Source organism: Paenibacillus sp. SAFN-117 (assembly GCF_051966115.1).
In the GTDB taxonomy this organism is placed as follows: Bacteria; Bacillota; Bacilli; order Paenibacillales; family NBRC-103111; genus Paenibacillus_L; species Paenibacillus_L residui.
Genome location: NZ_JBQCLK010000001.1, coordinates 1 through 57,671, shown reverse-complemented (window position 1 = coordinate 57,671; position 57,671 = coordinate 1). Strand labels below are relative to the sequence as shown.

At 50.5% G+C, this 57,671-nt stretch carries 51 protein-coding genes, 3 tRNA genes and 1 other annotated feature (1 of these 55 running past the window's edge); of the genes, 48 read left to right on the top strand and 6 right to left on the bottom strand.

The genetic code is table 11. The features are described from left to right. Nucleotides 1–438 carry the 3' end of a PhoH family protein gene (locus tag ACTHRH_RS00270; RefSeq protein ID WP_440413538.1) on the top strand. 894 nt of this gene lie to the left of the window's left edge, so 438 of the gene's 1,332 nt are visible here — the last part of the coding sequence; the start codon falls outside the window, past its left edge; it ends in the stop codon at nucleotides 436–438. A gap of 233 nt (nucleotides 439–671) precedes the next feature. Then, entirely contained in the window at nucleotides 672–1,979 is a 1,308-nt protein-coding gene (locus tag ACTHRH_RS00265) for a sugar ABC transporter substrate-binding protein (RefSeq protein ID WP_440413536.1), read from the top strand. 65 nt (nucleotides 1,980–2,044) lie between these two features. Here ACTHRH_RS00265 and ACTHRH_RS00260 read toward each other — a convergent pair whose 3' ends face one another. After that, the gene (locus ACTHRH_RS00260; protein ID WP_144935796.1) at nucleotides 2,045–3,127 is read right to left on the bottom strand and encodes a coiled-coil domain-containing protein; all 1,083 of its coding nucleotides are present in this window, start codon (nucleotides 3,125–3,127) and stop codon (nucleotides 2,045–2,047) included. A 117-nt stretch (nucleotides 3,128–3,244) separates the two neighbouring features. After that, entirely contained in the window at nucleotides 3,245–4,195 is a 951-nt protein-coding gene (locus tag ACTHRH_RS00255; protein ID WP_440413534.1) for a hypothetical protein, read from the bottom strand. Between the two features lie 110 nt (nucleotides 4,196–4,305). Here ACTHRH_RS00255 and ACTHRH_RS00250 point away from each other — a divergent pair, with 110 nt between their 5' ends. After that, on the top strand, nucleotides 4,306–5,409 hold the full coding sequence (locus tag ACTHRH_RS00250) for a class I SAM-dependent methyltransferase (protein WP_150960011.1): 1,104 nt from the start codon (nucleotides 4,306–4,308) through the stop codon (nucleotides 5,407–5,409). Between the two features lie 175 nt (nucleotides 5,410–5,584). Here ACTHRH_RS00250 and ACTHRH_RS00245 read toward each other — a convergent pair whose 3' ends face one another. Next, nucleotides 5,585–5,815, bottom strand: coding sequence for a DUF2626 domain-containing protein (locus ACTHRH_RS00245; RefSeq protein ID WP_144935804.1), 231 nt, complete (start codon nucleotides 5,813–5,815; stop codon nucleotides 5,585–5,587). A gap of 323 nt (nucleotides 5,816–6,138) precedes the next feature. On the opposite strand from ACTHRH_RS00245, the gene ACTHRH_RS00240 reads away from it, so the two are divergent. The 31 genes from ACTHRH_RS00240 (at nucleotide 6,139) to ACTHRH_RS00090 (ending at nucleotide 42,101) form a co-directional block, all read left to right on the top strand. Beyond that, nucleotides 6,139–6,786, top strand: a complete 648-nt coding sequence (locus ACTHRH_RS00240; protein ID WP_144935807.1) for an RsfA family transcriptional regulator — start codon at nucleotides 6,139–6,141, stop codon at nucleotides 6,784–6,786. Between the two features lie 561 nt (nucleotides 6,787–7,347). Next, nucleotides 7,348–8,310 (top strand): ketopantoate reductase family protein, encoded by a 963-nt coding sequence (locus tag ACTHRH_RS00235; protein WP_440413530.1) that lies wholly within the window; start codon nucleotides 7,348–7,350, stop codon nucleotides 8,308–8,310. Nucleotides 8,311–8,398: 88 nt separating this feature from the next. Continuing rightward, nucleotides 8,399–10,024: a bacillithiol biosynthesis cysteine-adding enzyme BshC gene (bshC, locus tag ACTHRH_RS00230; RefSeq protein ID WP_440413528.1), complete on the top strand. Its 1,626-nt coding sequence runs from the start codon at nucleotides 8,399–8,401 to the stop codon at nucleotides 10,022–10,024. 67 nt (nucleotides 10,025–10,091) lie between these two features. Beyond that, complete coding sequence (locus ACTHRH_RS00225) at nucleotides 10,092–11,357, top strand: adenosylhomocysteinase (RefSeq protein WP_144935816.1); 1,266 nt, start codon at nucleotides 10,092–10,094, stop codon at nucleotides 11,355–11,357. Nucleotides 11,358–11,667: 310 nt separating this feature from the next. Beyond that, on the top strand, nucleotides 11,668–12,105 hold the full coding sequence (gene mraZ / locus ACTHRH_RS00220; protein ID WP_144935819.1) for a division/cell wall cluster transcriptional repressor MraZ: 438 nt from the start codon (nucleotides 11,668–11,670) through the stop codon (nucleotides 12,103–12,105). 69 nt (nucleotides 12,106–12,174) lie between these two features. Next, nucleotides 12,175–13,125, top strand: a complete 951-nt coding sequence (rsmH, locus tag ACTHRH_RS00215; protein WP_144935823.1) for a 16S rRNA (cytosine(1402)-N(4))-methyltransferase RsmH — start codon at nucleotides 12,175–12,177, stop codon at nucleotides 13,123–13,125. Between the two features lie 24 nt (nucleotides 13,126–13,149). Beyond that, the gene (gene ftsL / locus ACTHRH_RS00210) at nucleotides 13,150–13,563 is read left to right on the top strand and encodes a cell division protein FtsL (RefSeq protein ID WP_144935827.1); all 414 of its coding nucleotides are present in this window, start codon (nucleotides 13,150–13,152) and stop codon (nucleotides 13,561–13,563) included. Nucleotides 13,564–13,576: 13 nt separating this feature from the next. Next, the gene (locus tag ACTHRH_RS00205) at nucleotides 13,577–16,009 is read left to right on the top strand and encodes a penicillin-binding transpeptidase domain-containing protein (RefSeq protein WP_186328319.1); all 2,433 of its coding nucleotides are present in this window, start codon (nucleotides 13,577–13,579) and stop codon (nucleotides 16,007–16,009) included. Nucleotides 16,010–16,124: 115 nt separating this feature from the next. Continuing rightward, the gene (locus tag ACTHRH_RS00200) at nucleotides 16,125–18,068 is read left to right on the top strand and encodes a stage V sporulation protein D (protein WP_144935833.1); all 1,944 of its coding nucleotides are present in this window, start codon (nucleotides 16,125–16,127) and stop codon (nucleotides 18,066–18,068) included. A 104-nt stretch (nucleotides 18,069–18,172) separates the two neighbouring features. Next, the gene (locus ACTHRH_RS00195) at nucleotides 18,173–19,663 is read left to right on the top strand and encodes a UDP-N-acetylmuramoyl-L-alanyl-D-glutamate--2,6-diaminopimelate ligase (RefSeq protein ID WP_440413524.1); all 1,491 of its coding nucleotides are present in this window, start codon (nucleotides 18,173–18,175) and stop codon (nucleotides 19,661–19,663) included. Continuing rightward, complete coding sequence (locus ACTHRH_RS00190) at nucleotides 19,656–21,044, top strand: UDP-N-acetylmuramoyl-tripeptide--D-alanyl-D-alanine ligase (protein WP_379288305.1); 1,389 nt, start codon at nucleotides 19,656–19,658, stop codon at nucleotides 21,042–21,044. Before ACTHRH_RS00195 ends, ACTHRH_RS00190 begins: the two co-directional genes overlap by 8 nt. Before the next feature lie 71 nt (nucleotides 21,045–21,115). Next, complete coding sequence (mraY, locus tag ACTHRH_RS00185) at nucleotides 21,116–22,078, top strand: phospho-N-acetylmuramoyl-pentapeptide-transferase (protein WP_379288333.1); 963 nt, start codon at nucleotides 21,116–21,118, stop codon at nucleotides 22,076–22,078. A 3-nt stretch (nucleotides 22,079–22,081) separates the two neighbouring features. Continuing rightward, on the top strand, nucleotides 22,082–23,509 hold the full coding sequence (gene murD, locus ACTHRH_RS00180; RefSeq protein WP_440413521.1) for a UDP-N-acetylmuramoyl-L-alanine--D-glutamate ligase: 1,428 nt from the start codon (nucleotides 22,082–22,084) through the stop codon (nucleotides 23,507–23,509). A 55-nt stretch (nucleotides 23,510–23,564) separates the two neighbouring features. Beyond that, on the top strand, nucleotides 23,565–24,662 hold the full coding sequence (gene spoVE / locus ACTHRH_RS00175) for a stage V sporulation protein E (protein WP_144935846.1): 1,098 nt from the start codon (nucleotides 23,565–23,567) through the stop codon (nucleotides 24,660–24,662). A gap of 794 nt (nucleotides 24,663–25,456) precedes the next feature. Next, nucleotides 25,457–26,362, top strand: coding sequence for a UDP-N-acetylmuramate dehydrogenase (gene murB / locus ACTHRH_RS00170; RefSeq protein ID WP_144935849.1), 906 nt, complete (start codon nucleotides 25,457–25,459; stop codon nucleotides 26,360–26,362). 15 nt (nucleotides 26,363–26,377) lie between these two features. Then, nucleotides 26,378–27,658, top strand: a complete 1,281-nt coding sequence (murA, locus tag ACTHRH_RS00165) for a UDP-N-acetylglucosamine 1-carboxyvinyltransferase (protein ID WP_144935852.1) — start codon at nucleotides 26,378–26,380, stop codon at nucleotides 27,656–27,658. An 89-nt stretch (nucleotides 27,659–27,747) separates the two neighbouring features. Beyond that, the gene (locus ACTHRH_RS00160) at nucleotides 27,748–28,533 is read left to right on the top strand and encodes a cell division protein FtsQ/DivIB (RefSeq protein WP_225312715.1); all 786 of its coding nucleotides are present in this window, start codon (nucleotides 27,748–27,750) and stop codon (nucleotides 28,531–28,533) included. 181 nt (nucleotides 28,534–28,714) lie between these two features. After that, a complete protein-coding gene (gene ftsA, locus ACTHRH_RS00155) occupies nucleotides 28,715–29,950 on the top strand; it encodes a cell division protein FtsA (protein WP_144935859.1) in 1,236 nt (411 codons plus the stop codon). An 84-nt stretch (nucleotides 29,951–30,034) separates the two neighbouring features. After that, nucleotides 30,035–31,147: a cell division protein FtsZ gene (gene ftsZ, locus ACTHRH_RS00150; RefSeq protein WP_144935861.1), complete on the top strand. Its 1,113-nt coding sequence runs from the start codon at nucleotides 30,035–30,037 to the stop codon at nucleotides 31,145–31,147. Between the two features lie 416 nt (nucleotides 31,148–31,563). Beyond that, complete coding sequence (gene spoIIGA / locus ACTHRH_RS00145) at nucleotides 31,564–32,601, top strand: sigma-E processing peptidase SpoIIGA (protein ID WP_144935864.1); 1,038 nt, start codon at nucleotides 31,564–31,566, stop codon at nucleotides 32,599–32,601. A 30-nt stretch (nucleotides 32,602–32,631) separates the two neighbouring features. Continuing rightward, complete coding sequence (gene sigE, locus ACTHRH_RS00140) at nucleotides 32,632–33,354, top strand: RNA polymerase sporulation sigma factor SigE (RefSeq protein WP_144935867.1); 723 nt, start codon at nucleotides 32,632–32,634, stop codon at nucleotides 33,352–33,354. 140 nt (nucleotides 33,355–33,494) lie between these two features. Continuing rightward, the gene (gene sigG, locus ACTHRH_RS00135; RefSeq protein ID WP_144935870.1) at nucleotides 33,495–34,277 is read left to right on the top strand and encodes an RNA polymerase sporulation sigma factor SigG; all 783 of its coding nucleotides are present in this window, start codon (nucleotides 33,495–33,497) and stop codon (nucleotides 34,275–34,277) included. Between the two features lie 147 nt (nucleotides 34,278–34,424). Further along, nucleotides 34,425–34,727: a YlmC/YmxH family sporulation protein gene (locus ACTHRH_RS00130; RefSeq protein ID WP_144935873.1), complete on the top strand. Its 303-nt coding sequence runs from the start codon at nucleotides 34,425–34,427 to the stop codon at nucleotides 34,725–34,727. A gap of 35 nt (nucleotides 34,728–34,762) precedes the next feature. Beyond that, complete coding sequence (pgeF, locus tag ACTHRH_RS00125; protein WP_440413516.1) at nucleotides 34,763–35,704, top strand: peptidoglycan editing factor PgeF; 942 nt, start codon at nucleotides 34,763–34,765, stop codon at nucleotides 35,702–35,704. Between the two features lie 23 nt (nucleotides 35,705–35,727). Continuing rightward, nucleotides 35,728–36,411, top strand: coding sequence for a YggS family pyridoxal phosphate-dependent enzyme (locus ACTHRH_RS00120; protein ID WP_144935876.1), 684 nt, complete (start codon nucleotides 35,728–35,730; stop codon nucleotides 36,409–36,411). Between the two features lie 22 nt (nucleotides 36,412–36,433). Beyond that, nucleotides 36,434–36,868, top strand: a complete 435-nt coding sequence (locus ACTHRH_RS00115; RefSeq protein ID WP_144935878.1) for a cell division protein SepF — start codon at nucleotides 36,434–36,436, stop codon at nucleotides 36,866–36,868. Nucleotides 36,869–36,879: 11 nt separating this feature from the next. Continuing rightward, nucleotides 36,880–37,161, top strand: coding sequence for a YggT family protein (locus ACTHRH_RS00110; protein ID WP_225312713.1), 282 nt, complete (start codon nucleotides 36,880–36,882; stop codon nucleotides 37,159–37,161). 8 nt (nucleotides 37,162–37,169) lie between these two features. Then, entirely contained in the window at nucleotides 37,170–37,949 is a 780-nt protein-coding gene (locus ACTHRH_RS00105) for an RNA-binding protein (protein ID WP_440413513.1), read from the top strand. 98 nt (nucleotides 37,950–38,047) lie between these two features. Beyond that, complete coding sequence (locus ACTHRH_RS00100; RefSeq protein WP_144935884.1) at nucleotides 38,048–38,527, top strand: DivIVA domain-containing protein; 480 nt, start codon at nucleotides 38,048–38,050, stop codon at nucleotides 38,525–38,527. A gap of 152 nt (nucleotides 38,528–38,679) precedes the next feature. Further along, nucleotides 38,680–38,925 (top strand) — a binding site (T-box leader). A 65-nt stretch (nucleotides 38,926–38,990) separates the two neighbouring features. Then, nucleotides 38,991–41,762, top strand: a complete 2,772-nt coding sequence (gene ileS, locus ACTHRH_RS00095) for an isoleucine--tRNA ligase (protein ID WP_144935887.1) — start codon at nucleotides 38,991–38,993, stop codon at nucleotides 41,760–41,762. 21 nt (nucleotides 41,763–41,783) lie between these two features. After that, nucleotides 41,784–42,101 carry a DUF5665 domain-containing protein gene (locus ACTHRH_RS00090; RefSeq protein ID WP_144935890.1) on the top strand — a complete coding sequence of 106 codons (318 nt, stop codon included), beginning with the start codon at nucleotides 41,784–41,786 and terminating at the stop codon, nucleotides 42,099–42,101. A gap of 22 nt (nucleotides 42,102–42,123) precedes the next feature. Here the strand turns inward: ACTHRH_RS00090 and ACTHRH_RS00085 are convergent, their stop codons facing one another. Next, a complete protein-coding gene (locus ACTHRH_RS00085) occupies nucleotides 42,124–42,858 on the bottom strand; it encodes a TraR/DksA C4-type zinc finger protein (RefSeq protein WP_440413510.1) in 735 nt (244 codons plus the stop codon). A 110-nt stretch (nucleotides 42,859–42,968) separates the two neighbouring features. On the opposite strand from ACTHRH_RS00085, the gene lspA reads away from it, so the two are divergent. The 9 genes from lspA (at nucleotide 42,969) to pyrE (ending at nucleotide 53,679) form a co-directional block, all read left to right on the top strand. Beyond that, entirely contained in the window at nucleotides 42,969–43,478 is a 510-nt protein-coding gene (gene lspA / locus ACTHRH_RS00080; protein WP_144935895.1) for a signal peptidase II, read from the top strand. Nucleotides 43,479–43,539: 61 nt separating this feature from the next. Next, nucleotides 43,540–44,517: an RluA family pseudouridine synthase gene (locus ACTHRH_RS00075; protein WP_440413829.1), complete on the top strand. Its 978-nt coding sequence runs from the start codon at nucleotides 43,540–43,542 to the stop codon at nucleotides 44,515–44,517. A gap of 413 nt (nucleotides 44,518–44,930) precedes the next feature. Next, nucleotides 44,931–45,482: a bifunctional pyr operon transcriptional regulator/uracil phosphoribosyltransferase PyrR gene (pyrR, locus tag ACTHRH_RS00070; RefSeq protein ID WP_370451774.1), complete on the top strand. Its 552-nt coding sequence runs from the start codon at nucleotides 44,931–44,933 to the stop codon at nucleotides 45,480–45,482. Between the two features lie 8 nt (nucleotides 45,483–45,490). Beyond that, on the top strand, nucleotides 45,491–46,396 hold the full coding sequence (locus ACTHRH_RS00065) for an aspartate carbamoyltransferase catalytic subunit (protein ID WP_440413507.1): 906 nt from the start codon (nucleotides 45,491–45,493) through the stop codon (nucleotides 46,394–46,396). Nucleotides 46,397–46,514: 118 nt separating this feature from the next. After that, entirely contained in the window at nucleotides 46,515–47,804 is a 1,290-nt protein-coding gene (locus tag ACTHRH_RS00060) for a dihydroorotase (protein WP_440413505.1), read from the top strand. Between the two features lie 78 nt (nucleotides 47,805–47,882). Beyond that, on the top strand, nucleotides 47,883–49,046 hold the full coding sequence (locus tag ACTHRH_RS00055; protein ID WP_440413503.1) for a carbamoyl phosphate synthase small subunit: 1,164 nt from the start codon (nucleotides 47,883–47,885) through the stop codon (nucleotides 49,044–49,046). After that, entirely contained in the window at nucleotides 49,033–52,254 is a 3,222-nt protein-coding gene (carB, locus tag ACTHRH_RS00050) for a carbamoyl-phosphate synthase large subunit (protein WP_379291228.1), read from the top strand. Before ACTHRH_RS00055 ends, carB begins: the two co-directional genes overlap by 14 nt. 84 nt (nucleotides 52,255–52,338) lie before the next feature. Continuing rightward, entirely contained in the window at nucleotides 52,339–53,022 is a 684-nt protein-coding gene (gene pyrF / locus ACTHRH_RS00045; protein WP_150960017.1) for an orotidine-5'-phosphate decarboxylase, read from the top strand. Beyond that, on the top strand, nucleotides 53,023–53,679 hold the full coding sequence (gene pyrE / locus ACTHRH_RS00040) for an orotate phosphoribosyltransferase (RefSeq protein WP_379291226.1): 657 nt from the start codon (nucleotides 53,023–53,025) through the stop codon (nucleotides 53,677–53,679). 656 nt (nucleotides 53,680–54,335) lie between these two features. Here pyrE and ACTHRH_RS00035 read toward each other — a convergent pair. Then, nucleotides 54,336–54,848 carry a 2'-5' RNA ligase family protein gene (locus ACTHRH_RS00035; protein WP_144935908.1) on the bottom strand — a complete coding sequence of 171 codons (513 nt, stop codon included), beginning with the start codon at nucleotides 54,846–54,848 and terminating at the stop codon, nucleotides 54,336–54,338. 126 nt (nucleotides 54,849–54,974) lie between these two features. On the opposite strand from ACTHRH_RS00035, the gene ACTHRH_RS00030 reads away from it, so the two are divergent. From ACTHRH_RS00030 to ACTHRH_RS00010, 5 genes are all read left to right on the top strand, one after another. Then, entirely contained in the window at nucleotides 54,975–55,532 is a 558-nt protein-coding gene (locus ACTHRH_RS00030; protein ID WP_144935911.1) for a phosphatidylglycerophosphatase A family protein, read from the top strand. A 116-nt stretch (nucleotides 55,533–55,648) separates the two neighbouring features. Further along, the gene (locus tag ACTHRH_RS00025) at nucleotides 55,649–55,819 is read left to right on the top strand and encodes a hypothetical protein (RefSeq protein ID WP_186328320.1); all 171 of its coding nucleotides are present in this window, start codon (nucleotides 55,649–55,651) and stop codon (nucleotides 55,817–55,819) included. A gap of 194 nt (nucleotides 55,820–56,013) precedes the next feature. Continuing rightward, a tRNA-Met gene (locus ACTHRH_RS00020) sits at nucleotides 56,014–56,090 on the top strand. Between the two features lie 21 nt (nucleotides 56,091–56,111). Continuing rightward, nucleotides 56,112–56,188 (top strand) — tRNA-Ile (locus ACTHRH_RS00015). A gap of 23 nt (nucleotides 56,189–56,211) precedes the next feature. After that, nucleotides 56,212–56,300, top strand: a tRNA-Leu gene (locus tag ACTHRH_RS00010). Nucleotides 56,301–56,515: 215 nt separating this feature from the next. Here the strand turns inward: ACTHRH_RS00010 and ACTHRH_RS00005 are convergent. Then, nucleotides 56,516–57,502, bottom strand: coding sequence for an S-layer homology domain-containing protein (locus ACTHRH_RS00005; protein ID WP_186328321.1), 987 nt, complete (start codon nucleotides 57,500–57,502; stop codon nucleotides 56,516–56,518). Nucleotides 57,503–57,671 lie beyond the last annotated feature (169 nt).

The following is a 57,671-nucleotide window of genomic DNA, read 5'->3' as shown; positions in this document are numbered from 1 at the left end:
GACATCGGTTATTTGCCGGGAGAGAAGGAAGAGAAGCTCCGTCCGTGGATGCAGCCGATCTACGATAATCTGGAATACCTGTTCGATACGAAGAAAACGGGAGACATTGATAAAATACTGGCCGGGATGGGCAGCATTCAAGTAGAAGCTCTGACGTATATCCGCGGCCGTTCCATTCCGGGACAATTCATCATTATCGATGAAGCGCAAAATTTATCACGCCATGAAGTGAAGACTATTGTCTCCCGCGTCGGGGAGGGCAGCAAAATCGTACTGCTAGGTGATCCGGAGCAAATCGATCATCCGTATCTCGATTCTTCCAGCAACGGGCTCACTTATGTTGTCGAAAGGTTTAAACAGGAGGCTATAAGCGGACATATTACTTTGCAAAGAGGGGAAAGATCGCGGTTGGCGCAGCTGGCGGCCGATCTGTTATAGGCGGCTGTCGCGGCTTTTCAACTTGGCGTTATAGCATAGGGCCGGATCTTAAGGAAAGCTCCTTAGGTCCGGTTCCTTTTTCTATTCCCCCAAAAATAGGAGGAATCGCGACGTTTTTTTTGCTATGATAGAAAAATAAAGAAATACAACACTGGAATGGATTCTCCGCAATGGGTATGGAGGCACCCGCGCTGCTAGCCTCGTATGAAACAGGAGTAAGGAGAGTTTTGGATGTGACTAGGAAAAAGAGCTTGATCGTACTGTTTATTATTCTTGGATTATCAATACTGCTTATTTCGAGAGTTATGGGCCCGGGCGGAAGTCCCAAGGCCGGATCGGTTTCGGGCAAAGACCTGTTTGCCAAAAATGCGGACGGGCTCTCCGACAGCGAGGAACAGATTATACATCTCGCCGTTTCTATGAAACCGGAAGAGTATGCTGCATTGGAAAAATGGGTGGGCGACTATTCGGCACACGGAGTGAAGGTGGAATTGACCAACCTGCCCCTGGAGGAAGCTTACGACGTATTGAAGCAGGCCTCCCAATTGGGAGAAGCCCCGGACATCATGCTTCTGAATAACGCTTGGGTCAACGAGTTTGCTGCTCTAGGTTATCTGAGGCCTGTTGACGAGCTGTTGGACAGCGACCCGCAAGCCCAGAGATTGTCCGCCGTCATGAATCAGGTGAAGTGGAACGGCTATATCTGGGGAATTCCGAAGGATGTAGATCCTTATATTCTTGCCTGGAACAAGCAGAAGGCTGAAGAAATACAAGCGGAAGAACCGCCCCAAACTGCGGAGGAACTGTTGCAATGGAACTCCCAATTTATGAATCCCGACGAGAAAAAATACGGGGTTTATTATCATCCGGGAGATCCCTATGCGCTTCTTTCGTTGCTGTCCGCTCTCGGGGTACCGTCCATAGACGGAGTCAACCCGCTGGCCAAGCTGGACGATCCGGAGACATTGAAGGCGCTGGAAACCTTCTTTAACCCCCGGAATGCAAGCTGGGATGCGAATCTGCTGCAGATGAATTTCCCGCTCCCGTCCAAAGAATGGGATCCGTGGAAGCAGTTGACCGAAGGGAATCTTGCGGCCATGATTACAACGGTATCGGATTTCAAGCGGAATGAGAATGATCAAATAGCTTTAAGCGCTTTGCCGATGGTGGCGGAGGGAGAGAGACAGACGGGAACATGGCTGAAGGGAAGAAGCTACGCCGTTTCATCCCGGCCCGGGAACGAGGCTGCCGTTAATGATTTGCTGAGGGAGCTGACTTCTCTCAACACGGAAATGAAGCTGTGGGGGGAAGCTAAGGTGCTCCCGGCTCATGTAGCGGCTTATTCCACTCCGGAATTAAGGAATGATCCGTCATACCGCTCCTATACCTGGTTGCTGGAGCAGGGTAATCTGCTGCCGGTACAAATCGACTCCGCCAAGCGGCTCAATGCCCTGGCTGCCGAAATGGGAATGATGTACCGGGGAGAGCAGCCCTTGAGCGAGTTCGCGGCCAAGGCGGCAGCCCTGTGGAAGGACGAGTAACCGCTCTGGGAATAGGCCGTTTGTTCCAAACGGCAGCTGCGAAATATATAAACAAAAAGCTGAAGCTAATTAAGCTTCAGCTTTAATTTTAGGGTGAACATTCCCTTGTCTGTCGTCACTTCCGAGGCGTGAATGAAGGGAACGAACGTTTCCGGGGAAAAGCCGAGAGGAAATTCTTCCTCTAATGCCCGGTTCGTGGTATCTGGAAGCACAAACCCGTTAAAGGTTAATTGTTCAACCCGGAACTGCAGCCTGTTCTTAGGCTTGTTCTCGATGATATATCGTCCCTGGATGGAAACCTCGACATCATCTTCCTTGCCATCCGCTGTAAATAGGCCGTCTTCGAATGAAAAATCGATGTTTTCGAACAAAGGGTTTTTCTCCCGGAAATAATCGATCAGCTCCTGATCGCTGATTTGAAAAGTAAGTCCGTTTAAATATTTATTAGTTCCGCCATTATTAAATAAATCCGAGATGTCGTTCATTTCATCAGCGATTGCCTGAAAATAGGTTCGGAACACCGGCAAGCCTTTTTCCTGCCAGGCGGTAGTCAGGTCAACCATTTGCTGAAACACCTCCGCTGCTTCCTCGGAAGCTGCCAATTGGTCGTCCACTTCCTGCTGTAAGGCCAGCACACGCTCTCTTTGCCGGATGAATTCCTCTTTGACCCGCTTGAGCTCGATTTCGTCTTCCTTCAATTGATCGCGGGTTCGTTTCAACTGCTGGTAGGAATCGCTGTATGCATTTAACTTTCGTTTATCGTTCTCCAGAATCATATTTAAATATTGATAGATGGAAATGGCGTCGGAGAACGAATCGGCGTTAAACATGAGCATCCATAGATTGTCGCGTTCCCCCATATAGTAGGCTCTTAATATTTTTCCGGCATGCTCGCGGGTCCGAACGAGACGTTCCTGTTCCGCCCCGATTTCCTTCTCCGTCTCGGTAATCCGCTTGGCGATTTCCGCTTCGCGCCCGGTCAGTCTGGCAATTTCCCGGTCGATTTCATATATGGTCAAGCTTTTCTGCAGCAATTGCTTGATTTCATCGAGTGAAGGCTCGGACTCCGCGAGCAGGAAAGGGGGGCCGGACAAACAGAGAATGAGACAGATGCCTACCAGCAGGGAATTGCGAATAAGCTTGGCCATGACATTCCCCTTCATTTTACTTGTACTCTCTCTATTTTATAAAAATAGATGTTAAATGATGCCAAAAAACTTCCCGCCGCAGAAAGTTTAAGAGCCGCGGCGGGATGCCTCCGTTCCTTATTTGGAGCTGTTCATCATTAATTTCAGAACCTCGGTTAACGGTCTGGTCTTCTCCGGAATTTCTTTCGTGAAGACCGGGGCTTCGTTAATCCGGTCGTAAGCTTGCCTTACATGGATAAGACGTACCGGATCTTCCTGTCCCATTCCTAATTCCGTATGGATCGTCAGCTCCCGGATAAATCCGCCATTGTCCACGGCTACGGAGAGCTTGCCCAATCCCAATTTAATTTCACCCGCCGCTTGTTTCCAAACGGCCGCCTGTTCCTCGGCTAGCAAGCCGTTTTCCTTCAAATCATCAATGATTAAAGGCCATTGTTCCTTTAAGGCTTCGGTTATCGCTTGAGAATTGTCCTCTGTTATGTTCACTTCAATGACGGTGTGCCCATTTGCATTCGGTTGATCCGCCTTGGCGAACCATTTTTCGTCAAGGGCTGCAAACAAGCGGGTAGACAACTGGGACGCTATATTCATAACGTTATGCAGCCGTTCCGGTGATAGCTTGCCGGTTCCTCCCGACATTTCGGACAATGCGTCCAAATCGAGGGAAAAGTATTCATCCTTGGGGTTGATCAATGGTATATTAACATAAATATGATTCTCGTTAAGAATCAGCGGAAGGGTCATCACGGCAGACGAATCAGCCGACGCAAGCTCCAGCTCCGATTCCAGACGAAGAGGATTAACGGAGGCAATGCCCGACCAGCTCCATTTTCCATTAGTCACCAATTGGGCGAGAGATTGCGAGACGGGACTGCTCTGACCGCTGTCTTCCGGCTCTCCCCACTTTATTCTTGCTTCTCCGGCGAAGGAATAGCTGTTGATTTCCTTCTGTTTTTCCAAGGCGCTGATTACTTGTTCTTTCCATTTCGCATTAGATGCTCCGCATCCGCTGAGCACCAACAGCAAGGATAACAATGCCGCGAACGGAATCCATTTGGTTAATCGCAAATAAGGTCTCTCCTTTGTCTAAAATCTTTTACCATTATACCGTTTATATTTAAACTTGTCTTTACGAATCATGGGAAGCAAGCACTTTTGGGAAGGGGACATATTGAAACATGCAGCAAGGAAAAAAGCCATTAATCGACTGGATTCGCCGCCGCCTAGAGGCCAGTCCGGAGAAAGCGGCAACGTTCCGGGATTTCATGGAGTGGTGCCTCTATCAGCCTGATTACGGTTACTATATGAGTGAGAAGAGTAAAGTGGGCAGAGACGGAGATTATTATACAAGCGCTGCTATAGGCGGAGTAATGGGCATCATGGTCGCCCGATTGATGCTCAAGCTGTCCGAATCCTGGAGAGGCGGGCGGATAGTCTGGGTGGAATGGGGAGGAGGGACCGGACAGTTGGCCAAACAGATATTGGACGAGGTCCGTTCCTCGGACCCCGAAATATATGAGCGGCTGACCTATTTTGTGATTGAAAAAAGCCCGTTTCATCTGCAGCGCCAACGGGAAACGCTGCTTGACCACCAGCAGGCGGTATGTTTTATAGACGAGGAATTATGGGAGAAAGAGGGCAGCCGGCGGACGGTCATTTTTTCCAATGAGCTGCTGGATGCCTTTCCGGTTCATCGTGTCCAATGGTCCGAGGGCAGGCTGAAGGAGCAACGGGTTTACTGGAACGAAGAGGAGGGCCGTTTTGCGAGCCGTTGGACGCCTGCGGAAGATAAGAGGCTTGAGCGCTATTTGGAACGGAACCAAATCACTTTAACGGAAGGACAGACGGCGGAAATTAACTTGTCGGCAGAGGAATGGATCGGCCGCCAGGCCGCCCGGTTGGAGGAAGGGAGTCTGGTGACGGTGGATTACGGGGATGTGGCGGAAGAGCTTTATTCCCAACACCGGATGAACGGCACCCTGATGTGCTACCGGGATCACCTCGCGGGGGATTACCCTCTGGAACATATCGGGGAGCAGGATATGACCTCGCATGTCAATTTCTCGGCCTGCATCCGTGCCGGTCAGGAATCGGGGATCCGGGAGTGGAGTCTGATGACGCAGAAGCAGTTTCTGGTCGAGCAGGGAATTTTCAGCCTGCTTCAGAATCATTCCGGCAGTGATCCGTTCAGTCCGGAAGCGAGACGTAACCGGGCCGTTCGCCAGCTTCTGATCAGCGATGGGATGAGCGAGCTGTTTAAAGTGCTGGTGCAAACCAAATAACTAAACGAATAGATAAGGGGGCTTTGCGGCGTATTTTGTCTGCTTAGTCATTGGATTGGCGACTTATTCTACTTCAGTCAAAGCTCCAAGAAGTGGCTTCGGAAAATCATTAATACATATGAAAAAAAGGCGGCCGATAACGGTCGCCTTCTGTGGTTTAATGTCAATATTCGCTTTACAGCTCCATCCGGAAGAAGGACCAATACGTAAAGCCGGTAAAAGAGATGAGCATGTACCCCCAAAACATAAGTATGTAGGTACGCTCGGAAAGATTCATGTAGCCCAATAATACGAATAATGCGGTTTGGAAAAAGAAAATCAAAGCCATCGGTACCATGTCGCCGGCCAAAGCCATTAGTCCGATTGCGAGTGTCCAAAAGCCAAGAACGCGATACATGCGTGCCATCCTGACATCCTCCTCTCTAATGCAACGTTCATTATCACTCACTTCATTATACAGTTCAACATTCCGGGTGTAAACGGTAAACGGTGACGAATTCGTAAACTTTTGTGACGAGCTATTACGCGAATAGTTTATCCTTTTCTTTCGAAAAACATGTATGGACGTCAAAAAAAATGGAAATAGCTTTAGTATCAAATAGATTCTATGAACTCTAGTATGGGCATAGAGATAAATTAACGGGGAGACCGCATAGATGGGTCACGATGTTATTATGGTTTGAATCCACTCTTGCAATATCTTTTTATTATTGGTTGGGAGGTATTTAGATGTCGGCAGTTAGACAAGATGCTTGGAGCGAAGAAGACGATCTGATTCTTGCGGAGGTGACGTTAAGGCATATTCGTGACGGCAGCACCCAGTTAACCGCCTTCGAAGAAGTAGGCGAAAAAATCGGCCGGACCGCCGCAGCCTGCGGATTCCGCTGGAATAGCTGTGTTCGGAAAAAATATGAAGCAGCCATTCAAATAGCAAAGGCCCAACGGCAGAAGCGTCATCAAATGAAAAAACAGACGGGAATGCCGGTTTCCAGCGTTTCCTCGGTGGCGGTATTGGAGGGGGAAGCAGGGCTGAAGGGTGATCTTCTGAGTGAAGAGACCCTATCTATCGATGCCGTGATCCGCTTTTTGAAGCAGTGGAAGACATCCTATCAGGAGATGTCCCGCCAGACCAAATCTATGGAAAGAGAGCTTCAAGAGCTTCAGGAGGAGTTCGAGCTGTTAAAGCAGGAGAACGAGAAGCTAAGCAAGCAGGTCAATGAGGTGCAGAGCGATTATCAGGTTGTCAATGACGACTACCGGGCATTGATTCAAATCATGGACCGGGCTCGCAAGATGGCGTTTTTGGTGGAAGAGGATGACGACAAAAAATCGAGATTCAAAATGGATGCCAATGGCAATCTCGAAAGAATTGAATAGCCACGGCTATTCCGGCAGATCCGGCGTTCCTATTATTGGGAGCGGCGGATCTTTTTTTAGAAACGAATGTAAGCGGAATTGACCACTCGCCTCGTTTTTTTCGAAAGCTTTCAAATGGTTTTTGTCGGTTCAGACCGTTTCTCATACAAAGTTCTTACTTAGTTAATGTAATGCAAAACAAGATTCCTATAGCATAAAAAGCATTTCTAATACCGGGCTATTCATCTTCAATTCCGGAGGCTTCCCGTCAACTACCCGGGAATACGCTTCGAAGGCATACGCCCCTTTTGTGAATGGATTTTACAGGGCTCCGTCAGGAGCTTTTTTGATTTTGTCGGGTGTGTATTTTTAAAAAGAAAAGGTTGCGATAAAGCGTGAATAAGAAGTACGATGAAGCTGTAAGATTATTTGCTTATATAAAAGTGGGCCGTTATAAAAAGAGATTACTTTCGATAGAAATCGGAGATAACAACGATTGAAAGCCCGGCATTGTTTCGCAGTACGTGAAGCGGCTGCCAATTATAAATAAGATTGTACAGAAACCGAAAGTGGATGATTTCTATGTATATTCGAGTTGTCGGAGGCGGCTCGGTCGGGCTGCTGCTGGCCGGCAAGCTGGCAGGTGCGGATAGTATAGGGGTTCGTGTGGAGATCGTTTGCCGGACCGCTGTCCAGGCTGCCGAGATCGCACGCTCAGGGCTATCCGTTATTTCGCTGGAAGGAGAACGGCGGATAGTGAAGCCGGAGGTGTCTTCTTTCGAAGAAGAAGCATTTGCGGAGAAATCGAAGCCCGATTGGATTCTTCTGGCCCTCAAGCAGAAGGATTTGGACGAACGCGTATTGAAGTGGCTTTCCCGTCAGGTCGGAACTCATACAGGTGTAGTTGGTTTTCAGAACGGAATAGGGCACGAGGAATTGCTGCCGTCAGCACTTCCTTCGACCGCTATATATTTGGCCGTTACCACCGAGGGCGCCCGCAGAAGATCTTCTGTAGAGGTGGAGCATACGGGAATGGGAGTGACGCGCATCGGCAGAGCATTACGGCGGGGTTCTGCTGCAATGTCGCCCGTACACCGTCCATATGAAGAAAAGCTGGTTCAGATCATGCACCAGGCCGGTTTCGATGCCCGATGGACGGATCATATTGAAAGGTATAGCTGGAATAAGCTGGTCATTAATTCGATTGTCAATCCGTTAACCGCTTTGCTTGGTATACGGAACGGCGCTTTGATTCATAATGCGGAGCTTGTAAAGCTCGCCCAAATTTTGCTGGCGGAAGCCGGAACGGTGGCTGAAAGCAGAGGCATTCTGTTGGATGAAGATTTATGGGAACAGATCATGAACGTATGTGAACGGACCGCTGCCAATCATTCCTCCATGCTGCAGGATGTGTCTGCCGGGCGAAGGACGGAGATTGACTGGATTAACGGAAGCCTGGTCAGGATAGCCCGTGAAGAAGGAATAGACGCACCGACCCATCGGGCTTTATATCATTTAATTAAGGGGATGGAGGCAGAGGAGTGATTTTGACTAAAATAACCGGGATGTGTACAATCAAATTGAACCTGATCACTATCACTTATACATACCTTAATGACAAGGGGGCCGTTCGATGAAGCTGGAACCTTATGAACGGAAAGCCGGCCAGCCATTGGCCGAGGATTATGAGCATCACTTCGAACGGGTGCGTGATATATACGAGTATAACGTATGGGATGAAACAAGCTGGGAAAGAAGGGCCGCTTGGCTCGATCAACCGCGTTTGTCCGCCAACCGGACGGAACTGGTACACAATCTTATCCGTTATAACGACAAGCTCGGGAACGAACCGCAGAGCTTCGAATCGTTAGAGCTGCTCCGCCGTCCGGAAACGCTCGTTATTGTCGGTGGACAGCAGGCGGGCTTGTTCACCGGACCGCTGCTGGTCATTTATAAGGCGGCCACTATTATTCAGGCGGCAAGGCACGCAGCGGAGAGGCTGAATCGTCCAGTTGTCCCGGTATTCTGGATCGCCGGCGAAGATCATGATTTTGATGAAGTCAACCATACTTATGTCCTGACACAGCAGATGCAGGTACAGAAGCTGAAGCTGGACAATCCTTCGGGAGGCCGGACTTCGGTCAGCAGGCTTGTAATCGACAATTGGGAGGATGCGTTGACTCAATTGGATCACAGTCTGATAGATACCGAGTTTAAAGCCCCTCTTCTGGAGAAGCTGATGGAGCTCGCGGGTAAATCGTCTACGCTCAGCGAATTTTTCGGACGAATCATGGCATGGCTGTTCGGCAAGCATGGGCTTGTGCTGCTGGACTCCGATGATCCGGGGATCCGCAAGCTCGAGGGTCCGATGTTTGCCCGCCTGCTGGAGAAGCATGCCGAAGTGAACAAAGCGGCGCTTAGCGGTTCGGAGCAGGTGAAGAACCTCGGGTATATTCCTCAGGCGGAAGCCCATCCGGATAGCGCTCATCTATTTGTGTTCGAGGAGAACGGAGAGAGAGTTCTGCTGTATCGCGGCGGAGACGGTCTCACGGACCGGAAGCAAGAAAGGCGTTACGATCTGGCGCAGCTTGTGGAGCTGGCTTCGCAGAGCCCGGAGCGGTTCAGCAATAATGTAATGACCCGCCCTCTCATGCAGGATTACCTGCTTCCGGTTCTGGGGGCCGTGCTGGGGCCGGGGGAAATTGCCTATTGGGGAATGACCCGCCCCATCTTTGATACAATGGGGATGCAGATGCCGATTCTCCTGCCCCGCAGGGAGCATACCCTGTTAGAGGGGACCATTCAGAAGCATATGGACAAATTCGGACTGACTCTTGATGATGTTCAGCATCGGTTTGAAGAGAAGAAGCAGGAATGGTTGAGGGAGAAAGACGAGCTTAGGCTGGAGGAGCGCTTTGCGGAAGTGAAGGAACAGTTCTCCAAGCTTTATCGGCCGCTGCTCGAAACGGTCGGCTCTATCAATCCCGGAATGGCCAAACTGGGCCAAGCCAATGAGCAGAAAATACTGGAGCAAATCGAGTTTCTCGAGACCCGTTCCACGGAAGCGAGTCTGGCCCAGCATGAAGCCGCTATAAGACAACTGGAGCGAATCCGTCTGACCTTGTTTCCGCTTGGCCGGAGCCAGGAAAGAGTGTATAATATTTTTTCCTATTTGAACAAGTATGGCACGGATTGGCTGGATGAGCTGGTTCGCCAGCCGCTATCGCTTAGGCCGGTTCACTCGATTATTTATTTCTAGACGCCATACGGCTGGAACTGAGCAAGGCCGACTTTTGTCGGAGCATATATATGTTAGGAGGATGTTCATGAATACGAAAGAAAGAAGCATTATCGCCGATCCGTCCTTGGCGCCGGAAGGACATCTAAAGATTGATTGGGTTGACGCACATATGCCGGTATTGAACCGGATCAAAGCGCAGTTCGAGAAGGAGAAGCCTTTTCAAGGACTGAAGGTAGCCATTTCTTTGCATCTGGAAGCCAAAACGGCCTACCTGGCGAAAGTCGTTCAGGCAGGAGGGGCGGAGGTAGCCATTACCGGAAGCAACCCGCTGTCCACCCAGGATGATGTTTGCGCCGCATTGGTGGAAGACGGAATTACCGTCTTTGCCAAATATAATCCCGATCCGAAAGAGTATAAAGAGCTGATGATCAAAACATTGGAGACGGAGCCGGATTTACTGATCGACGACGGCGGCGATCTGGTTTCGATCCTCCATTCCGAACGCAGGGATTTGTTGAAGAACATCCGCGGCGGCGCGGAGGAAACGACGACCGGTATTCTTCGTTTGAAGGCCATGGAGAAAGAAGGCCAGCTTCAGTTCCCGATGGTGGCCGTCAATGATGCATTCTGCAAATATTTGTTTGATAACCGTTATGGGACAGGTCAATCCGTATGGGACGGCATCAACCGCACGACCAACCTTGTAGTCGCGGGCAAAACCGTTGTAGTGGTCGGTTACGGATGGTGCGGCAAGGGAGTGGCCAAGCGTGCTCAGGGACTCGGAGCCAATGTAATTGTTACCGAAATCGATGCAATTAAAGCGGTGGAAGCGTACATGGACGGCTTCCAGGTAATGCCCATGCTGGAGGCGGCCAAGGTAGGCGACTTCTTCGTCACCGTTACCGGTAACCGCGATGTCATTCGCGGCGAGCATTACAAGGTTATGAAGGACGGAGCCATTCTGTCCAACGCGGGACATTTCGACGTCGAAGTGAATAAACCGGAATTGGAGGCACTGGCTGTTTCCAAAAGGACCGTTCGACGCAACATTGAAGAGTATAAGCTGGCCGACGGGCGCAAGTTCTATATTCTGGCGGAAGGCCGGCTGGTGAACCTGGCGGCAGGCGACGGCCACCCCGCTGAAATTATGGATATGACCTTCGCTCTGCAGGCCATGTCTCTGAAATATGTGAATGAAAAGTATAAAGAAATCGGCAATAAGGTAGTAAATGTTCCTTATGAACTGGATGAGCAAGTTGCCCGGTTCAAACTGGAATCGCTCGGAATCTCGATTGATCGACTATCTCAGGAGCAGATCGATTACTTGGACAGCTGGGCGGCCCACGAATAATCGAAACCGGCCCCGGGACGGCAGTCAAGCTTAAGGTTTGGGACGAAAGAAGCCGGGTCTTAAGCCGAGTGTCTTATTGGAAATAATAAGAATAGCATTTTTGGACCGTACTTAATCGTGCGGTCCTTTTTATTTTTTCGAATTGCCTAATTATGGAGTGAATGGAATTTGTTTAAATCAAAGGGACATTTCACCTCAAAAAGTTTTGGATAACTTGCTTGGATTAGCAGGATTTTTTGCTATAATAGAGAATATTCCTTTTTAAGTGGGGGAAAGTGGGGCAAAGTGGTGGGAAAGGGGGAGCCAGCTCATGTTTATGGGGGAATACCAGCACAGCATAGATGAGAAGGGGCGAATGATTATTCCCGCCAAATTTCGTGAAGCCCTCGGCTCTACATTCGTTGTTACCCGCGGATTGGACAATTGTTTGTTCGTCTACCCCATGCAGGAATGGGCAGTGTTGGAGAGTAAGCTCAAATCGCTGCCTCTGATGAAATCCGATGCCCGGGCGTTTACCCGTTTTTTCTTCTCTGGAGCGACCGAATGCGAGCTTGACAAACAGGGAAGGGTAAACTTGCCGAACATATTGGTCGAATACGCCAAACTCAAGAAGGACTGCGTCGTGTTGGGCGTATCGAACCGCGTGGAGATTTGGAGCAAGGACCTTTGGGAAAACTACTTCCAGCAGTCGGAAGAATCATTTAATGAAATCGCCGAGAAGCTGGTCGACTTTAATTTTGATCTGTAGCCACGTCGAGCCGGTCGGCACGCCCTTTGGATTCGTGCATCCTAATTTCAGACCCGGGAGGATCATAAGGTGTTTCATCATATCACTGTACTGTTGGAAGAAGCTGTGGAAGGATTACATATTAAACCGGACGGGATCTACGTCGATTGCACTCTGGGAGGAGCGGGGCACAGCGAGCTGATCGCATCCCGACTCGGACCTCAAGGGCGGTTGATTGCTTTCGATCAGGATGATCAGGCCATCCTCCATGCAAGGAAGAGGCTGGAGCGTTATGAAGATAAGCTGACGATCGTCAAGAGCAACTTCCGCCATTTAAGGGAGGTCCTTAGCGGACTCGCCGTTCCGATGAACGGGGATAACCCTCAAGTCGATGGAATACTATTCGATTTGGGCGTTTCCTCCCCACAATTGGACGAAGCAGACCGCGGCTTCAGCTACAACCAGGATGCGGAGCTGGATATGCGTATGGATAAATCGTCCGAGCTTACCGCCAAAGACATAGTTAACGGCTGGAGTGAATCCGAGATCGCCCGCATTTTGTTTGAATATGGCGAAGAGAAATTTTCGAGAAGAATTGCCGCACGAATCGTGCAGGCCCGGGAGAAGGAGCCGATCCGTACTACTTCCCAATTGGCGGAGCTGATTAAGGAGGGCATTCCCGCTGCAGCCCGAAGAACCGGACCGCACCCGGCCAAACGCAGCTTTCAAGCATTGCGGATAGCGGTTAATGATGAGCTGGGCGCATTCCGGGATGCTTTGGAGCAGGCTGTGGACTGTCTTGCTCCGGGAGGAAGAATTTCCGTTATCACCTTCCATTCGTTGGAAGATCGCATTTGCAAGCAATGGTTTGCTCAACTGACGAACCGCTGCACCTGCCCGCCGGATCTGCCGGTCTGTGTGTGTCACAGAGAGCCTGTGGTGCGCCTTGTTCACCGCAAGCCTGTACTGCCGTCTGAAGAAGAACTAGCGAATAATCCCAGGGCACGATCCGCCAAGCTGAGGGTGGCGGAGAAGATATAAACCGCAGAGAAGGAGGAGGAGAGATTGGCGTCCTATATGCACGGCAGCTCGGCATTGAAGCAGGAGCGAGAAAATCAGGTTAGGGTTAAACCTAACCGCAAAGCGGTATACCGCGCCAAAACGATTCCAATCAAGGAAAAGTTGTTCTATTTGTTCATCATTTCGTTATTGGTAACTGTGGCGGGAATCGTACTTTGGCGCTATGCGCTGATTTATCAGCTCAACAGCGAAATTCATAAAGTAGAAACTCAAATCAGGGAGCTTGAAATCTCCAACAACAGCCTTAAACAGCAGATTGATAAAATGAACGATTTAACCCGGATTAAGCTGGAAGCGGAAAAGAACGGCTTGACTTCCCCTAAGCCGGAGCAAATTGTGCGCGTCCCCTTGACGGTTGCTCCGTCGGGTAATGACGCCGGATCACAAACTAACCCGTAAGCAGAGGACCGCTATGACAAAAAAAGTAAAAGTCAGATCTTTGCTCATCGGGTTGGTTTTTTCACTGCTGTTTATCGGTTTGATTGGCAGAGTCTACTGGATACAGGTGGTCGAAGCTTCATGGCTGCAAAGCGAGGCGGAAATCCGTTGGAAGGAAAGCGAGGTTCTTCGGGCCAAGCGGGGGATGATTATAGACCGCAACGGAAAGGCTCTGGCCGAAGATTCCGCCGCTTACAACGTGACGGTTAATCCCCAGATCATAAACGAACGGGGAATCGCCAGGGAAGTGGCCGCAGGCCTTGCCAAAATATTGAACGTTTCGGAGAAAGAAGGGAGTCTTGCCAAGCTGGAAGAGAAAATTTACGGCTTGGTCACCAAGAAAAACAAAGACGGAACCGCCTTCCTGCGGGAAGTCGAAATACGCAATGAGGGCTACAAAGTAGATGCCGATAAGAAGGATGAGCTGGAGGCCTTTATTGATGAATTGAAAAGAATTACCGACAAAAACAGTGTCGGAATTTACTTGAGAGAAACGCAGAAGCGTTATTATCCGAACAACCGGCTGGCCTCGCATATTCTCGGTTACATCGATTTGGAAGGAGAGGCCAAGAGCGGTCTCGAAATAATGTTCAACGAGCAGTTGATGGGTACCGATGGCGATATAACCCGCAAGCGGGATCGGACTGGTGTCGAGCTGCCGGACGGGAAAGTTTCCTATACGCCGCCGGTTAATGGCATGAATCTCCGTCTAACGATTGATCAGAATATTCAGTTCTACACGGAGAGCGCCATGCGCAAAGCGTATGACAAATGGAAGCCGAAAAATATGACGGCCATTGCGGTAGATCCGGCAACGATGGAAATCTTGGCCATGGCAAGCTTGCCGGATTTCAATCCGAATCGGTACTGGGAGATCGACAGCCAGAAGGATTTGATCAACCACGCCGTCTCGTCCCAGTTCGAACCGGGATCGACCTTTAAGCTGGTTACGCTGGCCGGTGCTATCGAGGAAGGGTTGTTCAAGCCGAATGACTGGTTTCAATCGGGTCAGCTGGCCGTTCCGGGTTATCCGGTGCATGACCACAATCGCGTAGGCTGGGGGCCTATCACTTATCTGGACGGACTCTTGCGGTCGAGTAACGTTGCTTTCGCCAAGCTGGGGTACGAGAAGATGGGTAAGGATAAGCTTCAGGAATATATCGATCGGTTCGGCTTCGGGCAGAAGACCGGAATTGAACTTCCGAACGAAGCTTCCGGCGGAATTCACATGCAATATCCTTCCGACGTAGCCCGCGCCACCTTCGGCCAGGGGCAGGTAACCGCCACCGCTTTGCAGCAGACGGCGGCTTATGCGGCCGTTGCCAATGGCGGAATACTATTGAAGCCATATCTGGTAAAGGAAATTATTGATCCGGTAACCGGGGAGGTCGTACAATCCTTCGGGCCGCAGCAGATTGGCCGCGTCGTCAGCGAAGAAACCGCCAGGCTGACCGGATTTTATCTGGAACAGACGATATCGAATCAGGAGAAAGGCTCGGGCCGCCATGCTTATATTGAAGGCTATAAGGTGGCCGGGAAGACGGGGACCGCGAACATCGTTCCTGAGGGAGAGAAGCAATATTCGAATGATACTTGGCTCGTTTCTTTCGTCGGATATGCCCCTTTGGACAATCCCCGCATTTTGATTACGGTTCTGGTCAATCAGCCTAACCTGAAAGGGGACTACCGTCTGGGCGGAGAGGTGGCCACTTCGGTCTTCAAAGAGATTGCCGTCCAGACACTCAATTATTTAAATGTCCCGGCAGATACTTCGTTGGAGTCCAGTTCCGCCGGAACGTCCTCGCTGGTCGTTCCTAACGTCACCGGCCAGACGCTGGCCGATGCGAAAACCATTCTCGGCCAGTCCGGCCTGACCGCGGAAGTCATTGGAGAAGGCGAAACAGTCGTTAAGCAGTACCCGGAGCCCCGACGCGAAGTTTCCCGTTCCCAAGTTGTCTATCTGGCTTCCAAAAGTATTGGGGAACTGCAGGTACCCGATCTGACAGGGAAATCGATGCGGGAAGCGATGGAGATCTGTACATTTCTCGAAGCCGATTGCCAATTCAAAGGTTCGGGCTACGTAACGGCTCAATCCGCTGCGGAGAGCGGGGGAGCCAAATCGGTTGTTCTGGAATTAAAGCCGCTCAATCCGAATGCGGATGTCCAGGAGGAAACGGAGGAGCAGGAGAAGGAGGGAGAAGAATCAGGGAATGAAGCTTCTTCGCCTTCAGCGGACGATTCCGGTGTCTCATCCGGTCAATCTCGGGAAGATACCGGTCAGGATAAGGCCGGGGATAAACCGGATGACAAATCCGATCGTAAATCCGATGACAAAACGGACAAGTCCGATAATTCATCGGATGAACCGGTTCCTTCGAAGAATGCCGATCCATCGAAAAATTCCTAGATAAAAACAGATGAGATCTGCCCGAAGTCTCGAGACAAGTTGTTCTAACCCCTGGTTGTCCCGAATAGTCTGGATTATGAACGATCTTGACGGGACAAAGGGGGTTATTTCGTCCATGCGAGTTTCCAGTGTAACCGTCAGGCGGAGGCTGTGGATAGCCATGCTTGCCGGAATATTGATTTTTTTAGCATTAGTGATACGATTGGCATATGTTCAGCTGTGGAAAGGTTCGGAATTGGCCGAAATGGCAGAGGATTCATGGAGAAGGAACATTCCCTTTGCCGCGAAACGGGGAGAAATTTGGGACCGCAACGGGGTGCGGTTAACCTATAACGTCAGTTCCCCTTCGGTCATGGCCATCCCCGCGCAGATTAAGGATCCCAAAATGACCGCATCCCGGTTGGCGGCAGCGCTGCAGGGCTCGGAGGAGAAAATTTACGAGCAAATTACGAAAAGGCAGTCCATCCAGAAAATTCAGCCTGCCGGACGGAAGATTACGGAGGAGAAAGCTCAGGAAATTCGCGCCATGAATCTCCCGGGTATTGTTGTTGCCGAGGATAACAAACGGTATTATCCGTTCGGATCCCTCGCCGCCCATATTCTCGGAGTTACGGGAATAGACAATCAGGGGCTAACGGGATTGGAAGCGAGGTACGATAAACTGCTGACCGGCCAGGCCGGGAATATTTCCTATCTGTCCGACGCTGCAGGACGCGAAATGCCGAACACTTCGGATGAATTTGTGAATCCCAGAGATGGACTCAATCTGCAGTTAACGATCGACCATTACCTGCAATCGGTCTTGGAGCGGGAATTGGATCAAGCGATGCTGCAATTGCAGGCGGATCATATTATCGGGCTGATGATGGACCCGAATACCGGAGAAATCCTGGCTATGTCCGGACGGCCTACTTATGAGCCCGACCGGTTTCGCGAATACCCGTCCGAGGTGTATAATCGGAATCTGCCCATCTGGATGACTTATGAACCGGGATCGACCTTTAAAATCATTACGCTCGCCGCCGCTTTGGAGGAAGGAAAGGTCGATCTTCATAACGAGCATTTTTTCGATCCGGGCCATATTGAAGTATCCGGCTCCCGGTTGCGATGCTGGAAACGGGGAGGACATGGAAGCGAAACCTTCCTTGAGGTGGTGGAAAATTCATGCAACCCCGGATTCGTTGTCATGGGCCAGCGGCTCGGCAAAGATTTGCTGTTTGATTATATTAAACGGTTCGGCTTCGGACAGAAGACCGGAATTGATTTGAGCGGGGAAGAGAACGGGATATTATTTAAGCCCTCGCGAGTAGGGCCGGTAGAATTGGCCACGACATCATTCGGGCAAGGAGTTTCTGTTACCCCCATTCAGCAGGTGGCCGCCGTGTCGGCAGCTATTAACGGAGGCAAGCTGTATAAGCCCCATCTGGCTAAAGCGTGGTATAATCCGGAGACGGGCGAGGTCGTCGAAACCATACAGCCCGAGCTGGTAGGCAATGTAATCTCAGAAAATACGTCGAAATTGGTCAGGGAAGCTCTGGAAAGTGTAGTGGCCAAAGGGACCGGGCGCAATGCATTCGTAGAAGGCTATCGGGTCGGCGGGAAGACGGGAACCGCCCAGAAGGTGGTCAACGGCCGCTATTCTCCTAATGAACATATCGTGTCGTTCATTGGCTTCGCGCCCGCAGACGATCCGAAAGTGGTTGTCTATATTGCGGTAGACAACCCTCAGGGAATCCAGTTCGGAGGTTTGATCGCTGCGCCGATTGTCAAAAATATAATGAGCGATGCTCTGCGGTATATGCAAATAGAGCCTCGCAAAGACCAAATAGAGAAAGAATATCGTTATGGCGAACCCAAGATGGTTGAGGTTCCTAATATGATAGGAGCTACTGTACAAGAGATTTACGAAGATATCCGTTCCGACTTGAACATCGCCAAATCCGGCAGCGGGAATTATGTCATCAGTCAGGCTCCCAAACCGGGAACGAAGGTGGATCAAGGAGCGACGGTGAGGATCTTCTTGTCCGATCAGGATCCGGGGCCCCCGGCACAAAAGTGATCGTAATTTGCAGTTCGCTCCATATATATTTAATCAAGATGTTATTCGATCCGGTGCTGCCGGATCGATATAGACAGAGTCAGTCAAACCGAGGAGGATATCCGATGCAGCTTAAAGAACTTGCATCTCTCATCGTTGGCTCCCGCATAACCGGAGCAGAAGATACGGAGATAACCGGCATCCAGACGGATTCGCGCAAGGTGAAGCCTGGGGATTTGTTTATTTGTCTGCCGGGGACCGCGCAGGACGGTCACGAGTATGCCGGGCAGGCAATAACCCAAGGGGCTGCGGCGCTGGTGGCGGAACGTCCGTTGGACATTGCCGCCCCGGTGCTGTATGTCAAAGATTCAAGAACCGCGATGGCGATTATCTCCGACCATTTCTACGGTTATCCCAGCCATGAAATGAAGGTTATAGGAGTAACGGGCACGAACGGCAAGACAACGACTACCTTTATTATTGACAAAATTTTGTCCGATTATGGCCAGATTACCGGGTTGCTGGGGACCATCGGGATGAGAATCGGAGACAAAACCTACCCTACCCAAAATACGACCCCGGATGCGGCCGATCTGCAGGCTGCTTTCAGACGGATGCGGGATGTCGGAACCGGGTACTGCATTATGGAAGTTTCCAGTCACGCCTTGGCTATGGGCCGGGTGAAGGGCTGCCGCTTCCGCACTGCGCTGTTTACCAATCTGACGCAGGATCATTTGGATTATCATCAGACGATGGACCGTTATTTGGCGGCCAAAGGCTTGTTCTTCTCCAGACTGGGCAACGAGTACTCCCCTCATGAATCCGACAGGAAATATGCCGTGCTTAATGTTGATGATCCGGCATCCGCCGAGCTTGCCGCCATGACCTCCGCGCAGGTTGTCACCTATGGCATTCATCAGGAAGCGGATGTGCGAGCCAGCGGCATTCAGTTTACCTCTGCCGGCACTTCCTTTATGCTGTCCACTTTTTGCGGAGATGTTCCCGTCCACTTGAAACTTATAGGCAAATTTAACGTATATAACGCCTTGGGGGCGGTTGCCGCAACTTTGTTGGAAGGTGTACCGCTTCAACAAGTGAAGAATAGCTTAGAAGAGATGGAAATCGTGCAGGGGCGGATGGAGCCGGTGAACGAAGGACAGAATTTCCTCGTACTGGTTGATTATGCCCATTCCCCCGATGGACTGGAGAACGCATTAAAAACGATTAGCGAGTTTGTTGAGGGCCGGGTGATTACCGTTTTTGGCTGCGGTGGCGACAGAGACCGCGGTAAACGGCCGTTAATGGGGGAAATTGCCGCCCGATACAGCGACTTTGTCTTTATGACATCGGATAATCCGCGATCGGAAGATCCGGAGCGTATTCTGGACGATATTGAGCCGGGCTTGCTGAAAGCGGGTCTTGCGTCATCGGAATACAGCAAAATCGCTGACCGGAAGGAAGCCATCTATCAAGCAATTGAGATGGCTCGGCCCAATGATGTTGTTCTAATAGCCGGCAAAGGGCACGAAACCTATCAGATCATTAACGGGACCGTCCTTCATTTCGATGACAGGGAGGTCGCTCGTGAAGCGATAAGGGGATTGAATCGTGATTAATCGTTCTTTTTCTCAAATTGATCAAATGGTTAACGGAATTGGCCATATGAACGGTTCGGAGAATCTGCAAATCTGCGGAGTCTCCACCGACAGCCGTTCCATCCAGCCAGGCAATTTATTTGTTCCCATCGTAGGGGACAATTTCAATGGTCATGCATACGCGGAAGAAGCTTTTAACAAGGGAGCGGCGGCGGCGCTATGGCAGCAAGACCAAGGACAGCCCCCGGCAGGGCGCCCGGTAATAATGGTTGAAGATACGATCGCCGCCCTTCAGCGGCTGGCCAAGGCATACCGCGATCAGCTGTCCGTCCGCATTGTCGGGATTACGGGCAGCAACGGCAAAACGACGACGAAGGACATTACAGCTTCCATTCTGTCAACCACTTATCGTGTTCATAAGACCAAAGGAAACCTGAATAATCATATCGGGCTGCCATTGACTCTCCTGGAGCTGGCCGAGGATACTGAAATGGCCGTTATCGAGATGGGGATGAGCGGACGCGGAGAGATTGAGCTGCTGTCCAGGCTGGCGGAGCCGGAGGCTGTTATTATTACCAATATCGGCGATGCGCATTTGCTGCAGTTGGGAAGCCGGGAGGAAATTGCGAAGGCCAAGACCGAGATTTTAAGCGGTTTGAAGAAGGATGGTTTTTTTGTCTACAATGGCGATGAACCTTTGATTGAACGTACTTATCCGAATATGCCGCATCCGGATTCGATGCTTCGTTACCGGTTCGGGCTCTCCGAGAGCAATGACATTTACCCGACCGCTATTCTGCAGGATACCGATGGGATGCATTTTCATATTAATTGGCCGGACTCACCGGGCTATTACCTTCCGCTGCTGGGAGAACATAACGTCATTAATGCGCTGGCTGCAATTGCAGTTTCCAAATACATGGGAGTGCAAGATAAAGACATAGTTGAAGGTCTGAAGAAGGTAGAAATGTCCGGAATGCGGATCGAAATCGTTCGCTCGGCATCCGGCGCCTTGCTGCTGAATGATGCCTACAACGCCAATCCTGCAGCTATGAAGGCGGCTATTCGCCTGCTTCATTCTTTAAAGGGACACCAGAGGAAAATGATCGTACTTGGAGACATGCTGGAGCTGGGCCCGGAAGAGGAAGAATTTCACCGGGAGGTAGGCCGGCTGCTGGATCCCGAGGAGATTAACCGGGTATTCGCCTATGGTCCTTTATCTTATTATATTGCGGAAGAAGCCGGGCGGAAGCTTGGCCATGAACGGGTGCAGTGGTTTAATGACCGCCAGCAGCTGATCGAGGCGCTTACTTCCGCCATACTCCCCGGAGATGCCATCCTGTTCAAAGCATCCAGAGGTATGAAGCTGGAGGAAGTTGTGCAGGCCGTCCAACAATCATAACTTGCGCAAAAATTAATTTATAATCTTACTCAATAGATCTAACGGGACTGGATTCAGGAGGGTTTATCGTGATTGATTTTAAAGAAATAATGTTTCCTCTCGGCGCCGCCTTCGTGTTGGCTTTGTTGGCAGGCCCGCTGCTTATCCCGGTATTGCGGGCATTGAAGTTCGGCCAGCAAATCCGCAAGGAAGGCCCGCAGGCTCATCAGAAAAAAGCAGGAACTCCCACGATGGGGGGAACTATCATTCTGCTGGCTCTTGCGATTGCGGCGCTTCGTTTTGCCGATAAAACCCCCGAGCTTGTCATATTATTGGTTGCTGCACTAGGCTTTGGACTGGTAGGCTTCCTGGATGACTATATTAAGATCGTATTCAAACGTTCGCTAGGGCTGACGGCCAAGCAGAAATTAGCCGGGCAGCTGATTGTTTCGGGGATCGTCTGCTTTCTGTTATACCGGATCGATCATCCGACGGAGGTACAAATTCCTTTCTTCGATACGGCTATTCCGCTTGGCTGGTTCTATTACATTTTCGTTATCCTTCTGATGATGGGCATGTCCAACGCCGTCAACTTCACGGATGGATTGGACGGCTTGCTTGCGGGAACGAGCGCGATTGCTTTCGGGGCCTTTGTCATTATAGCCATGAAGCTGCATAGTCCGGATATCGCAGTGTTCAATGCGGCGATGGTCGGCGCGGTGCTTGGCTTCCTGGTCTACAATGCGCATCCTGCGAAAGTGTTCATGGGCGACACCGGATCTCTCGGGATCGGAGGAGGGTTGGTCGCCGCGGCCGTGTTAACCCATACCGAACTGCTGCTGCTCATTATCGGAGGGGTGTTCGTGATCGAAATATTGTCGGTCATCATTCAAGTGATTTCGTTCAAAACGACCGGTAAACGGGTTTTCAAGATGAGCCCGATCCATCATCATTTTGAATTGGTCGGCTGGTCCGAGTGGAGGGTCGTCACGACATTCTGGGTGGTCGGATTTCTGCTTGCCGCGTTCGGACTTTATCTAAATGAGGTGTTCTAGCATATGAAGCATCCAAGAGAGTATAAGAATCAAGAAGTGATTGTGCTGGGCCTGGCCAAGAGCGGAATGGCTGCAGCCGTTCGATTTCATGAGCTTGGAGCCAAGGTAACGGTTAATGACCGTAAAGATCGTAATCAATGCCCGGAGGCCGACCCGTTGGAGGCGCTGGGTATTTCTGTTGTTTGCGGAGGCCATCCGGATTCCTTGATTCATGAAGGTGTAGCTCTAGTTGTCAAGAACCCGGGCATTCCTTATGGGGCGGAGCCGGTTAGGAAAGCTCTGGAGCTTGGAATAGAAGTAGTGACTGAAGTTGAGGTCGCTTATCAGTTAAGTGAAGCCCCGATCATCGGCATTACCGGTTCCAACGGGAAGACAACTACGACGACATGGGTCGGAGAAATGCTGGCTAAGGCAGGCAAGTCTCCGATCGTTGCCGGTAATATTGGACGGGCCTTGTGTGATGCCGCTAATGATGCTACTAAAGATCATTGGCTTGTGGCGGAACTGAGCAGCTTTCAATTGAAGGGCACCGATCAGTTCCGTCCGCGCATAGCTTGCTTGCTGAATGTTTATGAGACGCATCTGGATTACCACGGCACCATGTCGGATTATACGGCCTCTAAAGCGAAGCTCTTTGCGAATCAATATAAAGAGGATATTGCCGTATTGAATTGGGACGATACCGAATGCCGCCTCCTCAGCACTAAAGTGCAGGCAAGGGTATTCCCCTTCTCCATGAAAGAAGAGTTGAAGGAAGGGGTATACCTGCGCAGACACGCGGAAACCGGAAGGCTGGAGAGGGATATAGTCTACCGGGATTCAGAAGGAACGGTTCATCCCATAATCCGGGCGGAGGAGATTGGTATCCCCGGAGATTTTAACGTAGGGAACGGTTTGGCCGCAGCGGCTATTGCTATCGCCGCGGGCGTGCCCTTGCCTTATATTGCCGAGTCGCTGCGTGAATTTCGCGGCGTAGAGCACCGTCTGGAATATGTTAGGACCTGCCGGAACATTGCCTACTACAATAATTCCAAGGCGACCAATCCGGCGGCTACGATCAAGGCGCTCGAAGTATTTGATCAACCTATCGTGCTGATTGCCGGGGGGATGGACAGACAGGGGACCGATAAGGAGATGGATTATCGGGAATTGGAGCCTTATCTGCGGGATAAAGTAAAGGCGGCTGTTTTTCTCGGGGAAACCCGTGACAAATTAGCCAACGTGGCCCGATCGGCAGGAATGACCCGGGTGCGTTTGGTTGATAATGGGAGTAGCCCGTCCGAAACGTTGGCGCAGGCGGTCAAGTATGCGGAAGAGCTGGCGGAACCCGGGGATGTGGTCCTTTTATCACCGGCATGCGCAAGTTGGGACATGTTTCCCTCATTCGAAGAACGGGGACGAATGTTTAAAGAGTCCGTGCATAACCTTTAACAAGGGATAACCAAGCCTTGGCTGTCCCCACATTGATGGTGAGAGGTGTGAGGACATGGGAAAAGCACGGTCCGCCCCCGATGCGCTGATGATGCTTGCGACTTTGCTGCTGCTGGCCATTGGAGTGGTGATGGTCTACAGTGCGAGCTCGGTACTATCATTTCATGATTTCGGCGACTCTTATTACTATGTAAAGAGGCAGCTTTTGTTTGCAGTGCTGGGCATCCTGGCGATGTTCGCCATGATGAACATCGACTATTGGGTATGGAAAAAATATGCGAAAATCGGCTTGATTGTTTGTTTTGTGCTCCTGCTTGTCGTGCTAATACCGGGACTAGGAGTGGTGCGCGGAGGAGCGAGAAGCTGGCTTGGAATCGGCTCTTTCGGTATTCAGCCCTCCGAGTTTATGAAAATAGGGATGATTCTCTTTTTGGCAAAGCTTCTGTCGGAGGAACAGAACAAGATTACACAATTTACTAAAGGATTAATGCCTCCCTTGCTAATTATGGGAACGGCTTTCGGGTTGATTATGCTGCAGCCGGATCTGGGTACGGGCGCGGTGCTGGTAGGGGCCTCTCTGTTGATTATTTATACGGCCGGTGCCCGCATAGCTCATCTATCTATGCTGGCACTGATCGGGGTGGCCGGTTTGGTAGGGTTGATACTCGCTGCCCCATACCGGTTGCAGAGAATCACTGCGTTCCTGGATCCCTGGCAGGATCCGCTGGGAGCCGGCTATCAATCCATCCAATCGATGTACGCCATTGGGCCGGGCAGACTTAGCGGCCTCGGCTTTGGCAACAGCTTGCAGAAGTATAATTATTTGCCGGAGCCGCAGACGGACTTTATTTTCTCTATCATCGGCGAGGAGCTGGGATTCATAGGCGGAGCGACAGTGCTTATTCTGTTCGCAATCCTGGTCTGGAGAGGGCTGAGAACGGCCATAGCGGCTCCGGATACTTTCGGAAGTTTGTTGGCGGTCGGAGTAGCCGGTATGGTAGCCGTACAGGTCATTATCAATATCGGCGTAGTCATCGGCATGATGCCGGTTACCGGAATAACTCTTCCATTGATCAGCTATGGGGGCTCTTCGTTGACGTTGATGCTTACATCCATTGGAATCTTGTTGAATATCTCGCGTTATTCCCGATAAATTCACGGCAGGAGTCAGGTGAGCTTGAAGGGCCGTGGCACTGCAACAGTCGGGCCCTTAGAAGGCTAACCCGGTTTACCGGCTTGAATAGAAGCTAGGGAAAGCAGATGGAGGTCTAGTTTTTATCGGAAAGCAGCGATAATCTTTATCGTATCGTTATTTCCACGATTTCCATAGGCCTGGTGACAGAGTGGCAAAGAGGTGGAACGGGAAGCGGAGGCACTCTATTCCGGGAGGTTTGGGCCAATATTAAATGCTTCCATAGTGGCTGCTCTTTATCGATGCCCGCCTCTCCCGGCACGCGTTCCCGGAACTGCATGGCAGATGATCGGTTCCCATGTCGGCCTCGGCCCGCTTGGCGGAATGCGCTAAGTTAGTTCACCAGGTCCAGTCCCGGCATACGGAAGGCGGTCATCTCTTCTAAACGATGACGGGCTTTTCATGTATAGAGTTGGAAATGGTGTGAATAACGATAGATGGTTTTCATATGGATGACTTTTTTGCTTGGAATTGTTAGGGACAAGCCTGTCAGGACGGTATTTGCACGTTTGGGTTCGCATAAGCGAAGCTTTCGATACTATACGGATGTTTTGATACAACCGAAATTGGCAACATTGAAACTTTCACAGGGCAAAAAAGCAATGATTGGGCTGTTGTCACACTCTCTGTAAATTTACATAAGATACACTATAACCGTGACAAACACCCGGACCAGTCGGCAGCTAAAAAGAGGCCCATATTCGCTCGACCGACTGGTTTTTTGCCCACGATCTTGTTAAGGAGGGTATATCCCAGTGCTACAGGTTATAACTGATTTACGGGCTGCCGGCGTCAACGATATTCAATGTGATGAGCCAATGGCGCCTCACACTTATTGGAAAATCGGCGGACCTGCCGATGTGTTCGTCCAACCCGAGAATAAGGAACAGCTGATGGAGACGATCCGGATAATCCAACAACATCGTGTGCCCTGGTTTGTACTGGGCAGAGGCTCTAATCTTCTTGTCACCGACAAGGGGATACGCGGGGTCGTCATCAAGCTGGGGGAAGCTTTGGATTATGCCCGCTTTGAAGGAACTACGGTATATGCGGGGGGAGCGTATTCTCTCATCAAGCTGTCTGCCATAGCGTCAAAGAACGGGTTGGCCGGACTCGAATTCGCTGGAGGCATACCGGGTAGCATCGGGGGAGCTGTCTACATGAATGCAGGGGCACACGGGTCGGAGATGTCGCGCATTCTCAAGCAAGCTGAAGTCCTGTTCGATAACGGAGAATTGGTAACCATGCGAAATGAAGAGCTTTGTTACTCATACCGCACGTCTATTCTGCAGACTAAGCGGGGCATAGTGACGGAAGCGGTGCTGGAGCTGAAACAAGGAGACTGTAAGGAGCTGGCGCACGCGTTTGCGGCGCATAAAGAAAGACGGCTCCGGACGCAGCCCTTGCAATTGGCTTGCGCAGGAAGCGTATTTCGCAATCCCGCAAATCAGTATGCGGCCAAATTAATTGAAGAAGCAGGCCTTAAAGGAATGCGCGTGGGAGGAGCGGAAATATCGACGCTTCATGCCAATTTTATCGTTAATACCGGGCAGGCGACAGCTCAAGACGTGCTCACCCTCATTGATAAGATTAGAGCCATAATCGTGGAAAAATACAATGTGGAGCTGGTTCCTGAAGTTATGGTGGTGGGTGAACGGTAATTCGGAGGTGAAACATTGGAAAAGTTGGTGATCGAAGGCGGGAAACCTCTCTCGGGAACCATACGGATTCACGGCGCGAAAAACGCAGCATTGCCCGTTCTTGCCGCAAGCATCATGGCAGAAGGAACACATACCATTGAGAACGTACCTGATCTGCTGGATATCCACGTTATGCTGGACATTTTACGCGCCCTGGGCTGTAGGGCGGAGCTTAGGGGCGACACCGTGACCGTGGATACGTCGTCGGCCAATTCTTCTCATATCCCGGAAGAATTAATGAAACAAATGAGATCGTCTGTTTTTCTTATGGGCCCGCTGTTGGCGAGGTTCGGTAAAGTACAGATTTATCAGCCGGGAGGCTGCGCCATCGGTGAACGGAAAATCAATCTCCATCTGCAAGGGCTTCAGGCACTTGGGGCCGTAGTGGAAGAGTCGGGCCATACGATCGTTTGTTGGGCCAAACGGTTGAAGGGCGCTGATATCGTGCTGGATTTTCCTAGCGTTGGAGCTACAGAGAATATTATGATGGCGGCCGCCATGGCGGAAGGCATTACGACGATTTACAATGCGGCCAGGGAACCGGAAATTGTAGATCTGCAAAATTATTTGATCACCATGGGTGCCAAAATGATCGGTGCCGGAACGGATACCATCACGATAGAAGGGGTCCCGAAACTGACTCCGACGACCTATAAAGTCATTCCGGACCGGATAGTGACGGGGACGATGATGATGGCGGCCGCGGTTACAAGAGGCAATGTGACTCTGGAGAACGTAAATCCCGCTCATTTGACATCCGTTACCCATGTGCTTAAGCGGGCAGGTGTTCAAGTGACTACGGACGATGATATAATAAATGTAACCTGCCATACGCGGCCGAAAGCAGTCGAACGGGTAGTAACGGCGCCTTATCCTGGCTTCCCTACCGATTTACAGCCCCAAATGATGGTTCTGCTATCTTTGGCGGAAGGTATTAGTATAATTAAAGAAACGATATTCGACGGTAGATTCAAACACGTTGACGAATTATCCAGAATGGGGGCCGATATTCGCACTGATTTGAACTCCGCCTTTATTCGCGGTGTGCCGCGGGTATATGGCGCAACTGTCGAATCAACCGATTTGAGGGCCGGTGCGGCACTGGTGATAGCCGGTCTGGCTGCGCGCGGCACGACGGTCGTCGAGCAGGTGCATCATATTGATAGAGGCTATGATAGAATTGAACTGTTGCTCGGCCAACTGGGAGCCAAGGTAAGCCGGTATACAGAGGTTCCCAGCAAATCCCTCTTATCTTGACCATCAAGGCTGCTCCGAGTCCCTTCCTGACTGTAGGAAGGGATGAGGACGTTTTGCAGCCGGAGAACCAGGAAGGTGTTAAGTTGTCTGTGGAACTCAAAGTGCCCGCGATCAAACCCGAAAGGCCCCGCAGAAGCGGGGGCCGGAGGCTGATTGCTCTTCTAGTCGTTTTTTTTCTGACGGTGTTGGCCATTCTGTTTTTTCAATCTTCCATAAGCAAAATTTCGGTTATCGAAATTTCCGGCAACGAGATGGTGCCCTCCGAGCAAATTGGACAAGCCTCCAATATTCAGATAGGCGACAGCTTTTTTCTGATAGATACTCATAGAACCGCAGAACTTATCCGCTCTCTGGATATGATTGAAGAGGTGGAGATCACCAAAAATTTCCCCGGGGAAGTTACGATCAAGGTGAAGGAATACAAAAGGGTAGCCTATCAAATCAACGCTGACGGCGAGAGGGAAGCTTTGCTGGCTGACGGCAGTGCCTTTCCGATCCAGGATCGGCCTATTCCTCTGGATAAACCCATTCTGAGCGGCTGGGCGAACGATAATCCGATGAAGCTTAAGCTATGCGCCGTATTAGCCGACATTCCCGATCCTTTGCTCGCAGATATTTCCGAGATCGTCCCAGAGCCGACAGCTGCCTATGAGGATAAGATCAGAATCTATACAAAGTCGCAATATGAGGTATCCACACGAATCCAATATTTGCAGGATAAGCTGCAATATTTGGGGGTTCTGATCGCCGAATGGAGGGAGCAGGGTGTTCTGTCCGGAGAGCTGATTTTAATGGAGCAAGACAGGGGAATTCCTTTTGACAACAACGAAAACTCCAAGGCTTCCAAAGGACAAAAAGATGCTAAAAAAAGATAAAAATAGACTACTCTTTGGTAGTCAATAATGATAAAATTGATATTATGGAATTTCTGTGACGATAGGAATAATTTACTATATAAAAAATCGCTAAAAAAAGAGGGAATACAAGAACCATGTTGAATATGTACAGAGGTCTAAATAGACTGCAATACGGACAAGCAACAGGAGGTGCCTAGGATTGAGCAACAATGACGTCATAGTCAGTTTGGACATTGGTACTTCCAAGGTTCGAGTCATCATCGGGGAAGTAGCGAACGGATCGATCAATATCATTGGAGTCGGCTCCTCGGAATCCGAAGGCATTCGCAAAGGTTCCATTGTCGATATTGATCAAACCGTACAGTCAATACGCAATGCGGTCGACCATGCGGAGCGCATGGTGGGCATCCAAATATCAGACGTTTATGTCGGCATATCCGGCAACCATATCGGCTTGCAAACTAGTCACGGCGTAGTTGCTGTCAGCAACGAGGATCGTGAGATCGGAGAGGAAGATATCGAACGGGTGCTTCAGGCGGCGAGAGTAATTGCCCTTCCTCCGGAAAGGGAGATCATCGGAGTCGTTCCCCAGCAGTATCTGGTCGATGGCCTGGAAGGGATTCAGGATCCCAGGGGAATGATTGGTGTACGCCTGGAAGTGGAAGCTACGATTATCACCGGTGCCAAGACGGCTATACATAATCTGCGTCGTGTCGTGGAGAAAGCGGGTCTTAACGTGGCTGATCTCGTTCTCATGTCCTTGGGAGCGGGGACAATGACGCTGTCCAAGGACGAGAAGATGATCGGGACAGTACTTGCTGATATCGGAGCGGGTGCTACGACGATTTCCGTATTTGAGAATGGTACCCTGGCAGCGACTTCCACACTTCCTATCGGGGGAGAATTCATCTCGAACGATATTTCCATCGGTCTTCACACACAATTGGAGAATGCGGAGAAGATCAAGCTTAAATTCGCCTGTGCCGCCGTGAAAGATTCGGCAGCGGATCAGGTCTTTAAGGTGCCGAGGATCGGCAGTAATACGGAGAAGGAATTCTCCCAAGTAGATCTAGCCAACATTATAGAGCCTAGAGTTCGAGAGATGCTGCAATTAATCCGCGCCGAAGCGGCCCGCATGGGTTACAGCGATCCTCTCGGCGGATTTGTGCTCACCGGCGGAACGATGTCCATGCCGGGAATGTTGTCGGTAGCCCAGGAGGAGTTGGCCACATCGGTAAGAATTGCCGCACCCGATTATATTGGCGTGCGCGATCCATCCTATACCAGCGGCGTCGGCATTATTATATTCCTCACTAGATCGTTCCGTACACGCAGTGCTGCAGCAGCCCCCAAGAAAACAGTCCCCAAGAAAAGCCAGTCCAAACAACCGGGGTGGTTTGAAAGATTCAAAAACTGGTTAAGCGAACTTATCTAGTACTAATTCTATAAGATTGCAGCAGCCGGTGTTAGGCCTTATTCAAGTGTTTCAACAGTATGGGTGAGGAGGATAATAAGCGCTATGTTTGAATTTGATTTGGAATTGGATCAAATGGCCACTATTAAAGTAATCGGTGTTGGCGGCGGTGGAAGCAACGCTGTCAATCGAATGATAGAGAACGGAATTCAAGGTGTAGAATTTATAACGGTCAATACGGATGCGCAGGCTCTAAATCTTGCGAAATCCGAAACCAAGCTGAAGATTGGCGAGAAACTGACTCGCGGCTTGGGTGCGGGTGCGAATCCGGAGGTCGGTAAGAAGGCGGCTGAGGAATCCCGCGAAGCGATTACCCAGGTGCTGAAAGGGGCCGATCTTGTTTTCGTTACTGCAGGAATGGGAGGCGGAACGGGTACGGGGGCAGCTCCGGTTATTGCCGAGATCGCCAAGGAATGCGGTGCGTTGACAGTCGGCGTTGTTACCCGTCCGTTCACTTTCGAAGGGCGCAAGCGTCAAGCCCAGGCGGAGCTCGGAATTTCTACCCTTAAGGAAAAGGTCGACACTCTGATTGTCATTCCTAATGACCGCCTGTTGGAGATGGTAGACAAGAAGACTCCTATGATAGAGGCATTCCGCGAAGCGGACAACGTTCTTCGTCAAGGGGTTCAAGGGATTTCCGACTTGATCATGGTACCAGGTTTGATAAACCTGGATTTTGCCGACGTTAAGACCATCATGACCGAGAGAGGCTCAGCTTTAATGGGAATCGGCATGGGAACCGGCGAGAACCGCGCTGCGGAAGCCGCCAAGAAAGCAATTATGAGTCCTTTGCTTGAAACGTCCATCGAAGGGGCCCGCGGGGTTATCATGAATATTACCGGCGGTTCCAACCTGAGCTTATATGAGGTCAATGAGGCTGCGGAAATTGTATTTGCCGCTTCTGATCCTGAAGTGAATGTCATTTTCGGAGCGATCATTGACGAGAGCTATAAAGAAGAAATTAAAGTAACGGTTATTGCGACCGGCTTCGAAACGAAGCCTCATTCTTCGTCGCCGCGCAAGCAGCCGGGACAATCCGATGCAGCTCCAGAGCCGACTCGGACGCCGAATATCCGTCCTTTCGGGACTCAGCCAAGCAGCGATCATCTGGATATTCCGACCTTCTTGCGCAACCGGGGTAAGAATAACCTTGAATAGTTTATTTGCCGACCAGCCTCTTTTGTTTCCAAGTGAAGCAAGAGAGGCTTTGTTGTTGTTTTCGTTTGGAGCTTTTTTTACCACATAAGGAATCTTTAATTGCTTTACAACGTTAATGTGGTGTAACCAAAGATTCCTGTTGGCATAAAAAGCAACCTCTAATACCGGGTTATTCTTCTTCAGTTCCGGGGCTCCCCGCAAAGTACCCGGAATACACTTCGAAGGTCATACGTCACTTTGTGGGTCCGTTTGGAGCTTTTTTTATTTCAGCTTGGGTTATTTCCTTGCAATTTTCGCATATACTTTTCTAACTTCGACAAAAAAACTGTGGATGGTACATCACAGTTAGACAGACTTTGGAGGGGGAAAGGATTATACTGGGGTCATCCGTCGCGATAAGGTAGGAGGATAGGAGAGTGGTAGTTTATGTGGATCTTATTTTCCTATTTAATTTCATCATTGACGGGGCTCTGCTGCTGACGACAGCTTGGACAAGAAAGCTGGATATCCGATGGCACCGGCTGGCAGGTGCAGCCGCTATCGGGGCGTCCTATACCGTCTTTATGCTGATCCCCGAACTCTCCGTGATGTATACCTTTATAGCTAAAGTCCTTTTTTCCGCCGGGATGATTACAACCGCTTTCTCTTACCGCGGACTGCTTCCGTTCCTTCGGAATCTCGGAATGTTCTATGTCGTCAATTTCGTAGCTGCCGGAGGACTTTACGGATTACATTATTTCTTCCTCCCCTCGTTAGACGTCATGAACGGGATTCTGGTCACTTCATCCGGGGGGCTGATATTTCCCTTCCAAACCCATTTATGGATAGTCGGACTGGGTTTGGCCTTTATTCTTTTTTTCTATTTGCGTGTGTTTCAAGGGGCGAAACGGAAAGAGGAATTGACTGCTTATATAGCCGAAGTGGTCATCAAGCTGGATGATCTGACTCTGACCTGCAAGGGACTGATCGATACCGGTAACCGCCTCTACGATCCGCTGACGAAAACCCCGGTAATGGTTGTAGAGACATCCCTATGGGGAGACCGGCTGCCGGAGAAATGGGTGCGCCATATTCGCCGTTCTGAAGTGGACCGGATGGTGGCGGCCATGCAGGAGGAGGATTTTGAGTGGCCGGACCGGATACGTCTCGTTCCTTACCGCGGAGTCAACAAAGCAACGCAATTCATGCTGGCGGTGAAGCCGGATGAGGTCTCGCTTAGCTACAACGATAAGCATCTGGTAACCAGCAAGGTACTGATCGGATTGGATGCGGGCAAGCTGAGCGCTGACGGTTCATATGAGGCGATTATTCATCCGGATCTTGTCGTCTCCCGGGAAGAGGGAGGAAGTTTGAAGGTAAGAGAGCAGGGAAGCCTTAGCCCGGCAACGAAGATGGATGGGAAATTAGCGACGGAAGCTGAAGTCAAAAAGCCGCTTAACCTGCCGATGGATTAAGGAAGCAAGCTCTGGAGGAGGATGTGCCCAATGCTTTACAAATGGAAGCTGACGCTGCAAATTTACTATTACCGGTTATTGCTGATGATCGGTTTGAAAGGCGACGAAATTTATTACATTGGCGGAAGTGAAGCGCTGCCCCCACCTCTGACTCGCGAGGAAGAAGAGTTTCTGCTGCAGAAGCTGCCATCCGGAGACGCTGCCATCCGGGCGATGCTGATTGAACGAAATTTGCGCCTTGTCGTATATATTGCAAGGAAATTCGAGAACACCGGAATCAATATCGAGGATTTGGTTTCGATCGGGGCGATCGGACTGATCAAGGCCGTGAATACCTTCGATCCGGAGAAAAAGATCAAGCTGGCCACCTACGCCTCCCGCTGCATCGAGAATGAGATTCTTATGTATCTTCGCCGCAACAGCAAGGTCCGCACCGAGGTTTCCTTCGATGAGCCTCTGAATATTGATTGGGATGGGAATGAATTGCTACTATCCGATGTGCTCGGCACTGAGAATGATACCATATACCGAAACATTGAAGAGCAGGTGGACCGCAAGCTTCTGCATAAAGCTCTGGATAAATTGTCCGAGAGGGAGCGGGTCATTATGGAGCTTCGCTTTGGCCTGCAGGACGGCGAGGAGAAAACGCAGAAGGATGTGGCCGATTTGTTGGGAATTTCCCAATCTTATATTTCACGGTTGGAAAAGCGGATCATCAAACGGCTGCGTAAAGAATTTAACAAAATGGTTTGAGCTTACAAACGGCTCCGTTGGGCCGTTTTTGACTGCTGTGGCACAGCCTTATGCCCATTTAAGGGCTCGTTCATACGCGCATAAAAAATGATCCCAAGGAGATAATTAACATTAATGTTGCTCCTTGGGAGGTAATCACGGTGACACGAAATAAAGTCGAAATCTGTGGTGTGGATACATCAAAACTTCCTGTGCTTACAAATACGGAGATGCGGGAGCTTTTTGTCCAACTGCAAACACACAATGATCATACTGCAAGGGAGAAGCTGGTCAATGGCAATTTGAGATTGGTTCTGAGCGTTATCCAGCGATTCAACAACCGCGGAGAATTCGTGGACGATCTGTTCCAGGTAGGATGCATCGGCCTTATGAAAGCCATTGATAATTTCGACTTAAGCCAAAATGTGAAATTTTCAACCTATGCCGTCCCGATGATTATCGGCGAAATCAGGCGCTATTTACGGGATAATAACCCGATCCGAGTGTCGCGTTCCCTCCGCGATATTGCCTACAAGGCTTTGCAGGTGCGCGATAATCTGACAAATATGAATTCGCGGGAGCCGACGATTTACGAAATTTCCGAAGCTCTGAATGTTCCTAAAGAAGACGTAGTGTTCGCTCTGGATGCTATTCAGGACCCGGTCTCGCTGTTTGAGCCGATTTATCATGACGGGGGAGATCCGATATACGTCATGGACCAAATCAGCGATGATCGCAACAAGGATGTAACCTGGATCGAAGGGATTGCTCTCCGGGAAGGAATGCGCAAGCTCAATGACCGGGAGAAAATGATCTTGTCCATGCGGTTTTACGATGGCAAGACGCAAATGGAGGTTGCAGAAGAAATCGGTATTTCTCAAGCTCAGGTGTCCAGACTTGAGAAATCAGCCATATCGCAAATGCAAAAGCATGTTAAAACCTAAGAGGTTTTAAACAAAACCGGCCTTCCCTGGAGGAGGCCGGTATTTTATTTTCCCGCAAACAGGACATTTTCCCCAGGCAGCACATATATTTAAATAGTGGCAGCTTCAATCCGAACCGTAAAATGACAAGGATCGTGGTGAGGCGAAGTGAAGATTTCCGATTTTCAATCGAAGGACGTAATCAACATTGTAGACGGCAAAAAGCTGGGGGTCATCAGCGATCTGGAGCTGGATCTCCGGCAAGGCCGTATCGAGTCGATTGTCGTTCCGAACAACAGCAAATTTTTCGGGTTATTCGGCGGAGGGACCGATGTAGTCATTCCATGGCGAAATATCGTCAAGATCGGCATGGATGTCGTACTGGTCAAGCTGGATGAATCCCGACCGTACCGGGTGGCGGATGAGGGAGACCCCCAGGCCGAATACCGGCCTGCCTACAGGGAAAGATAAGCAGGCTTGTGCGGGGCGCCCTGGAGAAAGGTAGTATGCCTGTTCTGCGGGGCTTCGTTCCGGACGGAACCTGTGATACTATGGATAGAGGGATTAACGATTGGACAGGGGGAGAGGGTATGGAGCCTTTTCAATGGATTACAGAAGAACCGGACAAGCCGAAATTGTGGTCAATCCAGTCTTGGACGGACCGGTATCCGGAGCTGACTGCCGGATTCACTTCGCGTTTGGGCGGAGTAAGTGAAGGGGTCTTTGCCTCTCTCAACTTGGGACTTCACGTGGATGATCGTCCCGAAGACGTTATACATAACCGGAGCCGGGTAGCGGCTGCGGTCGGTGTTCCGTTGGATCGCTGGACATACGGCGAGCAGGTGCACGGGACAGAGGTTGCGGTCATAACGGAAGAAGATGCGGGCAGGGGGACAAGAGACCGGGAGAGCGCCCTGCAGGAAACCGACGCATTCATAACCGACCGCAGGGGAATCGTGATGGCCGCATTGTTTGCCGATTGTGTTCCTCTATACTTCTATGATCCCGAGCATCGGATTACGGGAATCGCTCATGCGGGCTGGAAGGGCACCGTTGGCCGGATAGCTTGGCATACCGTACACAAGATGAAGGAAACGTTCGGCAGCAAGCCTGAGCAGATACTGGCTTGTATTGGGCCTTCTATCGGCCCCTGCTGCTATGAGGTGGACGAACGGGTGGCTGAACGCGTTCGGGGGCTTCTCGCCTGGTTGGAGAACGGAAAACTAATCGAACAACAGGATAATCTGCTGCGGGAAACGCAGAAAACAAATAAATTCATGCTGGACTTGCAACAAATCAACCGACAAATTATGATAAAAGCAGGAATATTGCCATCTTGTATCGAAATATCTAAGTTATGTACCAGTTGCCGAACGGATCTTTTATTTTCCCATCGTAAAGAACAGGGACTAACCGGCAGAATGATCGCTTGGATTGGATTAAGATGAGACGAAGACAGAGGTGAATCCAGATGAATCTGCAGGAAAGAGCCGAACAGGTTCGTTTCCGGATTGCAGAAGCTTGCCGGAGAAGCGGCCGGGATAGGGACAGCGTGGAAATAATAGCGGTAACGAAATACGTATCCCTCGATACCGCCCGCGCCGTCGTCGATCTTGGGTTTGATAAGATTGGAGAAAACCGGTGGCAGGATGTCAAGCCGAAATGGGAAGCTCTAGGTTCCCGGGTCGAATGGCATTTTATCGGACATCTGCAGACGAATAAGGTTAAAGATGTAGTTGGTAAGTTTCGTTATATCCATTCATTGGACAGGCTTTCCCTGGCGAAGGAAATCAATAAGCGGGGAGAGGCGATGGACACCGTTGTGGATTGCTTGATCCAGGTCAATATTTCCGGCGAGGAAAGCAAATACGGACTGAGTCCGGAACAATTTTTTCCTTTCATAGAGCAGGTTAGGTCGTTTCCGTTCATACGTGTTGCCGGATTGATGACTATGGCCCCCTATGAGAGCGAACCGGAGGACACCCGTCCGGTGTTCCGCGGGCTGCGCCAGCTGCGGGATGAATGCAATCAACGAGCACTTCTGAAGGAAGAGATCCGGCATCTCTCGATGGGGATGTCTAACGATTTTGAAGTAGCGATAGAGGAAGGAGCGACATGGGTTCGTTTAGGTTCGATTCTTGTCGGCAAGGAATAATAGGAGCAGGGAGGGAATTTGTATGGGAGTCATGAACAAATTTTTGAACTTTATCGGACTGCAGGAAGAGGAAGAGGTCGTAGAGAAGGAAAGGGGTGCGGATTCGACCCCCGATCCCGAACCGAATATGTTCGACGGACGTAAGAATAAAAACAATATCGTCAGCATCCACTCGCAGAAGAACATCCGCGTTATCCTTAGCGAGCCCCGTTCGTATGACGAAACCCAAGACATTGCAGATCATCTCCGCTCACGCAGGCCTGTCGTCGTAAATTTGCAGAGGCTCCGCTCCGATCAGGCGATACGGATCGTGGACTTTCTGAGCGGGACAGTCTATGCGCTGAATGGCTCCATATCCAAGATCGGTCCGAGTATCTTTCTATGTACCCCCGATACCGTGGAAATCCAGGGATCGATTAAAGACTCGATAGAAGATGAGGCGGACTACAACAAATAGAGGTGAACAGTTTGAATCTTTCTGATATAAACAGTTTAATTGGCACGCTTATTCAGATCTACACGTATCTAATTATTGCTTACGTACTCTTGTCGTGGCTGCCTAATGCGCGTGAAAGCTTCATTGGAGAGCTGCTCGGTAAGATAGTGGAGCCCTATCTGTCGATCTTCCGCAAGTTTATTCCTCCGATTGGCGGCATGCTTGACCTGTCTCCTATCATCGCCCTTATTGCCCTGAGGTTTGTCGGCTACGGGATTTTTGCAATCATTGAGATGATTGTAGGAGGATTTTAGGAGCATCTATGGTTAATTCGTTGTTTGCACATTTTCATCCGGATGAGCATCCCTTCGTAGATAGAGCATTGGAATGGGTGGATAAGGCAGATAACCGCCATACGGCGAAGTTAACGGACTTTCTCGACCCGAGGCAGATTTATATTCTCCGGACACTTGTGAACCGTTCGTCGAATACGGCTCTTCATATGAATGGAGGATATGCGGAAGCCGAACGTCAAAGGGCGATCATCGCTCCGGACTATCAGGTCATTGAGCAGGATGAATTCGGTTTGGCTGTCCTATCCGTTGATTCCGGCAAGGGAGGCGGCGGATTGGACCACGGAGATTATATGGGAGCGATTCTCGGTCTGGGGATCAAACGGGATAAGATCGGAGATATCCATGTGCATGAGCATGGCTGCCATTGTGTCGTCGCCGAAGAAATAAGCGATTATATGCGCCTGCATCTCCACCAAGTACATCGTGTCCATGTTCAGACGGAAATTATTCCGATAAGCCGGTTGGAACCTGCCCGGACCGTCCTGGAAGAAATGGAATTCACGGTGGCTTCTTTACGTTTGGACGGGATTGTTGGAGATGCCTTCCGCTTAAGCCGGGCTAAAGCATTGGTTCCGATCAAAGCAGGACGATGCCGGGTCAACTGGAAGGTGATTGAGGATCCCAGCCAGGTGCTTAAAGCCGGAGATGTCGTCTCGCTGCAGGGATTCGGCCGTTTTCGGGTGCTGGATATTGAAGGATGGACGAAAAAAGGCAGGCTGAGGATCCGAATTGGCAAGTATCGCTAATTTTTTTGGCCTCAGTGCAGGATTTTCGCCAGTTCTGTCGAATACTCTACGATGAATATCAAGCCGTGTTTAGAACGTACATATTGTGGAGGTGCAGTATGCCGTTAACGCCTTTGGACATACATAACAAGGAATTCAAGAGAGCTTTTAGAGGATATGATGAGGACGAGGTCAATGAATTTCTGGATCAGGTTATTAAAGATTACGAGGCCTTGATTCGTGAAAATAAAGAATTGATGCAGCAAGCTCAAGCTTTGCAAGAAAAGTTAGACCACTTCGCCAATATCGAAGAATCGCTCAGCAAGACGATCATAGTTGCCCAGGAGGCGGCGGATGAAGTCAAGACGAACTCCAAGAAGGAAGCGGAGCTGATTATTCGGGAGGCGCAGAAGAACGCGGACCGGATCATCAACGAGTCCCTGGTCAAGTCCGGCAAGGTCGCTCTGGAGATTGAGGAGCTGAAGAAGCAGGCCGCCGTCTACAGAACGAGATTCCGCACACTGCTGGAGGCGCAGCTAGAGCTGCTGAATGGCGATAGCTGGGATGTTCTCGAGGGCAAGACGGGAACGGAGGAATAAACCGGCCAGAGTAAACCGGCCAAGAGTCCGACGACTTCGGCTTGCCGTTTTTCAATGGCCGGCAGCCGGCTTCTTCATCAACTCGATGAAACTCTCCTCAAGTTGACTGGCTTATCGAATTTCGTTATACTCCATAATAATACTAACATTTGCCGAAAACGATGACTGGAACGAGTACGGCGCAGGAGCGGAAACAGCGAATTAGGGGATGGTGCGAGCCTAATATTCGTGAAGCGTCGGAATATCATCCAGGAGTATTCTCTTGAAAGGTTCAGTAGAGAGCGTCGGGTGATTCCGTTATCAATCCCTGAGTGAGTTCCGGATAGAATGGCTGTATAATTGAGCCTATTAATTCGGAGCTTAAGAGGGTGGTACCGCGAGCATCTCTCGTCCCTTTGGGGATGGGAGTTTTTTTGTTTTTTCGATATAGACAAATATTTTCGTTAAGGAGTGCACATTAGCAATGGATTATGGCAAAACATTAAACCTTCCCAAAACGGACTTTCCGATGAGGGGCAACTTGCCCCAAGCGGAGCCCAAGGTTCAGCAATGGTGGGATGAAATCGACATTTACCGTAAAGTACAGGACAACGCGAAAGGGAAGCCGAAATTTATTCTGCATGACGGACCTCCCTATGCAAATGGAGATATTCATATCGGTCATGCCTTGAATAAAATTTTGAAAGATATTATTGTTCGATACAAATCTCTTCGCGGCTTCGATGCTCCGTATGTGCCGGGTTGGGATACCCATGGTTTGCCGATCGAACAGGCGATTGCCAACAGCGGTAAGGCGGACCGCAAGAAGATGTCCGTATCCGAATTCCGGGAGGCTTGCAAGGCCTATGCTCTGGATTGGGTGGATAAGCAGCGGACGCAGTTTAAGCGGTTAGGGGTGCGCGGAGATTGGGACAATCCGTACATCACCTTGAAGCCCGAGTACGAGGCGCAGCAGATCCGTGTTTTTGGTGAAATGGTCCGCAAAGGATACATCTATAAAGGGCTTAAACCCGTCTACTGGTCTCCTTCGTCGGAGAGCGCCCTCGCGGAAGCGGAGATTGAATATCGGGAGAAGACTTCACCATCCATATATGTTGCTTTTCAGGTAAAGGACGGTAAAGGCAAATTACCGGCTCAAGCGGAAATCGTTATCTGGACGACGACTCCATGGACATTGCCTGCGAACCTGGGAATCAGCGTGCATCCTGAATTCGATTATGTGCTTGTCGAAGCGGACGGCCGTCAGTTTGTCCTGGCCGAAGGCTTGCTGGAAGCAGCGGCCAAGGAAATCGGCTGGACGGATGTGAAGGTGAAGGACAAGTTCAAAGGAGCAGAATTGGAATACATTGTCTGCCGGCACCCGTTCTATGACCGGGATTCCCTCGTTATGACGGGAGAGCATGTCACGCTTGAGGCAGGGACCGGTTGCGTCCATACGGCTCCTGGCCACGGGGAGGATGACTTCTACATTTCGCAGCGCTATGGACTCGGTGTATTGTGCCCCATTAACGACCAAGGGAAGTTTACCGGGGAAGCCCCCGGCTATGAAGGAATGTTCTATGAAAAAGCCAATGAGCCTATTATGGAGCTGCTGGCGCAAAAAGGAAGCCTGCTGAAGCAAGGGACCATTCAGCACCAATATGCCCATGACTGGCGTACAAAGAAGCCTGTCATCTATCGGGCAACGGAGCAATGGTTCGCCTCCGTGGACCGTTTCCGCGAGGCCATGCTGGAGGAAATCAAAAACATTAAGTGGACGCCGAATTGGGGAGAAATCCGCCTCCATAATATGATAGCGGAACGCGGAGACTGGTGTATCTCGAGACAGCGGACATGGGGAGTTCCGATTCCGATCCTCTACTGTACGAAATGCAACCATCCGATCGTTAACGAACAAACCATTGAGCATGTAGCTGCGATTTTTGAACAGGAAGGCTCCAATGCCTGGTTTGAAAAGAATGCTTCGGAGCTTCATCCGGAGGGGATGGCTTGTCCGGAGTGCGGCCATGCGGAATTCCGCAAAGAAACGGACATCATGGATGTATGGTTCGATTCCGGGTCCAGCCATGCAGCGGTTCTGGAAATCCGTCCGGAGCTGCAATGGCCGGCGGACCTATACCTGGAAGGGTCCGATCAATACCGCGGCTGGTACAATTCCTCGCTGATTACTGCGACAGCCGTTAGAGGGAAGGCTCCTTACCGGGGCATTCTAAGCCACGGCTTTACTCTGGATGGCGAAGGAAGGAAAATGTCCAAGTCATTGGGCAACACGGTAGATCCCAAGAAAGTTTGCGACCGGCTTGGGGCAGATATATTGCGGCTATGGGTCTCTTCTGTGGATTATCAGGCGGATGTTCGCATCTCAGATAATATTCTTAACCAGATTACCGAGGTGTACCGTAAAATCCGGAATACGCTTCGCTTCTTCCTCGGCAATCTGAACGGTTTCGATCCTGCCCGCGACAAAGTAAGCCCGAGTGATATGAATGAGCTTGACCGCTTTGCGCTTATTCACTTAAATCGCTTGAACGAACGGGTAATACGGGCTTATGACCAATATGACTTTCACATTGTATATCAAGCCGTGCACCATTTCTGCGCCGTAGAGATGAGCGCGTTCTATCTGGATATTGTGAAAGACCGGCTGTACGTCAGCGCTCCGGATGATTTGGGCCGCAGAGCCGCCCAAACCGTATTATATGAGGCCCTAACGGTAATAACTAAATTGATTGCTCCTCTGCTTCCGCATACCGCAGATGAAGTTTGGAAGCATATTCCAGGGGTGCAGGAAGAAAGCGTCCAATTATCGGAAATACCGGATCCGGATACTTCCTTGTTCGATCCTTCCCTGGAAGCAAAATGGTCCGCATTCATGGAAATCCGGGATGAAGTCTTCAAGGCGTTGGAAGAAGCAAGAAACCAGAAAGTGATTGGCAACTCTCTGGGGGCTTCCCTTCATCTTTATCCGGATGAGGAAACAGCTAAGCTCTTATCCCAATTCGATCGTCTGGACCTGTTATTTATCGTTTCCGACGTTCAGCTTCACACTGGGGCAGACATCCCGGAAGAAGCCATGAAATTCGGTCATCTGGCTGTTCAGGTAGCTTCAGCGGAAGGGGAGAAATGCGAGCGCTGCTGGATCGTGACCCCCGAAGTCGGCCGGAACGAGGCTCACCCGACGCTGTGCCCACGCTGTGCGGAAGTGGTCGATACCCATTACAAGCAGCAGCCGTAAGCCGTAAGGAGAGATAGCGAGATGTCCAACCCCAACGATGAACAGAATCAAATCCTCCGGGAGCTCAATGAACGGATAGAGCAGTTGGCCTTGAATATGGAGAAGGCCAGATTCGCCGAATATGTCCAGTTGCTCGAACGGCCGCGCAAGCTGCTGTGGAACCATCTGGTGGGCGGAATTGCCAGAGGAGTAGGAATAGCGATCGGATTTACCGTGCTGACCTCGACTCTTCTGTACGTTTTGCAGGCGCTGGGAGCATTGGATCTACCCATCGTTGGGGATTATATCGCGCAAATTGTCAAGCATGTTCAAGCACAATTGGAAGGCAGAACCTATTAAACACAGGTTCCGGCGGACTTCCCTAGTCCAATTCATCGCTGGGAGGCTCGTCTTCCAATAAAGGCTCGCCTTCACCTTGGTGCATATAATTTCGGTAAGCTTTGTTCCGAATAATCGTAACGTCCTTGCCATAGATATCCGTGGCTATGAAGCTTTCGTAATCCTCGACATAGCCATCGTTCTCATTAGCTTCGATTTCCATTTCGTCATAGCTGTCGATATACCGGTCTTCAGCCATGGCAGGACTGTTCGAAGTTCCCCAGCTTTCGACTATCTGCCAGGCGTCCTCGCCATCGAACTGGTTCTGGCTTGGTAATTCGTCCAGGCTGGTTCTGCCGAAGGGGGGAGACAGGATTTCTTCCTCTATGGGCCTGCGCTGAGATATGGTTTTCTGAGGAACGTGAGCTTTACAATACAAGGTGGTTGGGACGGCCAACAGCCGGTCATAAGGGATAGGTTCGCCGCAAACGCTGCAGGTGCCATACTGCCCGGAGTTTAATCTATCCAGAGCGTCACGGACATCGCCTAAATATTTCTCCGCTTTATCGTTCAAGGCGACGTCCTTGCCGCGTTCGAAAACTTCCGTGCCAATGTCTGCCGGATGATTGTCATAGGAGGAAAGCTCTCCTGTTGAATCGCCCAGCGACCCGCCCAATCCGTAGTGGGAGTTTTCGGTGACTTGTTTATTGAGCTCTTCTAATTCCTGCTTCAGCAATTGCTGAATTTGTTGTTTCTGTTCTTCCGTTAAGGTGTGCATTATGACGGCTCCCTTCAAGGTATTCCGCCATATTGTGCGCCGAAAGAACATGTTTTACGAAGGTAATTCCTTGTACGCAAGGAAATCATGGGTTCGGGGAGGTTGACTATTTGATCTATTATCTGATTTCTTTGCTTATCATCGCTTTGGATCAATGGACCAAGCGGCTTATTGTCAAACATATGGAGCTGAGGGAGTCTTTCTCGGTCATCGGCGATTTTTTTCATATTACTTCTCACCGCAATACCGGGGCTGCCTTTGGAATTTTGCCGAACCAACGATGGTTTTTTCTCATTGCTACCGTGATAGTCGTTGTCGGGATTTCGATTTATATGAGGAAGGTCATCCGTGAGAACAAGCGGCTGTTGCCCTTTGCCCTAAGCCTTCTTCTGGGCGGTGCCCTCGGCAATTTTATTGACCGTGCCGTATCCGGAGAGGTCGTCGATTTTCTCGATTTCACCTTTCGTTTCAACTGGTTCGGAAATCCGGTCGTCTATCCGTTTCCTATATTCAACGTAGCCGATTCCGCAATCGTTATTGGAGTTATTCTTATTTTGCTGGATTCCCTGCTGGAGTGGAGAAGAGAAAGGAAAGGTCAAACCGATGAAGTTCAATCATGACGATCTGCGGCCTTCCGATGAAATAAAGACAATCGGTACGGAAGAAGCGAATGATATCAGCATGAAGGATGAACCCGGTTTGCCGGGAGCCTCCGTCTTAACTGACTCCGATGACGATATGGATGGGGAAACGTTCGAGTGGACCATCGAGCCTCAGGAAGCGGGGACCCGCATTGACAAATTTCTGGCCGATGCCTTGCCTGAAGAGATTTCGCGAACGCAGGTCCAGCATTGGATCAGAGGCGGGGCGGTTCAGGTTAACGGCTCGACGGTCAAACCCAATTATAAGCTTCAAACAGAGGATGTTCTTGTTCTGGACGTTCCCGAGGCGCAGGAAGCGGCTATTGAGCCGGAAGCGATTCCGCTGGAGGTCGTTTACGAAGATGCGGATGTTATCGTTATTAATAAGCCTAGAGGAATGGTCGTTCATCCGGCGCCGGGACATACTTCGGGAACCGTGGTGAATGCGCTGCTGGCTCATTGCCGGGATTTGTCCGGAATCAACGGGGTTATGCGGCCCGGAATTGTTCATCGAATAGACAAGGACACCTCAGGCCTGCTGATGGCTGCCAAGAATGATCTGGCCCATCTTTCGCTATCCAAACAGCTTAAGGATCATTCGGTCATCCGGAAATATATCGCGTTGGTTCACGGCCGGGTTCCCCATGATCAAGGAACGGTGGATGCGCCGATCGGGCGCGATCCGAACCATCGCAAACAATTTATCGTAACAAGCCATAACAGCAAGCATGCGGTGACCCATTTTGCGGTTCTGGAGCGGCTCGGCTCATATACGTTGCTGGAGTTGAAGCTGGAAACCGGCCGGACTCATCAAATCCGCGTTCATATGAAATATATCGGCCATCCTCTGGTCGGCGATCCGGTATACAGCAGCAGCAAACGGGCAGGCATCGAGGGGCAGGCTCTTCATGCCGCGGTGCTTGGCTTCGTACATCCCCGTACGGGCCGGCAGCTTGTCTTCGAGGCTCCTTTACCGGAAGATATGAATCATCTTCTTCAGCGTGTGCGGCAGCTTTAAAAAGGTGTCTGATAAACCGGAGATGAATCAGGAGGTCCGCTAGTCCGTGGATGGCTCCTGAATTTTTTGTCGCAATCGGACAGCTTGAACCGAATCAATATTTTTCTCTTGACATCTTTTGTCGGGATGTGGGATAATTCTTTTAGTTAAATAGCGCCTTTAAATTCAGTCCCGTGAGGCTGGCAAGGTGATCGTTACAATGTCATTCAGAGTGCAGTAAGTATCTCTGTGTTTCTTGGTGAACTCTAAACACAGTTATCGCGCGTACCCGCCGATGAGATGCTTCCTGCCTGACCCTTGCCTACGGGCAAGGGTTTTTTTGTGGACTTTCCTCTCCGGAATCGTTGCGGATAAGGTCTTCCGGAAGCGGAGCGGTAGTAACGAAGGCGCAGAACAGGAGGCAGCGAAACGAAGTGATTACCCAGGATAGACGGATTTTGCTGGACGATACGGCTATTCGCCGGGCTCTCACCCGGATTGCCCATGAAATTTTGGAGAGGAACAAGGGTGTCGACGATTGCGTTCTGATCGGAATTCGGACGAGGGGAGTATACCTTGCCGAGCGGATTGCCAGACGAATAAGGGAGATCGAGGGTGTTCCTATACCGGCTGCAGCGATCGATGTGACCTCATACCGCGACGATGTGTCCCGGCAAAGCAGAGGAAACCCGGCACAAGGCATTGTTGAGCCGGAACTGGATATTCACAACAAAAAGATCATCCTGTTCGATGATGTACTGTTCACAGGGCGCACCGTCCGTGCTGCGATGGACGCCTTAATGGACAAGGGCCGGCCGCAAATGATTCAATTGGCGGTGCTTGTAGACCGGGGACATCGGGAGCTGCCGATTCGTCCGGACTATGTCGGCAAGAATATCCCGACTTCCAAGCTGGAGGAAATTGTTGTCCATCTGGAGGAAGCGGACGGTCAGGATGAGGTCATCTTATATAATAAAGGGAGCTGACAAGCGCGATGCAGACTAAAACAATGACGGATAAACATTTGCTTGGGCTTAAAGGAATGAGCGAATTGGAGCTGGAGTCCATTCTGGATCGTGCTGCTTATTGGGAGCAATACCCCCAGAAGGTTACTCAGCATCTGCAGGGCCGTTTTGTCGCTAACATGTTCTTTGAGAACAGCACCCGCACACGGTTTTCGTTCGAAGTCGCGGAGAAAAGAATGGGGCTGGAAGTGCTCAATTTTACCGCAGCCGTGTCCAGTGTGCAAAAGGGAGAGTCCATATACGATACCGTTAAGACGCTGGAATCTATGGGGATAGATGCAGGAGTAATCCGGTTGAAGCCTAACGGGGTGCTCGATGAGCTTGCCCGTCATGTCCGAATCCCGCTGATCAACGCCGGCGATGGAAGCAACGAGCATCCGACTCAGGCGCTGCTTGATCTGTATACGATGCGTAAGCATTTCGGCGCGGTCCGCGGGTTGACCGTATCCATTATCGGCGATATCAAGCACAGCCGGGTGGCCCGCTCGAATCTGTGGGCGTTGGGCGCAATGGGTGCACGGGTGAAATTTTGCGCTCCGGATGCGATGCAAGCTCCCGAGCTTGCGGAATACGCTCCATATGTCACAATGGACGAAGCCTTGCAGTCGGATGTTGTCATGATGCTGCGCGTACAGTTGGAGCGCCATGAGCAAGGAATGCTGAATTCCGCCGAGCAATATCGCGAAGGTTACGGTCTCACAGTGGAACGGGAGCGGAAAATGAAGGACCATGCCATCATTATGCACCCGGCTCCAATTAATCGGAATGTAGAAATTGATGACGAGCTGGTAGAGCATCCAAGGTCGAAAATTTTCACTCAAATGAGCCATGGGGTCCCTGTCCGGATGGCCGTTATCGAACGATCTCTAACTTGATGGGAACGAATTTGAAATGGACTATCGGCAAGATTGGCGGCAAGTAGGAGGCGGCTCTATGGAGCAGAAGCCTATCTTTATACCGTAATTAAAGACAAGGGCTGAACAGGAGGAGCTTATGGGAACTTGGATTGTCAACGGGAAGATGCTGGATGGTGATAACCGTCTCGTTAATAAAAATATTTTGATCGAAAACGGCAAGATTACAAGCATAACGGAGCCTAAGGAAGGGCCGGATAACCAGAGCGACGGTCATGAGAGGATCGATGCCAAGGGACAATTAATCGCTCCGGGGTTGATCGATATGCACGTTCATCTGCGGGAGCCCGGATTTGAGCATAAAGAAACGATAGCGACCGGCACAAGGTCGGCGGCCAGGGGCGGATTCACGACGATCGCCTGTATGCCCAACACCCGGCCGGTAGTCGATACCCCCGAGACCGTGCGGTACATTCTCGACAAAGCAGAGACCGAAGGAGTGGTCAGGGTGCTTCCCTACGGGTGCATTACCGACAACCAGCTAGGGCGGGAGCTGACCGATTTTGAGGCGCTGAAGGATGCGGGCGTGTTCGCCTTCACGGATGACGGGGTAGGGGTTCAAAGCGCGCAAATGATGAAGGACGCTATGGCGAAAGCGGCCGAGCTCGGAATGCCGATTGTCGCTCATTGCGAGGACAATACGCTGGTTGTTGGCGCCCCCGTTAACGAGGGAGCCTTCTCCCGCAAGCACGGGTTAAAAGGAATTCCGAACGAGTCCGAAGCCATTCACGTTGGAAGAGATATTTTACTGGCGGAAGCTACAGGGGTTCATTACCACGTCTGCCACGTGAGCACAGAGCAGTCCGTGCGGTTGATCCGCCAGGCCAAGCAGCTCGGGATCAAAGTAACGGCGGAGGTTTGCCCGCATCATCTGCTGCTGTCGGATGAGGATATTCCGGGACTCGACGCCAATTGGAAAATGAATCCGCCTCTGCGGTCTCCGCGGGATGTACAGGCTTGTATCGAGGGAATCGAGGATGGAACGATCGATATTGTCGTAACGGACCATGCTCCGCACAGTGAAGAAGAGAAGGCCAAAGGGATGCAAGCGGCGCCTTTCGGAATCGTCGGTTTCGAAACAGCCTTCCCGCTTCTGTACACCCATTTTGTTCTTAAAGGGAAATGGACGCTTCAATTTCTGCTTGACCGGATGACGGTTAAGCCCGCAGAAGTCTTCGGACTGCCGTGGGGAACCTTGCAGGAGGGAGCTGCGGCGGATCTGACATTGATTGACCTGGATACAGAGAAGGAAGTTAATCCTGCCGAGTTTTTGAGTAAAGGGCGGAATACTCCATTTACGGGCTGGAAGCTTAAGGGGTGGCCTACCCGGACAATAGTGGCCGGCCAAGTGGTCTGGAGCGAGGCTTAATCCTCCGCAAACCAATGGAATGATAGAGAACGAAGCAATGGACAGCAGGATCAAGACAAGCTAAAGGAGCGATGAACGATGCAGGCAAGATTATTATTGGAAGACGGCACTCTGTTTACCGGCAAAGCATTCGGAAGCGAAGGCGAGTCGACCGGAGAAGTCGTATTTAATACCGGCATTACGGGCTACCAGGAGGTTATCTCGGACCCTTCCTACTGCGGGCAAATCGTAACGATGACCTACCCGCTGATCGGAAACTACGGAATTACGAGGGATGACTTTGAATTTATCCGGCCGTTCATTCACGGCCTTGTTGTACGGCAGCATGAGGAAATTCCCAGCAACTGGCGGGCCCAATATACGCTGGACAGCCTGATGAAAGAATACGGAATCATCGGAATCAGCGAAGTGGACACCCGCATGCTGACCCGCATCATCCGCCAGCACGGAACGATGAAAGGAATTCTGACGACCTCCAATAAGTCGGTGGAAGAGTTGAAGGAGCAGTTGAATGCAATGACCGTCCTCAGGGATCAGGTGGACCGGGTCTCGACCAAAAGACGCTATCACCTGCCGGGCAATGGCGAGACGGTGGTGCTGGTCGACTTCGGCTCGAAGGACGGAATCGCCCGCGATTTATCGAAGCGCGGCTTCGATGTCGTCGTTGTTCCTTACGATACGACGGCGGACCAGATCCGGCGCATCCATCCCGACGGAATTATTCTGTCCAACGGGCCCGGAGATCCGAAGGATGTTCCCCAAGCTATCGAAATGATCCGCTCGCTGCTGGGCGAGTACCCGATCTTCGGGATCTGCCTGGGGCACCAATTGTTTGCTCTCGCTTGCGGTGCCGATACCGAGAAGATGAAATTCGGCCATCGCGGAGGCAACCATCCGGTTAAAGATCTGGTGACCGGCTGCTGCTATATTACCTCCCAGAACCATGGCTACACCGTAGTCCAGGATTCATTAAAGGGAACCGATCTTGAAGTTACCCATGTCAACAATAACGACAAAACGGTGGAAGGGCTCAAGCATAAGAAGCACCCTGCCTTCTCCGTCCAATATCATCCGGAGGCGGCACCGGGACCGTTCGATTCCGGATACTTGTTTGATGAATTCCAAACGATGATTCGGGAATTTAAACAAAGCCTTCCGAATATTCCGCAGCAAGCCAAGATGCTGGCCGCTGCCCAAAAGACAGCCGAAGCGAAAGGAGAATTGAAGCATGCCCAAAAATAATGAACTCAAAAAAATTCTCGTCATCGGCTCTGGCCCCATAGTAATCGGACAAGCCGCAGAATTTGACTATGCCGGAACCCAGGCTTGCCAAGCTTTGAAGGAAGAAGGGTATGAGGTTGTACTGATCAACAGCAACCCGGCTACGATTATGACCGATACCAATATGGCGGATAAAGTATATATCGAGCCTATTACGCTGGATTTCGTTACCCAAATCATCCGGCAGGAGCGTCCGGACGGCTTGCTGCCTACTCTCGGCGGACAAACGGGATTGAATATGGCCGTTGAGCTTGCCCGCCACGGCATTCTCGAGCAGGAGAATGTCAAGCTTCTCGGTACACAGTTAACCGCCATCGAGAAGGCGGAAGACCGCGATTTGTTCCGCGAGCTGATGAGAGAGCTGGAGCAGCCGGTACCGGATAGTACGATTGTTACTACCGTTCAGGAAGCGGTCGACTTTGCCGAAGAAATAGGCTATCCGATCATCGTTCGTCCGGCCTATACCCTGGGCGGAACGGGCGGCGGAATCGCCTCTACGAAGGAAGAGCTGATCGAAACGGTTCAGTCGGGTATCCGATACAGCCCTATCGGCCAGTGTCTGATTGAGAAAAGCATTGCCGGCATGAAGGAAATTGAATATGAGGTTATGCGCGACGCCAACGACAACTGCATTGTCGTTTGTAATATGGAAAACTTCGATCCGGTCGGCGTTCATACAGGGGACAGCATCGTTGTAGCTCCAAGCCAGACTCTGTCGGACAAGGAATACCAGATGCTTCGTTCCGCCTCGCTGAAAATTATTAGAGCCCTTCATATCGAAGGCGGCTGTAACGTTCAGTTTGCTCTGGACCCTCACAGCTATCAATACTATGTCATTGAGGTTAATCCGCGGGTCAGCCGTTCCTCGGCACTCGCCTCCAAAGCGACCGGTTATCCGATTGCCAAGATGGCGGCCAAAATCGCTATCGGCTATACGCTGGATGAAATTGTTAACCCGGTAACCGGGCAGACTTACGCCTGCTTTGAGCCGACGATTGACTATGTCGTATCGAAAATCCCGCGCTGGCCTTTCGATAAATTTACCGGCGCCAACCGGAAGCTGGGAACACAGATGAAAGCTACCGGGGAAGTGATGGCCATCGGCCGGACCTTCGAGGAATCGATTCATAAGGCCGTTCGTTCGCTGGAAATCGGTGCTCACCGTCTGTATTTGAAGGAAACCGAGCTGGTGGATGGGGAAACGCTGGAGGAGCGTTTGAAGAAGCCTGACGATGAGCGCATTTTCTTGATTGCCGAAGCGTTCCGCAGAGGGTATACGGTAGAAAAAATTCAGGATCTGACGAAGATCGACTGGTGGTTCCTGACGAAGCTTGAAGGTCTTATCCGCTTCGAGCACCAGCTGCAGCAGCCGGAACTGACCCCGGAGCTTCTGCTGGAAGCCAAGCGCAAAGGCTTCACTGACCGGGCGATTGCGGAAATCCGCCGCTCTGCGAACGTTCAGTTCGACCATATCATGGAGGCCGACATTCGCGCTTATCGCTTGCAGAACGGAATCAAGCCGGTCTACAAAATGGTCGATACTTGCGCAGCAGAGTTCGAAGCAACCTCTCCGTATTATTACTCGACCTATGAAATGGAGGACGAGGTTCAGGAATCCTCCAAGGATAAAGTCGTTGTGCTCGGTTCTGGTCCGATCCGGATCGGCCAGGGGATTGAATTCGACTATTCCACCGTGCACGCGGTCTGGGCCATCCAGGAGGCCGGCTATGAAGCGGTCATTATTAACAACAATCCGGAGACTGTCTCCACCGATTTCAATACGTCTGACCGCCTGTATTTCGAGCCGCTCTTCTTTGAAGATGTGATGAATGTCATTGAGAGAGAGAAGCCGATTGGCGTTATCGTTCAGTTCGGTGGACAAACGGCAATTAATCTGGCTGCTCCGCTGGCCAAGGCCGGCGTACGGATTTTGGGAACCGACCTGGAGCATATCGATGCCGCCGAAGACCGGAAGAAGTTCGAAGCTCTGCTTCGCAAGCTGAACATTGCCCAACCTCCGGGAGGAACCGTGACTTCGGTGGATGAAGCGGTGGGTACGGCTGCGAAATTCGGTTACCCGGTTCTTGTCCGCCCCTCTTATGTACTGGGCGGCCGGGCTATGGAAATAGTTTATTCCGATGCGGAATTGCTTAACTATATGGAATATGCCGTGAAGATCAATCCGGAGCATCCGGTTCTGATCGACCGCTACATGCTCGGCAAAGAAGTGGAAGTCGATGCGATTTGCGACAAGGAAACCGTCCTGATTCCAGGAATTATGGAGCACGTCGAGAGAGCCGGGGTCCATTCCGGAGACTCGATCGCGGTTTATCCTCCGCAGTCGCTTTCGGAAGAGATCAAGCAACAGATTGTTGAAATAACGACCAAAGTGGCCAAAGAGCTTGAAGTCGTCGGCCTGGTCAACATTCAATTTGTCATCTATCAAGAGCAGGTTTATATTATCGAAGTAAATCCCCGCTCCTCCCGTACCGTGCCTTTCTTGAGCAAGGTAACCGGAATTCCGATGGCCAATGTAGCGACCCAGTTGATTATGGGCAAGAAGCTGAAGGAAATTGGTTACGAAGGCGGATTGTGGAAAGAGGACGATCAGGTGTCGGTCAAAGTTCCTGTCTTCTCCTTCGCGAAGCTGAGAAGAGTCGATACCACGCTCGGTCCGGAGATGAAATCTACGGGAGAAGTTATGGGGCGTGACGCCAGCTTTGCCAAAGCGCTGTACAAAGGGCTGATTGCTTCGGGAATGAAGATTCCGACAACCGGATCGATTATTGCGACGGTTGCCGACAAAGACAAGGATGAGGCTATAGAAATTTTGCGCGGCTTCCATGATCTCGGTTATAAAATTGTAGCGACCGGAGGCACCGCTAAAGCTCTATCGGCTGCCGGTCTGAAAGTGGATCACGTGAGGAAGCTGAGCGAAGGCTCGCCTAATATTCTGGACCGGATTCGCAATGGGGAAGCTCAATTTGTCGTGAATACTCTGACCAAAGGCAAGACCCCGGAGCGCGACGGCTTCCGCATCCGCCGCGAAGCGGTAGAGAACGGAATTGTCTGCATGACCTCCTTGGATACGGTTAGAGCGCTGCTTGGCATGCTGCAGACGATTAACTTCTCCTCTAGTCCGATGCCTGCGAACAAAGCACTTCGCTAGAGCCAGATTAAGTAAGAACTATCCGAAGAAGGACTTTAAGGAGGCTTTGCTGTGGGCTTACAAACGGAAGTGGCGGGTAAGATCATGGTCGCTCTCGATTATCCCTCTGAGCAAGAGGCCAATGAACTGCTTCAAAGCTTGCAGGGAATTCCTTGCTACATGAAAGTGGGCATGCAGCTGTTCTATGCGGCTGGACCAAAATTTGTCGAGAGGTTGAAGGAGGAAGGCTATAAGGTCTTCCTCGACCTCAAGCTTCATGATATCCCTAATACCGTTAAAGGAGCTGCTGCGAGCATTTCGCGGCTTGGGGTGGATATGTTTAATGTCCATGCCGCGGGTGGCACCAGGATGATGGAGGCTGCTCTGGAAGGCGCTGAAATGGCTTCCGCAGGGGCGCGTCCGGTTGTTATCGCGGTCACTCAGTTGACGAGTACGAATGAACGGATGCTGAAGGAAGAGCTCGGAATCGGCGCTACGATGGAAGAGACGGTGGTGCGTTATGCCCGGCTGGCCGGGAAGGCCGGCCTGGATGGTGTCGTAGCTTCCCCATTGGAGGTCGTCCGTATCAAGGAAGCGATGGGGAAACCGTTTCTGACCATCACCCCGGGAATTCGTCCACGCCATGCGGCTGCAGGGGATCAATCGAGAGTGATGACTCCGGCAGAAGCTTTAAACACGGGAACGGATTATATGGTCATCGGCCGCCCTATTACGGCCCAGGCTGATCCGCGGCAAGCCCTTGAATCTATTATTGAGGAGTTGATTTAGATGAATTCAACGACCCACAATTTGCCTCGGGAGATTGCAGAGGCTCTGCTTCAGATCGGTGCTGTTGCGCTTAGCCCGAATGAGCCCTTTACCTGGAGCTCCGGATGGCTCTCGCCTATCTATTGCGATAACCGGCTGACTATGTCCTATCCGAATATCCGCAATAAAGTGGCGGAAGGCTTTGCTGCGATTATTCGAGAGCAATATCCCGAGGTGGAGATTATCGCGGGCACGGCTACCGGAGGAATCGCCCATGCCGCTTGGGTGGCGGATAAACTGAACTTGCCTATGGTGTATGTGCGCAGCAGCGCCAAAGGCCATGGCAAGCAGAAGCAGGTGGAAGGGGTCCTCAACCCGGGCAGCAAAGTCGTCGTCATCGAGGATCTGATCTCAACAGGGGGAAGCTCGCTTAAAGCAGCTTTGGCCGTTAGAGAAGCCGGAGGAGATGTGCTCTCGGTGCTGTCCATCTTTACTTATCAGTTCAAAGAAGCGCAGGATGCCTTTGCCGCAGAGAAGATTGCAATGAACTCGCTCTCCAATTACACGGCGTTGCTGGAGGCTGCGGTCGAACTCGGAAAAATTAAAGAAGAGGATTTGGCGCTTCTCCAATCATGGAGAGAGAACCCGGCTGCTTTCGGCAAGGATGGAGCCAATTAGGAACGGACGGGCCGAAGTTTAAACGGCAAGAGATTCACATAGAAGCTGAATAACAAAAAGTCTTGATTTCAACCACGCGTCACTTGACAAATGCCAGGCCTGTACCGGGAAATTGCCTCCGGACAGGCCTATTTGGTATTTGGAGGCCAATCCTCAAATGAAAACCAGGGGACATAAGAATGAAGAAAGAGCATTGAAAGAAATTAAGCAAAATTTTATTCAAATCTGTGAAGAATGCCGCATTATATAAATAACGGGTGCATTTTAAAGGTAAATTGCAAAGGTAGCTATTAAAGACATGCAAGCTTCCCATACGGAATAAAGAAGGAAGAATCGATCATTTAAGGTTTACTTTGGGAAATATCAGTATAGGTTGAAGATGCATAAATAAGCGGGTATAAACAAAATCGGGAGGGTGTCAGGCTAAGGCGGGAGCAAGAGATAATGTCTATCAGCCTCTCCCTGCACCGGCGCAGCTAATTACCAGCTTTGACTTCGCCCTGATGTGCAGGGAACGGCAAGGCCAGGGTACGAAACATCCGGGTCTCGTCATGTGTGTGCCTGTAACCGTTTATAAGAGAGGCTGTTTTCATTTTGGAGGGGTATCTTGACTAGAACATTCACGAGTTAGGCTTTGCATGGAACTAAAGCCTTCTCTATTTTTGGAGCAGGAACGTTTGATAGACTGTCCAGGCTTGGTTGTCCGTCTGGTAGAGCAGGTGAAAGCGGTCAACCAGGAATTCCAGTCCGACATCCACTAATCGGACACTAGAGAGAACATCGTGAAATTCCTCGTTGCCCAGTTTTTGACCGATGGTCAAATGTGGAGTATAACGGTAAGCTTTCTGCGGTTCTTCCAACGGTCCCTGACAAATTTCCTCGTGTAAGCGGATGAACGGGTCCGCATCCTCCAAGGCCAAGTAAATGACATTGCTGACCGGAAGGAAGGATGAAAACCGGTTGACCTTGGCGGTAAAGGCCGGCAGGCGTTGGGATGCTTCGTTGAGCAGGGTTATCGCTTCTTCCAATTGGCGGTCGTCCCAGTCCTCCGCCTCGCGGATGGTAAAATGAGGCTGAATCAAGCGATAATGAGGATCATAGCGTTTGCGATAGCTGTTGGCAAAATCTTGAACTTCCTTGCCCGGAAAAACGACGATTCCGTATTTCATGGAAAATAACCTCCTTTCCCCTCTTGCTTTTGTTAGTGAGCTATTATAACGTATTCTTTAATTATTCTAACATCTAATGCCGCACTTAGCCAAGATTGATAAAACAACGAAAATAAGGTGATGAATATGATTCGCAAAGTTCACAGCAACGAGGTCAAGCAAGCCGTCGTGCAAAAATTAGAGGAGCGCGGCGTAACCACTGAAGAAATTGCCGAAATTGTCTATGAGATGCAAGCTCCTTATAATCAAGGACTTCAGCTCAGTGATTGTATAGACAGCGTGCATGCCGTTCTGAAAAAAAGAGAGGTTCAGCATGCGCTTCTCGTTGGCATCGAACTGGATATGTTGGCCGAGCAGAATAAATTGTCCGAGCCGCTGCAGTCGTTGGTGGAGTCGGATGAAGGATTGTTCGGCTGCGATGAAACTTTGGCTCTCGGGTCTGTGCTGGGCTACGGAAGTATAGCGGTGACCACCTTCGGACATCTGGATAAGCATAAGATCGGGGTTATCAAACGCCTGGATACCAAGAGAGGCCACGGCATTCATACGTTCCTGGACGATTTGATCGCCAGTATTGCCGCTTCCGCATCCAGCCGGATCGCCCATAGATTAAGAGATTTGGAGGAGCAGGAAGCCGAGATTGCGGCAGATAGCGAAGCCGGCGAGAGCGCAGATCAGGCTTAGTTAAGTTTCCCCTATTGAAATGATTTTATCCACCTCTGTCCCGGGCAGCAATAAAAAGCGGCTTAAAGGGATAAGCTAGCAATAAAAGAAGTTCGCAGGACAGGGGTGCTTTACTCGTGAAATGGATTTATTGGTCTAAACTTTATGAAAGCAAATTTCAAGCCGGCTGCCTCGCCAAGAGGATGGAGGAGGACTGGTGGTTATACGGATACGACTGCCCGCAGGCGGTGGAAGTATACCGTTCGAAGAAGGGCCGGTTTGGAGTTCGCTATATATTGCCTCATTAAGGCTAGTTTAGATATGTAAGAGATTAGGTTTTGGACCGCATTGTCACTTGGGGTTAGCCAAAAGACCTCCTTTAAAAAGGGTTTTTCATCTTCGAAAAATGCGTTAGAAGGTTTTTATAATTTACCTCTTGACACTAATGGTGCAAATGGTGTATATTTATTTTTGTCGCTGATTAAATAGTCTAGCCAATTAACGCGGGGTGGAGCAGTCCGGTAGCTCGTCGGGCTCATAACCCGAAGGTCGCAGGTTCAAATCCTGCCCCCGCAACCAAATTTCAAATTCAAAAGTTCCGGGCCTTTAGCTCAGTTGGTTAGAGCGATCGGCTCATAACCGATTGGTCGGGGGTTCGAGTCCCTCAGGGCCCACCATGATTATGACAGGCTGTTTCTATGCCGGGGTGGCGGAATTGGCAGACGCACAGGACTTAAAATCCTGCGATAGGTTGCTATCGTACCGGTTCGAGTCCGGTCCTCGGCACCAAACCAGTGCATTGAAGTGTCGGACTCTTGTGTTACGAGTTCAACCTGAAACTCCAGGTTTCCCAGACAGATAGGTCGAAGGAAACGGCAGGAGTTTTTTTATTTATAAAAAAATTTGGGATATAGTAAAAGTCCTCCCCATATGGGTGAAGGACTTTTTTTGGTACAATAATAGGTTTATTCGTTTAGCTCCGGGTTAATGGCCCGGTGTATCTTTTACTGTTTCGCCTGAGCCTCAGCGGATGTGGAAGAGGACTCTCCCGGGAAAGCCGGCGATGAAACCCCCGAGCTGAGATTTGGCTCAATTACGACCGTATAGCGGCTGTCTACATAGGTTTCCGCTTTCGCTTCCGTCATGACTTGAGCATACATGTGGCCCGGTATCGGCTCATGCAGCGTGTAATAAAGCGTGGCTTGCTCGTCTTGAAATTCAATCCGGTCGATGGTCACGCGATAACCGCTGTTGCCTTTCATTCCCCAGGTTACTGTTGCTTTATTAATTTGGTCGTTCACTTTTTCCATAATTAATTCCACTTCGGAATTTTGAGCCGGAGGCTCAGGGCTATGCTCTTTATTTGCCTTTACGAATTTCCTGGCTGCATGAATCATGCGGCTTGCTTCCGAACGGGTAATCTCATCTTTGGGACGGAAAAGCCCGTCGGCATTCGTTTCGGCAATGTTGGAGATCAACAGACGTTGGATGCTGGTCATATATTCCTTGTCGACCTGCTCTTCATCTGCAAAGGACATATAGATTTCAATAAAGGCATAATCACCTGTCAATTCCACCGCTTTGTACAGAAGATCGGCGAATTGCTCACGGGTCAACCGTTGCTCCGGATCCAGATCCTTAGCTAGAGGAAGTCCATTAAGCTGAGCGATCATTAACGAAGCGGCATACCATGCATCATCAGGGACCTGACTGAAATAATCGCTAGCCTTCGGTTCCTTAATAAACTTGATCTCATCGATGTTCAGGTCCAATGCATTGACGATCAGATGAACGCCCTGTGCATAGTTCAATTTGCCTTTCGGCATAAATTCCGTCTCAGAAATTCCGCTAATAATCCCGTCTTGATGTAAAGCACGGATTTCGGCTTCGGAGGGATCCTGGGAAATATCCGAGAACGCCCATGCAGCCGGCGCAATGATCAGGACGAACACCATAAGTAAAGTCAAAGCTATTCCTCGCTTATTCTTCATTCCTATCACCTCCTTATCCCCTAAGACGGGCATTCACTGGAAAAGGTTGCATGTTGAATTTTTTTTTTTTTTTTTTTTTTTTTTTTTTTTTTCTACGACTGACCAATTAACATACAATACTTATTTTCTGTTTCCTTGAGGTACTTTGCAGGATTCCGTCTAAATCTTC

Bases quoted from the DNA above. Each gene is read 5' to 3' on its own strand.
- ACTHRH_RS00030 (WP_144935911.1), top strand. From the start codon at position 54,975: ATGATTCGCAAAGTTCACAGCAACGAGGTCAAGCAAGCCGTCGTGCAA.
- ACTHRH_RS00245 (WP_144935804.1), bottom strand. From the start codon at position 5,815: ATGGCACGCATGTATCGCGTTCTTGGCTTTTGGACACTCGCAATCGGA.
- ACTHRH_RS00235 (WP_440413530.1), top strand. From the start codon at position 7,348: ATGTATATTCGAGTTGTCGGAGGCGGCTCGGTCGGGCTGCTGCTGGCC.
- ACTHRH_RS00115 (WP_144935878.1), top strand. From the start codon at position 36,434: ATGGGAGTCATGAACAAATTTTTGAACTTTATCGGACTGCAGGAAGAG.
- ACTHRH_RS00065 (WP_440413507.1), top strand. From the start codon at position 45,491: ATGCAGACTAAAACAATGACGGATAAACATTTGCTTGGGCTTAAAGGA.
- ACTHRH_RS00250 (WP_150960011.1), top strand. From the start codon at position 4,306: ATGCAGCAAGGAAAAAAGCCATTAATCGACTGGATTCGCCGCCGCCTA.
- ACTHRH_RS00100 (WP_144935884.1), top strand. From the start codon at position 38,048: ATGCCGTTAACGCCTTTGGACATACATAACAAGGAATTCAAGAGAGCT.
- ftsZ (WP_144935861.1), top strand. From the start codon at position 30,035: ATGTTTGAATTTGATTTGGAATTGGATCAAATGGCCACTATTAAAGTA.
- bshC (WP_440413528.1), top strand. From the start codon at position 8,399: ATGAAGCTGGAACCTTATGAACGGAAAGCCGGCCAGCCATTGGCCGAG.
- ACTHRH_RS00035 (WP_144935908.1), bottom strand. From the start codon at position 54,848: ATGAAATACGGAATCGTCGTTTTTCCGGGCAAGGAAGTTCAAGATTTT.
- ACTHRH_RS00075 (WP_440413829.1), top strand. From the start codon at position 43,540: ATGAAGGATGAACCCGGTTTGCCGGGAGCCTCCGTCTTAACTGACTCC.
- murD (WP_440413521.1), top strand. From the start codon at position 22,082: ATGAAGCATCCAAGAGAGTATAAGAATCAAGAAGTGATTGTGCTGGGC.
- ACTHRH_RS00260 (WP_144935796.1), bottom strand. From the start codon at position 3,127: ATGGCCAAGCTTATTCGCAATTCCCTGCTGGTAGGCATCTGTCTCATT.
- ACTHRH_RS00195 (WP_440413524.1), top strand. From the start codon at position 18,173: ATGCAGCTTAAAGAACTTGCATCTCTCATCGTTGGCTCCCGCATAACC.
- pyrE (WP_379291226.1), top strand. From the start codon at position 53,023: ATGAATTCAACGACCCACAATTTGCCTCGGGAGATTGCAGAGGCTCTG.
- ACTHRH_RS00060 (WP_440413505.1), top strand. From the start codon at position 46,515: ATGGGAACTTGGATTGTCAACGGGAAGATGCTGGATGGTGATAACCGT.
- spoVE (WP_144935846.1), top strand. From the start codon at position 23,565: ATGGGAAAAGCACGGTCCGCCCCCGATGCGCTGATGATGCTTGCGACT.
- pyrF (WP_150960017.1), top strand. From the start codon at position 52,339: ATGGTCGCTCTCGATTATCCCTCTGAGCAAGAGGCCAATGAACTGCTT.
- ACTHRH_RS00200 (WP_144935833.1), top strand. From the start codon at position 16,125: ATGCGAGTTTCCAGTGTAACCGTCAGGCGGAGGCTGTGGATAGCCATG.
- ACTHRH_RS00240 (WP_144935807.1), top strand. From the start codon at position 6,139: ATGTCGGCAGTTAGACAAGATGCTTGGAGCGAAGAAGACGATCTGATT.
- ACTHRH_RS00005 (WP_186328321.1), bottom strand. From the start codon at position 57,502: ATGAAGAATAAGCGAGGAATAGCTTTGACTTTACTTATGGTGTTCGTC.
- pgeF (WP_440413516.1), top strand. From the start codon at position 34,763: ATGCCTGTTCTGCGGGGCTTCGTTCCGGACGGAACCTGTGATACTATG.
- ACTHRH_RS00205 (WP_186328319.1), top strand. From the start codon at position 13,577: ATGACAAAAAAAGTAAAAGTCAGATCTTTGCTCATCGGGTTGGTTTTT.
- ACTHRH_RS00085 (WP_440413510.1), bottom strand. From the start codon at position 42,858: ATGCACACCTTAACGGAAGAACAGAAACAACAAATTCAGCAATTGCTG.
- ACTHRH_RS00105 (WP_440413513.1), top strand. From the start codon at position 37,170: ATGGTTAATTCGTTGTTTGCACATTTTCATCCGGATGAGCATCCCTTC.
- carB (WP_379291228.1), top strand. From the start codon at position 49,033: ATGCCCAAAAATAATGAACTCAAAAAAATTCTCGTCATCGGCTCTGGC.
- ACTHRH_RS00055 (WP_440413503.1), top strand. From the start codon at position 47,883: ATGCAGGCAAGATTATTATTGGAAGACGGCACTCTGTTTACCGGCAAA.
- ACTHRH_RS00090 (WP_144935890.1), top strand. From the start codon at position 41,784: ATGTCCAACCCCAACGATGAACAGAATCAAATCCTCCGGGAGCTCAAT.
- mraZ (WP_144935819.1), top strand. From the start codon at position 11,668: ATGTTTATGGGGGAATACCAGCACAGCATAGATGAGAAGGGGCGAATG.
- ileS (WP_144935887.1), top strand. From the start codon at position 38,991: ATGGATTATGGCAAAACATTAAACCTTCCCAAAACGGACTTTCCGATG.
- ACTHRH_RS00225 (WP_144935816.1), top strand. From the start codon at position 10,092: ATGAATACGAAAGAAAGAAGCATTATCGCCGATCCGTCCTTGGCGCCG.
- sigE (WP_144935867.1), top strand. From the start codon at position 32,632: ATGCTTTACAAATGGAAGCTGACGCTGCAAATTTACTATTACCGGTTA.
- ACTHRH_RS00120 (WP_144935876.1), top strand. From the start codon at position 35,728: ATGAATCTGCAGGAAAGAGCCGAACAGGTTCGTTTCCGGATTGCAGAA.